A 56,255-nucleotide genomic window follows, 5' to 3' on the forward strand; every position below is an offset into this window, starting at 1 on the left:
AAGAGGGATATCCAGTCAAAGCCGAGCTCCTCCGCCCGCTGCCACAGCTCGAGTGCTTGGTGGAAGGTGCGGTACTGCTGGCCCGAGTGGATGCCGACCCGGACGGTGTCCTCGTGAATCTGCATCGGTTCCGGCTCGCTCCTGATCGTCTCGGGGTTTCCTGACAGGAAAGACATGTCAGTTCGGGGATTCAGTTCGGGGATGGGGTGCTCAGCGCGCGGACGGCGTCCGTGAGGGTCCGGATGGTGCGGAACACCTCGGGGGTGACGGCGTCCTCGGGGAACCGCACGGAGAGGCTCGCCTCCAGGTCGACGAGGAGGCCCGCCACGCCGAGCGAGGTCAGCCCGAGTGACGACAGGTCCGTGTCCGGGTCGAGCTCGGTCGCCGGAACGTCCGTTTCGGCTCGGCGCCGCACCGCCTGGGCGACGGAGGTCATGAGGGGGTCCATGGGTTTCTTTCCTTCCGCTGGGATGCCGCTGCGGGCGGGGCGCCGAGTCAGCCGGCCGAGAAGTGGTGAACGGTCCGATGGCGGTAGACCTGGCCGGGGTCGAGGCGGACCGGGGGGTAGTCGTCGCGGTTGGGCGCGTCGGGCAGGGCTCCGGCCTCCAGGCAGATCCCCGATCGCCGCCGCCCGGTGAAACCGTCGGCCGTGTAGACCCCGACCGCGGGCTGGTCCGTGACCACGCGCATGGTGCGCCCGGACACCGGATCGTGGAGCTCGGCGGCCCATGCCGGATCGTCCAGGACGAAGCAGTTGTCGAGCGTGTGGTCCGCGATGGTGGTGGCCTTGGAGTAGTCGAGCCGGGTGTCCGCGATGTCGGCCGGGGGGCCGGGCAGCGGGATGAGCTGGTCGTCGAAGACGGTTGTCCGGGTGGAGTTGACCGCCAGCGTGTGGCCGTCGACCGTGCTGGACCCGGCCAGGTTCCAGAAGGCGTGATTGGTCAGGCTCACCACGGTGCTCGCCGTGGTGGTGGCCCGGTATGCGAAGGTCAGCCGCCCGCCGGGCGCCACCTCGTAGACCACCTCGGCGGACAGCGCACCGGGGTAGCCCTGGTCGCCGTCCGGGCTGTCCAGGCGCAGGCGCAGCGCCGCCGCGTCGCCGCGCCGCTCGGGGTGGGCCCGCCACACGTACCGGTCGAAGCCGGTGCCTCCCCCGTGGATGTGGTGCGGCCCGTCGTTGCGGTCGAGCTCGTACGCGACCCCGTCGAGCACCATACGGCCGCCCGCCACGCAGCGGCAGTACCGGCCGACGGTCGAGCCGACGTAGGGATTGCGCGCCCGGTCCTCGTAGCTGGGGAGGTCCGGAAGGCGCACCACCACGTTCTCCGGGCGTCCCTCGCGGTCGGGCACCAGCACCTCGACGAGGCCGGCGCCGTAGGTCCACACGGTGACGGCCAGACCCTGGCCGGTGTCGAGGGTGTAGGCGTCCACCCGGGTCGGCCCCTGGCCCGCGTGCCCGGTGGTGGTCCCGACCGTCTCGCGTCGTATGGTCGCCGCCATGCCGGTCAGTCCTTTCCCGCGCCGGCTGCCACCGGGCCCAGGAGCCTGTGCAGGTGGGCGTGGCGCCTGCCTGACCCGTCGTCGAATGTCGGGCCGCAGGGTGTGAAGTCCAGCAGGCCGAGCAAGGCGCAGGTGTCGCGCAGGTCGGGGTTGACCTGTGCGCGCAGCACGTCGCCGCCCATGCCGGCCGCCACCTCCACAGCCCGGCGTAAGCACCGCAGCCCGACGAGTGCCGGGGCCGTCAGCCACGCGGGGGCGACGGCCAGCCGGGAGAGATACAGGGGCCGCTCGGCGGGCGGGAACACCTCCTCGTCCGTGCCGGAGGGCGGCCGCCGAGTCAGGGTGAACATGCCGGCCGGCCCGGTGGTGTGGCGCAGCAGGTGCACCGAACCGGACTCCACCAGGCGCCGGGTGGTCTCCTGGCGCCGCCGTGGGGCGGGAGTGCCGGATATCGCCGCTTGATGGGCGTCGCACGAGGTCAGCAGCGTGTGCACCTCGTCGGCTCCGGTAGCCGTCTGCCAGCGCCAGGAGGGCGGTCCGGTGTGGTGCGGATCGGTGGGCGGCGCCTGGGGCGAGGACATCGTGGCCACTCCTTCAGTTCCTTCAGTTCCTTCAGTGCCTGCCGATTCGTACGGTGACGGTCTTGGGACGCTGGTACTCCGCGAGCGCGAGCACACTCATGTCCGTGCCGTGTCCCGAACTGCCGCGGCCGCCGTGGGGCAGCTCCGCGGTCTGGTCCAGATGGCAGTTGACCCAGACCTCGCCGGCGTTCAGCTCACCGGCCAGGGCCAGTACGGTGCCCGTGTCGGAGCCCCATACGCTCGCGGCGAGGGCCTGCGGCACGGAGTTGGCGAGCGCCACGGCCTCCTCGGCGCCGTCCGCCGCCTGCACCGTGAGCACGGGTCCGAACACCTCTTCGACCACCGCGGCGTCGTCGGGCGCGAGATCGGCCAGAATGCGTCCGGGCCGCCAGTAGCCGCCCTCCTCCCCCGGTGCCGGGGCGATAGCCGCGACGTGGTCGACGCCCGCCGCACTGCTCTCGATGACGCGGTCGTAGCGGGCGGCCTGGTCGGCGTTGTTGAGCGGCCCGAAGTCGGCTCCGGCGCGCCGGTCGCTCATCGCCTTGGCCAGCCCCTCGACGACCCGGTCGTGGTTCTGCCGCAGAGTGATCACTCGGGCCGGGGCGGCGCAGCTCTGGCCTGCGTTGTAGGTGACGGCCCGCACGAGCGCGTCACAGGTGTCATCGGGGGCGTCCGGCAGCACCAGGGCGGGACAGTTGCCGCCGAGTTCCAGGCTGAGCCGGCGCAGTCCCGCCCGCGCGGCGACGTCCTGGCCGCCCGCCACGCTGCCGGTGAACGCCACCGCGTCGACGCCGTCGGCGACCAGCCGGCGGCCGGTGTCGCGGTCGCCGGGCACGGTCCGCAGCACGTCGCGGCCGAGTGTCTCGGCCGCGTCCCTGGCCAGCAGCAGCGCGGTGTCGGGGGTGGTCACGGCGGGCTTGAGGACGACGGTGTTGCCGGCGGCGAGCGCCGGGCCGATGCGCCACGCCGCCATCATCAGGGGGTAGTTCCAGGGCACGATCGCCGCGACGACCCCCAGGGGTTCCCACCGCACCCAGCTCTCGCGTCCGGGCATGCGCCGGCCGGCGGCCGGCGCGGTGTCGGCCCGCAGCGCACCGGCGTAGAAGCGCAGCAGATCGGCGCAGTTCCCGACCTCGCCTGCTGCCTCCGCCGCGGGCTTGCCGGTGCCGGCCCGCTCGGCCCGCGCGTACTCGGCGGACCGTTCCTCGATCAGGTCCGCGAACCGGAGCAGGCGCCTTGCCCGGTCGCGGGGGGTGAGACCGGCCCAGGCGGGCTGGGCCGCGCGGGCCGCTGCCACGGCCGCGCCGGTCTCCCGTGCGCGGCCGACGGCGACGGACAGCCGCTCCGTACCGGTTCGGGGATCGGTCAGGGCGGCCATGGTGGGGGTGGTCTGTGACATCGTCAGCTCTTCGTCTCCGTCGTCTCGATCGGGCTCGGTACGGTGCCGGCGGACTCGGCGTGGGGCAGGCCGGTGATCCGTGCGGCGAGTTCGCGGCGGAGCACCTTTCCCGTGGCGGTTCTCGGGATCGCGTCGAGGACGAGGATCCGGCTGGGCCGGCAGGTGGGCCGGAAGGCTTGTGACAGCGCGGCCCGCGCCTGCGGCACCGCGTCGGTGCCGGGCACCGGCACGACGGCCGCCACCACCTCCTCGCCGAGGAAGCGGTGCGGCAGTGCCACGGACGCGGCGTCGCGGAGCCGCGGCACCGCCCGCAGCACTCGGTCCACTTCGTCCAGGGAGACGGCCTCGCCCCCCACCTTGGCGATGTTCTTGATCCTGCCGGTGACGACCACGAACGGCCTTCCGGTGTCCGGGTCGATGATCTCGGTGCCCAGGTCCTGCGAATGGAACCAGCCACCGGCGAAGGCTTCGGCCGTGGCCTGCTCGTTGCCCTGGTAGCGGGTCATCACGTTGTGCCCGCGCATGCAGATCTCGCCCTCCTCTCCCGGCGCCGCCCGCTCTCCTTCCGGCGTCAGCACCGCGACCTCGTTGCCGTACAGGGCCGTGCCGATGGACGGGATGTCGGCGTCCAGCAGCAGACGCCGGTAGGAGTCCTCGGAGAGGTCGGGGGGAAGGGTCGTGGAGAAGTTGACGGTCTCCGTGAGCCCGTAGCCCTGGAGCACGCGGGCTCCCGTCCGCTCCCGTACCGCTCGTGCGGTGCGCGCGGTCAGGGGCGCGGCCGCGGACACGAAGTAGTCGAAGCCGGTGGGCGGTTCAGGGCGCCGCCAGGTCTCCGCGAGGGCTTCGAGGATGCTGGGGACGACGCTCGCGATCCGCGGCTGGAAGCGTTCGACCAGCCGCGGGTACCGCAACGGGTCGAAACCGGGTGCGAGCATGACGTGCGCGCCGGCGGCGAGGATGCCGAGCACGGTGAAGTGCAGTCCGTTGACGTGCTGGATGGGCAGGCAGCCGAGCACCCGGTCCCCCACGCGCAGCCCGTGGTGGCGGCGCAGGGCCTCCGCGTTGACCGCGGCGGCGTAGTGGGACTGGGCCACCAGTTTGCCCGCCGCGGTCGATCCGGAGGTGGCGAAGAACAAGGCGTCGTCGGCAGGGTCGCACCGGGCGCCGGGCGGCAGGGCGGCCCGCTCGGCCCGCTCGGCCCGCTCGTCGAGGCTGTACGGGTCAGGCAGCGGAACGGCCTCGGGCAGGGCTTCCGCGGGGACGGTACCGGGCCGCAGGACCAGGTCGGCACCGGCCGCCGCGGCCTGCTCCCGCCGACGGCCAGCGGGGTCCCGCGCGTTGAGCATGAGCAGCGGGCAGCCGGCCCGCAGCACCGCGAGGACGGCCAGGACCGACGCCGCGTCATTGACCGGTGCCAGGGCCACGGTGCGGCCGGGCCGGACGGCCGGTTCGCGGCGCAGCCATCCCGCCAGCCGTCGGCTCAGCGCGTCGGCCTCGCCGTAGGAGAGCGTGACCGTGTCCCCCGCGGCCGTCGGTGTGGTGAGGAACGGCGCGTTTGCCCGCACCCGGGCGTGGTGGTCGAGGCGGGAGAGCACCGTCGGCCACGGCGTCAGCCGCTCGGCGAGGGGCTTGCCCAGGTAGGTGTGGGCACGGTCGAAGTCGGTGAGGTCCACTGGCGTCATGGCTCACCCGAACCGGTGCGGGGAGTGCGGGCAGCCCTTCGCCGCGAGCTCCTCGCCACTGGACGCCCGGATGTCGCAGAGCCGGCAGGTGATGTGGCCCAAGTCGCTGAGGAGTGCGGTGTACGCGGTGAGCTCCTGCCGTTCGGGGCTGTCCAGGCGGCGGTGCGGGGCGCCCACGGAGAGGATCATGTGGTCGGTGACCGCGCCGACCGCGTGAGTGATGGCGCCCTCGACCATGTAGACCTGGCCGGGACGTGTCTCCACGATCTCCCCGGCGACGGCGATGGTGCCGCTGCCGGCCAGGACGAACAGCAGGTGGTCTCCGGGGTGGGTGTGCGGAGCGAAGCCGCTCCCGGCGGGTACGTGCAGGATGTCGGCGCCCATGTGGCCGCTCGACAGCAGGGAGTGTCCGGTGGCGTCGGCGGTCTTCGACACCCGGGTGGGTCCGGGGGCGAGGTCGATGCCGAGTTGCTGGGTGTTGCCGTCCAGGCCGAGGTCGGCGGCCCAGTCGCAGATCAGCAGCGGCGCGGAGCGGGTGCCGGGTTCCTCGGGGCGCGGTGCCGCGGAGGCCTTCGCGAGCCCGAGGACCGACAGCAGTTCCACCGCCTTGGCCTCGCGTTCGGCGGGGGCGAGGTTGTGCAGCTCCTCGGTCAGAACATCGATGACCTGGTCGGTGGGCAGGCCGTGCATCGTCTCGGTCAAGGCAGTCCTTCGGGTTGTGGTCGATGTCGGTACGGGGTGACGGGGTGACGGGAACACTCGGGCAGGGCAGGGCAGGGCAGGCCCGGGCCGGGGCGCGGTGTGCGGGCGGGCAGGCGGTCAGCGACCTGCGCCCTGCCTTCCGTCGTGCGGAGGCCGGCCGGCCGCGAACGGCGTCCGTTCGAGGCGCTGTGCGAGATGGCAGGCGAGGGGGGCGGCGTACAGGTGGTAGAGCAGCGGGGAGAACTCCTCCCGCACCTGCCCGCGGACGGGAAGCGCCGCCCATGCCTCACGGGCGCCCTGGAGGTCGTCCGCGGGAGCGATGGCGACGACCCGCCGTCCCAGGGCGGCGGCCCGTCGTATGACCTGGTGGGCGTGGACGGACGAGTGTCCGGGCGGTGCCACGACGAAGGTCGGCATGTCGGTCGGGCAGGCGAACCGTTCGACGTGACACCACTCCTCCAGGTCCTGCCCGGCGGCGAACACTCCGGAGGTCTCGATCACCTTGGCGGCGCTGTACAGGGCGGTTCCGTGGGAGGGCCCGCTGCCGAGCACAGTCAGCACCGGGGCATCGGCGATGCGGTCGGCAAGTTCACGGCACGGTCCGCTGACGGTGCGGACGGTCTCCTCCACCGCCCCGGCGAGTTGGACGAGTTCGCCGCGCAGGGTGTCGGCCCGGTCCCGGTCGAGCCGTCCCCGTGCCTGTCCCAGCCGGACCGCGATCAGCAGGGCACCGAGCAGGCCCGCCTGGTAGGTGCGCACGCCCGGCGACGGCTCCTGGCCGGGCAGGCCGACCAGGACGGCGGCGTCGGCGGACCGGGTGAGCGGGGAGTCGGGGGTTCCGGTGAGGGCGACCACGGTCGCCCCGGCCCGGCGTGCCTGCTCGGCCGACCGGACGACGAGCGGGGTGCGGCCCGAGGCGGAGACGGCGATCGTGAGTCGGGCGTGTGGCGGGCGGGAAGCCCCCGGCCGCTCGTAGTGGGTGAAGGGCAGCGCGCTCACCGGGCGGCAGTCCACCCCCGCCAGGGACTCGAAGGCCATCTCGACGGCGCGGGCGGCGTGGTACGAGTCCCCGTCGCCCACGATGTCCACTGACTCCGTCTTCGCCAGGAGCTCGGCGGGCAGCAGCGAACACACCTGCTCGTCGAAGGCACCGGCGTGCGCGCGGATGTCGTCGGCGAGGGCCTCGGCCTGGCGCAGCATCACCTCGGGGCGTACGGGATCGGTCATCGCCCGGCACCCCGGACGATGTCGACGTAGCGGCGTACGCGGTCGGCGTCGATCGTGCCGCCCCAGCCGCCGCTCTCCAGGCACGTGCCCACGAACGCCCCGTCCGCGGCGGCGAGCAGCCGCGCGGCGTTGTCGTGGTTGGTGTGGCCCGCCAGGATGACCGGCAGGCCGGGGGCGGCGTCGCGGACGGACGCGATCATCTCCAGTACCGTGCGCTCGTCCGGATGCGACAGCGACACCGCGTCGGCCCCGACGGCCCGGGCGGCGCGTGCCACCTCCGCGGTGGTCTTCCCCCCGCCGAACCACGTGAAGTGCATGGAGTCGATGTCCGCGACGATGCCGACACCGTCGGCGCCGATCGAGCGGCGGTACGTCATCACCTCCAGCGGATCGGCCCGCACCATGCCGTGGGCGGTGAGGGTCTGTCCCACCAGGGCACCCGCCCGGATGTAGTCGCCGCCGGCCACGCGCGCCACCGCGAGGGAGGCCTTGTTGGCGTTGCGCATGAGCTGCACACCGACGCGGAACCGCTCGCCCGTCGCCTCGGCCACTGCACGCGCGATCAGGCCCATGGCCACGGTGCGCGCCGGGTCGGACTCGTCGGCGACGCTGTAGACGCGGTCCACCGTCTGGATGAGGCACCCGTCCGCGCCGCCCTTGTGCAGGGCCCGCGCGGACGCGACCGCGGTGTCGAGGATGCGGGGAAACGTGCCGGTCTCGTGGAAGGGGGTGCCGGGCAGGGGGGCCAGGTGCACCATGCCGAGGATCAGCTTGTGTCCGCCGCCCGGTGTCGTCCATGTACTCATTCGTCTCGGCCTCCGTCGGGGGAAGTCGTCAGCGGCTCGCCGTGGCAGCTGTGAGATAGGAGCCCAGCCTGTCGATGGCGGGCGAGAGCTCTTCCCAAGGGCGAGATGTGGTCACCCGCATCACCGCGCCGGAGAAACAGAAGGTCAGGATGCCGGGGAAGACGGACACCCCGGTCTCCCGCAGGATGTCGCGGAAGCAGCGGTAGGAGTCGTCCCAGCCGGGGAACTCCACGGTCGTGTTGATGGAGAAGCGCGGCGGCAGCACCCGCGCGGACGTCTCCGCGAGGCGGACGGTGGCGGCGTCGCGCAGCGTCGTGAGGTCCCCGGTCCGCTGGAGCCGCTCCGTGCGATAGCCGCGGTAGGCATGGGCGAGGCGGTCGAGGTCGAGTGCGTAGGACGCCTCGAACTCCTTGAGCTCGGGGGGTCCGGGTTCCTCCACCCCGGTGATGAACCACCGCTCCATGCGGGCCAGCACTTCCACGACCGTGTAGAAGAACGAGGGCGGCCCGCCGAAGGACGAGGACGCGTACTCGTAGTACTCGGCGATGAAGGCCGGGTCGGCGAGGAACCAACCGGCCTTCAGCCCCGGGGCCGACCAGGTCTTGGAGAGGCTGGAGACGCGCACCACGTTGGACGCGCCGCGGGCGGCGGACCGCTCCTCGTAGGCGCCCAGCCACTCGTGGCACTCGTCGAGCACGATGACCGTGGAGGGGGAGGCGGCCCGGATGAGCCGCGCGAGCCCCTCCTCCGTGACGGCCGCGCCGGTGGGATTGCCCACGGTCTGCAACAGCACCAGCGGGGTGTCGGGGGTGAGGGCGGCGATGAGCGGTTCGAGGGAGGTCCGGCCGTTCTCGCTCGGCAGCGGGACCAGGCGTACGCCGTGCCGGCGGGCGACCGTCTCCACCAGGGGCGGGTAGTTGGGTATCGCGCACAGCGCGGGGGACGCGGAGGGCGAACCGCCGTGCAGTACGAAGTCCGCCAGCGTGGAGACCGCGAAGGTCCCGCCCATGGTCATGGCCACGTGTTCCGGGCCGTACCGCAGGCCGCCGACACGGGCGTTCTCGTACGCGGCGATCGCCTCACGCGCCGGGTAGCGCCCTCGCGAGTCGGAGTAGCCGTACCAGTCGCGGTCGAGGGCGTAGCGGATGCATTCCTTGAGGCTCTGCGGCAGCCCCCACCGTTCCTCGTCCACCGCTCCGCTGGAGAGGATGTGGCGGGCGCTGTATCTGAGGTCGCCGTAGAGGTCGTCGCGGAAGTACCAGTTGAACAGTTCCTTGACGAACCGGACCGTCGCCCTGGAGCCCAGTACCTCGTCCGGCTGGACCGAGCGCAGCCGGCGGCTGTCCCGCCATCGCTCGGCAAGTGCCGGGTGTCGGGCGGTGCCGCCCAGTTCCTGCTCCACGCGGCCCAGCCACAGGTCGCGCAGTTCCAGCGGATTGTCGGGTTCACGGGCCCGGGCGAAGACGTCGAGGACGCGTTCGTCGACGCGGGTGACGAAGGTGTCGTGGATGCCACCGGGACGCGGTGCGCGCGCCGCTGTCTCGATGGCGTCCTGCGACGCGTGCGAGGGGCGTGGGGCCAGGACGGAATCGAAGAGTGTCATCGGCTTCTCGCGTAGAGGGGGGCGGTGGGCGTGGCCGGGCTAGCGGATGCGGAGCCGCTGGAGGTGCCGCCGGCTGCGCGGGGGCGCCGTCGCACCGGCGGTTCTGCCGTGGAAGTAGTACGTGTTGTCGATCACGACGAGCAGTCCCCGCCGCCACCGCACGCCCGCTGCCGGCTCGGGCTCGTACATGGCGGCCAGCAGTTCGCGCAGCGCTCCGTTGACCGCTTCCCCGTCGGTGTGGGGTCCGGTGTGCGTCCACTGGAGCTCTTGGTCGAGGAAGTCACGGAAGGAGAACACCCAGTGGCCGTCGACGCGACGCGCGACCGGCGGGGCTTCGGGGCGGTCGCGGTAGCGGGTGCGCGACAGCAGCTCGAGTGTGTGCGGTGCCAGCCTGCGCGCCACCTCCCGCATGGGCACGAGCACCGTCATCGCGTGTTCCGCGTCATCCCCTGGGGCGACGCACATCAGCACGATGTACCGGGGCTGCTTCGCCAGGGCGGCACCGCTGCTCTCCGAGTGCAGGGAAAGCGAGTTCCTGGCGAAGGGCTGCAACGACACGTCCGGCGTGGGCGCGTACTCGCTGCGGAGGTTGAGGACGATTCCGTCCTCGACGTAGGGCTGCACCGCGGGGTCGGTCTCCGGAACCGCCGTGCCCAGGAAGCCGCCGAGGGCGACGAACCGGTCGTGGGGCAGTGGCTCGTCCAGTTGGACGGCGGCCAGGCCCCGCTGCCACAGTTGCTCGGCCACCTCCCGGTGCAGGGCGTCGCCCCCGGCGGGTCCGTCGTTCGGAGTGTGCGACGCGTTCGGGCCGGGCAGCCGCCTTCCGTTGCCCAGCAGCACCTCTCGTGCGGCGACATGGGGGTCGGACGGTGACGCGCGGAAGCTCCCGTGGGTCACGGCCTCCCGCGTCGTCGGACCGACTCCGCGTGACGGGGGCAGGCTCTGGGCTCCCGGGCGTGCGGGGGCGGGCTGTTTCATGCCTCACTCCTTGGGTCGGTGGGTCAGCCGCTGGGGATCAGGGACGCTTCGGCGCGGTTGCGCTCGGCCCAGGCGACGACGGGCCTCATGGCAAGGCCGGCCGCGACGAACAGGACCGCCGGCACCAGCCAGCCGAGGGCCCCGCCCTTGATGACGGTGACGGTCAGACAGGTGGGGGCGATCATCACCGCCACCGCATAGCCGGTGAAGAAGAAGCCCTGGTACTGGCCTTGCCGATGGGGCGGGGCGAGGCCGAACCCGATAGTCCACGCCGCCGCCGAGAAGACCATCTCCCCGTAGGCGTGGACGCCTCCGGCCAGCAGGAGGAACACCGCCGAGAGCAGTGCGGCGTGGGTGGCGGAGGCAGCGAAGAGCACGCACGCCGCGGCCAGCACGAACCCGGCCAGCCTTGTCGCACGCACCGCGCGGGGCAGGTCCGGTACGCCCTTGGCGATCCGCACCTGGAAGGCGACCACGCTCGCCGTGTTGACCAGGAACAGGACGGTCACCATCCACCGTGGGGCGTCCGTGTGACGGGCGATCCACAAGGGGATCACCACCTCCAGGAGCACCGCGTGCAGCGACAGAATCGCGCTGAGGGCGGTGACCAGGGCGAAGGGCCGGTCGCGCAGTACGGCCAAGCGGTGTTCGCCCGCTGCCTTCGGGGCCGGCGGCACGGCGGGCAGGGCGGTCAGCACCAGGCCCGACGCCAGGAATGACACGGCGTCCAGGACGAGGACGGTGCGCAGGGCCGCCGGGGAACCCAGTTGCAGTGCCACACCGGCGAGGCCGGCGCCCACCGCCACCCCCACGTTGGTGACGGACCGCAGATAGGCCCGGGTGGCCACGAGGTCCGCGCCGCCCAGCGTGCCCGCGATGGCCGCCTGAAGGGCCGCCCGGCTTCCCCGCTCCAGCACGATGAAGGCGCTGGCCGCCAGGAGGAACTGAACGAAGGTGCCGACGAAGAGGTATCCGGCCGCCGCGGCCCCGTTCAGGGCGACCAGGACCGCGGTCGTCCCGCGCGGGCCCTTGCGGTCCGCGAGGTGCCCGAGCGGAATGCCCGCGAACAGGCCCACCGCTCCGGCGATGGTGAGCCCCAGCCCCCATTCCGTGACGGACAGTCCCGCAACCGTGGTGAAATACAGGGCCGAGCATGTCATGAACGCGCCCTGGCCCATGGTCATGAGCAGGGTCGCAAGAGCCAGGATGCGGCCCGATCCCGGGGCGGGAAGAATTCGGCTCAGCACGCGGATCACGCTAGCGACAGCTCCAGAATTGCCGGGGAATCGTCATGACACCGGGTGAATTCGCGACGGTTCCCGGCCAATTACCTTGTATTGACCGGTCCGTTGTTACGTCTCGGACCGTACGGGCGGTTCCGCCCCGGCGTCGGCCGGGACGGAACCGCCGGTGTCAGGACAGCGGCTTGCGGACCAGCACCAGTCGGGAGCCGGGCAGCCGGCCGGGCACGATCCGCGCCACCTCGAAGCCGGCCTTGGTGAACGCCTCACCCCAGTCCTCGCCGCTCATCATGTGCTGCGACATCAGGGCCTGGGTATAGACGTACTCCGGGCTGAAGTACTCGGCGGTGTTCTCGGACCGCTCCGGCGGCGCGATCTCGGCGGTCAGCACGTGCGCCCCGGGCGGCAGCCGCCGGCACAGTCCGGACAGGTAGTGGACGAGCGTGTCGTGGCCGTGCTCCAGCACCTCGTGCATGAAGAAGAAGGCGATGACCAGCTGCACCTCCTCCAGCCGGGGCACGTTGTCCACGTCGGTGGCGTCCACCTCCACGATGCCGATCCGGTCGGCCAGCCCCGCTTCGGCGACCTCCTGCCGCGCCTCGGCGCAGGACGCGGGGCTGATGTCGTAGCCGACGCCGTCGGCGTCGGTGGCCCGGCACAGGTCGATCAGGAAGTGCCCGTTGCCGCAGCCGATGTCGGCGATCGTGTCGAACTCGATGCTGTGCAGGATCTCCATCAGCTCGGTGCGCAGGTCGGCCGCCCCGATCAGCGCGCTCCCCACGGCGACCCAGCGCAGGTCGCGCTCCACGTCCGCGCCGAACTTCCGCTCCTTGGCGAGCAGCGTGTCCAGGGTGTTCAGCGCGTCGCCGTAACCACCGGCCAGCCACAGCAGGTAGCCGCGCTCCCGGTAGAGGTCGCGGCCGGTGTCGGTGAGCACATAGCGCTCGCCCTCGGCCCGCACGACACCGCGTTCGGACAGATAGCGCCAGGTGGCCGCGGAGAGGAACTCCTCGTGCCCCAGCTCGGCCGGCACGACGCCGTGCTCGGCGAGCTGGTCGAGCACGCCGAGCTTCTCCAGGGCGGAGAGGACGGCGCAGGTGGTGTACGCGCGCATGATCTCGAAGACGGGCCGGTCGGTGGTGTGCTGTGTCACGGTGCGCTCCAAACTGGGGTGCGAAACGAGGCGAGGCGGCCGTCCGCCTCATCGAGGAAGTTCATGCTGCGGTTGAAGGCCACGCGCACGTGTCCGGCTCCGGCCGTGGCGTCGACGTGGAACAGGCTGCCGGGCGCGACGAGCACGCCGGCCTCGCGGATCAGTTGCCGGGCAAGGGAATCGCCGTCGGTGCCGGCGGGCACGCCGGCCATCACGTAACAGCCGCCGTCGGGAACCGTCGCGTGCAAACCGATGCCACGCAGCATGCCGACGACGCGATCGCACTGGGCCCGCAGGTCGTCGGCCGGTGCCGCGAACAGCGGATCCTCGGCCGCCGCTTCGGCGACGGCGGCTTGCAGGGGCGCGGGGGCGCCGGCGCACAGGGTGGCATGCACCTGCCGGGCAACGGCGGTCAGCCGGGCGTCGGCGCACAGGTAGCCGAGCCGCCAGCCGCTGACCGCATGGCTCTTGGACAGGCTGCCGACGAGCAGCCGTCGTCCGGCGAGGTCCGGCACCTCGAGCACGGACTGGTGCGGCTTGGTGAAGGTGAACCCCCCGTAGATCTCGTCGGAGATCACGACGGCGTCCCACTGCCGGCACAGCCGGGCGATCTCGGCCCACTCGCCGGGGTCGAGCATGTGCCCGGTCGGGTTGTTGGGCGTGCTGACGATCACTGCCCGCGTCCTCGGCCCGAACGCGGACCGCAGCTCGTCCGGGTCGAACCGCCACTCGGGGGCCCGGCAGCGGACGAACCGCGGCACGCCGCCGGCGAGCACCACGGCGTTGACGAAGTTCTCGTAATAGGGCTCGAAGATCACCACCTCGTCACCGGGGTCGAGCACGGACAGCGTGGCGGCGGCCAGCGCCTCCGACGCGCCGACGGTGATCGTCAGCTCCGTGTCCGGGTCGACGTCACCGGGCAGCGTTCCGGCGATCCACCGTCGCAACAGGGGATGGCCGGCGGCGACCTCGTACTGGTTGCGGCCCGCACGCACCGCCCGGCACGCGGCCTCGACGGCCACGGGCGAGGGCTCCGGGGCGCCGGGCACGCCGAGCGCCAGATCGAGCGCGGCGGACCGGTTCGCCTCGGCGAGCAAGTCGAACATCCGGCCCGCGATCAGCCTGCGGACCCGGGCGGAAACCCTGGGAGAGGTCACTTCTCCACCTCCTTCAGTCCCGGCAGCCAGTACCGCCGCCTCGACTCGTACGCCGCGATCTCCGGCTCCCGGCGCAGCGTCACGGCGATCTCGTCGAGACCGTCGAGCAGCAACCGCCGGGACCGCTCGTCGACAGCGAACCCGCACCGGCGCGGACCGTGCCGGACCTCGCACGCGACGAGATCGACGACGACCGTGGTGGCCGGGGCGGTGTCGACGGCGTCGGACAGCTCGGCGACCGCCTCGGCCGGTAGCTCCACCGCCAGCAGGCCGTTCTTGAAGGCACTGCGGCGGAAGATGTCGCCGAAGCTGCTGGCGATCACGGCCACGAAACCCCAGTCGCGCAACGCCCACACCGCGTGCTCGCGTGAGCTGCCGGTGCCGAAGTTGCTTCCCGCCAACAGAATGCTCGCGTGTGCGGCCTCCGGCCGGTTCAGCACGAACCCGGGGTCGGTCCGCCACGCGGCGAACAGCGCGTCGTCGTAGCCGGACTTGGTCAGCCGCTTGCAGAACTCCGCCGGAACGATCTGGTCGGTGTCCACGTGATCGCGGCGCAACGCGACGCAGCGGCCCTCGTGCGTGGTGAACGGCTTCATCGCGCACCCGCCAGCTCCGCCGGGCCGGTCAGCCGGCCCGTCACCGCGGTGGCGGCGGCCACGGCCGGCGACACGAGATGCGTACGCGTCTCGTCTCCCTGCCGGTGCTCGTAGTTGCGGTTCGACGTGGAGGCGCAGCGCCGGGGACCGGCGAGCCGGTCCGCGTTCACGCCGACGCACATCGAGCAGCCGGAAAGCCGCCACTGCGCGCCGGCTTCGGCGAACACCGCCGCCAGCCCTTCCGCCTCGGCCTGCGCGCGGACGGCCGCCGAGCCGGGCACGACCAGCATCCGCACCCCCGGGGCGACCGTGTGGCCGCGCAGTACCTCGGCCGCGGCGCGGAGATCCTCGATCCGGCCGTTGGTGCACGAGCCGAGGAACACCGTGTCGATCTCGATGCGGTCGGTGCGGGTTCCCGGCTCAAGCCCCATGTACGCCAGGGCGCGTTCGGCGGCGGCGCGTTCGCTCTCGTCGGCCAGTCCGGCGGGATCGGGCACCAGGTCGCCGAGCGGCACGGCCTGGCCCGGGTTGGTCCCCCAGGTGACGAAGGGCGCGAGGTCGCCGACGTCGATCGCCACCGTGCGGTCGAACTCCGCGCCCGGGTCGGTGCGCAGGTGTGTCCAGTACGCCACGGCGTCGTCCCAGGCCCGGCCGGCCGGCGCCTGGGGCCGGGACGCCAGGTAGGCCGACGTGGTCTCGTCCGGGGCGATCAGGCCGGCCCGCGCGCCGGCTTCGATCGACATGTTGCACATGGTCATCCGGCCTTCCATGGACAGCCGGCGCACCGCGTCGCCGCGGTACTCCAGAACGTGCCCGTGGGCGCCGTTCGCCCCGATCCGCGCGATCACCGCGAGAATCAGGTCCTTGGCCGTCACGCCCGCGGGCGGCTCGCCGGCGAACTCCACCGCCATCGTCCGGGGCCTGGCCAGCTCCAGGGTCTGGGTGGCGAGCACATGCTCGACGTCGCTGGTGCCGATGCCCAGGGCCAGCGCGCCGAACGCACCGTGCGTGGACGTGTGGCTGTCGCCGCAGACGACGACCATGCCGGGCTGCACGAGTCCGCGCTCCGGCGCGACGACGTGCACGATGCCCTGCCGCCGGTCGCCGAGCCGGAACAGCTCGATGCCGTGCCGGGCGCAGTTGGCGCGCAACGCGTCCACCTGCGCCCGGCTCATCCGGTCGGTGATCAGCAGCGAATCGGTCGGGACGTTGTGGTCCTCGAGCGCCAGCGTGAGATCGGGTCGGCGGACGCGGCGGCCGGCCGAACGGAGCCCGTCGAACGCCTGCGGCGAGCTCATCTCGTGGATCAGGTGCAGATCGATGTAGAGCAGGTCGGCCACGCCCGGAGTGCCGGCCACCACGTGGTCCTGCCACACCTTGTCGAACAGCGTGCGCGGTGTCATGAGACCAGCACTCCGGGCGCGGTGAGTTCGTGCTCGATGACCACGCGGAGGTCGCGCAGGTCCATGCAGGAGCCGCCGGTGCGGCCGGCGACATGCTGCGCGTATACGCGGTTGACCAGCGCCTCGTCCGGGGCCAGGCCCATCTCGCCCATGACGTGCCGGATCACCGCACGGCCGGAGTGCCGCCCGACCAGCATGGTCCGCTCCCGGCCGAACACCGTCGCCTCCACGAACTCGTACGTGCTCGGGTCGCGCAGCATGCCTGCCTGGTGGATGCCGGCCTGGGTGGCGAACGCGTTGACACCGAAGATCGCCTTGTTGCGCGGCGCTGACAGCCCGATCGCTCCGCGGAGCACATCGAACGCCCGTTGCAGGCCCTGTGGCCGGGCCGTGGTGCTGCGGCCGACCGCCTCGCGCTTGTACACCAGCACGGCGATCAGCTCCTCGATCGCGGTGTTACCGGCCCGCTCGCCGACGCCGCCGAGTGTCGCCTGCACCTCGTCCGCACCGGCGGCGACACCGGCCAGGGCGTTGGCCAGCGACAGCCCCATGTCCTCGTGGCAGTGCGTGGCGATGGTGGTCCGGGCCGGCACCCAGGAGCGGATCCGGCCGATCAGCGCCCCGTACTCGGCCGGCATCATGCAGCCGGTGGTGTCGGCGACGACGACCGTGTCCGCGCCGGCCTCGATGGACCGTTCGATCAGCGGCCGGAGCAGGTCGTCGGTGCCGCGGGAGGCGTCCTCGATGGCCAGTGTCACGTGCTCGGCGCCGAGTGAGCGGGCGTAGCCGATGGCGTCCACCACCTCCGCCTGCGCCTCGGCCCGGCTGATGCCGCGCTTGTGCTTCAGGTGTATGTCGCTGCCGGTGGCCATCACGCCGAGGTGGTGCCGCCGCGTGCCGCCGGCCTCCACGGCGAGCCGGACGTCGTCACGCACGGCCCGGTTCAGCGTGGCCACCGACGCCGTGGTCAGCGCGTTCGCGATCCGCCGGGTCGCCTCGAAGTCGACCGGGGACGAGCTGGGGAAGCCGGCCTCGACGACGTCCACGCCGATCGCCTCGACGGCCAGCGCCAACTCCAGTTTCTGCTCGACGGTCATGGCGTTGCCCGGTGCCTGCTCGCCGTCGCGCAGGGTGGTGTCGAACAGCGACACCTTCGGCAACCGGGGCTCGGTTACGTCGGACATGACGATTCACTCCTCAACTCGGGCGGTGGCTTCGCTGCCCGGCGCCCGCGCTCCGTCACCGCCAGGCGCGGCCGGACACGCCGCGCATGTCCCAGGAGCCCGCGCGGTCCGGATCGGGCAGTCCCCGGGGCACCGGCGCGCCGGTCTCCCGGATCATCAGGTTGGGCAGGAACTTGTCCCTGGTGAACCGGCCGACCGGCTCGTCCGGCTCCGCGCCCAGTTCCCACAGCAGGGTCCTCCGCGACGGCGGCAGGTCCCGCGTCCACAGCAGCACCACCCGGCCGGGCAGCAGCTCGTAGGCGGTGCGCACCAGGTCCGCGAACACCTCGTCGGACACGGCCTCCACGTCCACGATCGTGGTGGGGGTGTCGCCCTCGTCGGTGTCGAGCGCGGACCGGTGGCCGATCAGGTAGCCCTGCGGGTCATCACCGGCGACGAGGTGGAAGTAGCGGGCCAGCGGATTGCCCGCCCGCCGGCGGAAGTACGTCTCGTCCCGGTCGGCCCGCAGGCGTCCGTCCACGGGCAGCCGGCGGACCACCGCGGCCATCGCGGCGATGTCGGTGGACGGCAGGCACCGCAGCGGCAGCCCGGACGCCTCGCCGTACGCGATCGGCCGCTGGTGCCAGGCCATGTCCGTCAGGACGGCCTTGTCCCGCCGCAGCGCCGCCTGTCCCCAGGGCCCGACCTCGCGCCAGCCGCGCAGCAGCATCGCCGGGCCGGCGCCTTGGTCGCCGAAGTCCAGCAGCCACGGCACGCCGCCCTCGCGCAGCATGGCCCGCGCCTCGTCGAGCATGAGGTGGAACAGCGGGCCGCCGCGGTGCTCGGGGTAGATGACCGTCTCGGACACGCAGGGCAGCACGAGGCGCCGGTCGCCGGCCCGCCACGACGAGCCGAACACGCCGACCATGCCGGCCAGTTCGCCGTCCTTGCGGCCGACCACCGAGTAGCGGCCGTCCAGGTACGGATTCGAGCGGTACTTCCAGTCCAGGTAGGACGCCGTGCCGGCGGCGCCCGCGCCGAGGAAGCTGTCCTGCAGTGCGACGATCTCCGCCCGGTCGGCCTCGGTGGCCGCGCGGATCTCGTACCCGGTCATGCCGCGCCCCGTTTCGCCAGCACGAACCGGGCGATCAGGGTCAGGGTGCGGAAGTTCTCCAAGCGCATGTCGGCGGCGCCGATACCGATGCCGAACTCCTCCTCGAGCTCGGCGAACAGCGTGATGAAACCGGATGAATTGATCACCCCGGTGTCCACCAGGTCCATCGTGCGGTCGGTGACATCCAGCAACAGGGAGTCCCCCAGCCGGACCAGCAGTCGGTCGACCACGGCGTTCTCGTCCAGCCGTGCAGCGGCCTCCATCGCCTCATCCCTCTTCCGCGGCGAACTGCCGCCGTATTGCCATCAGGTCGGTCTTTCCGTTGCTGTTGACGGGAAGCTGGTCCAGCACGAGCCAACGGGTCGGCACCATGTACGGCGGCAACCGCCGCGCCAGGGTGGCGCGCAGCTCGGCGGTGGTCAGCTGCGCGCCGCCGGTCACGGTGTAGGCCGCGCAGATCTCCGGCCCGCCGCCGCGGCCGGGCGCGGTCACCACGGCCCCGGCCGCCACTTCCGGCACCGAGTGCAGCGCTGCCATCAGGTCGTCCAGCTCGACCCGATAGCCGCTGATCTTCACCTGGCGGTCGGCCCGGCCCTGGAAGCGCAGCACGCCGTCCGGCCCGATGCGGCCCAGGTCCCCGGTGCGGTAGGCGCGTTGCCCCGAGCCCGGCGGGAGCTCGACGAACGCGCGGGCGGTGCGCTCGGGCGAGCGCCAGTAGCCGGGTGTCACGCCGACACCGCCGATCACCACCTCGCCGACCTCGCCGGCCGGCAGCACGCGCAGCTCCTCGTCCACGATGGACACCCATTCGCCCGGGATCGGAACGCCGACCGGCAACGGCTCGGCCGGCGGCTTCGACACGGTGTGGTACGTGCTGGCGATGGTCGTCTCGGTGGTGCCGTAGACGCCGAGGAAGGCGGCGTGCGGGACCTTGCGGAGCCAGTACGACACGTCCTCGGGCGGGAACACCTCGCCGCCCCACAGGACGCGCCGCAGATCCGGCAGCTCGTACTCGCTGAGCACATCCCGGCGGGCGATCGCGCTGAGCACAGACGGCACCGACAGGAACTGCGTGATCCGCGCGTCCTTCAGGAATTCCACCAGCAGGCCCGGGGTCAGGCTCGCCGACTTCGGCACGAGGTGCAGCTGCGCACCGGACAGCAGTGCCGCGTAGACGTCCCACAGCGAGCCGTCGAAGTGCATCTGGAGGTGGCAGGAGATCCGCTCGTCGGCGGTGATCCCGAAATGGCCGTTGGCCCACCGGACGTAGTGGACGATGCCCTCGTGGGTCAGCTGGACGCCCTTCGGCTCGCCGGTCGACCCCGAGGTGAACAGCAGGTACGCCACACCGGATGCGCCCGCCTCGGCCTTTGGCGGCACCGCCGGTCCGCTGTCGTCCGGCACCAGCAGCCGGGTGATCGTGCCGGCTGGCACGGCGTCGGTGAGTTGCGCCGCCAGTTCGGCGCGCTTGCCGTCCGAGATCAGCACACAGGGACGGACCTGCGTCACTATCGTGCCGAGCCGGGCCGCCGGGCTTGCCGTGTCCAGCGGGACGCAGACGCCGCCCGCCTTGAGGACGCCGAGCAGGTACACCAGCATCTCGATGCTCTTGGGCACCAGCAGGCAGACCCGGTCGTCGGGCCGCAGACCGCCGGCGAGCAGCGCGTTGGCCGTCCGGTTGGCGGCGAGGTCCAGCTCGCCGTACGTCACCCTGCGGTCCTCGTCGACCACCGCGATCGCGTCCGGCGTCCGCGCCGCCTGCCCGGCCACCAGCGCTTCGAGCCGGGTCATGTCGCACTCCCCCGTCGCACCGTGTGAACACCCACCCGAACCGCCGCGCCCTCGCCGATCCGCCCGGCGAACCCGCCCGGCACCGGCCCGAAGTCCAGCCGCTCGGCCGAGGTCTCGGCGAGCACCAGGTCGCGGTGCGCACGCATCCGCGCCCCGTACTCGCCGTCCACCTCGACGACCAGCGAAACCGGCTCGCCCACGTCGAAACCGGCGGCCCGGCGGGCCTGCTGCACGACGCGCACCAGGTCGCGGGCGAGGCCCTCATCGGCCAGCTGCTCGGTCACGTCGGTGTCCAGCACCAGCAACCCGGTGCCGTCGGGCAGCGCGGTCACCGCGGCGGTGCCGTCGGCGGCCACCCGCTCCTCGTATTCGCCGGGCTCAAGCGCGATCCCGGCGGCGAACACCGCGCCGGACTCGTCCTTGGACCAGTCGCCCGCGGCGGCCGCGCGGATCACCTGCTGTACCCGGGCGCCGAGCCGCGGGCCGGCCTGCCGTGCGTTGACGACGAGCTGCCACCGGCCGTGCGCGGCGACGTCCGTGCTGAACTCGACGTCCTTGACGTTGTTCTGGTCCCGCAGCAGATCCGCGTACGGCGCCATGTCCGCGACATCCGCCGCGGCCACCACGAGTCGGGACAGCGGCTGCCGCAGCCGCAGGTGGTGGCTTTTGCGCTGGGCCAACGCCGTGGTCAGCACCAGCCGCACCCGGTCCACCACGCGGACCAGCTCGGGGTCGGCGGGCAGCTCGTCCGGGGACGGCCAGTCGGTGAGGTGCACCGACAGCCCGCCGGTCAGGCCACGCCACACCCGTTCGCCGATCATCGGCAGCAGCGGGGCGAGCAGCCGGCACAGTACCTCGAGCGCCGTGTGCAGCGTGTCGACGGCCTCCCGGTCGCCGTCGGCGAACCGCTGCCGCGAGGACCGGATATAGAAGTTGGTCAGCATGTCCAGGTGGCCGTGCAGCAGCGAGCACGCCTTCGGCACGTCGTACTCGTCCAGCGCCCTGCCGGTCTCCTCGACCAGGATCCGTGTCTTGGCGAGCAGATACCGGTCGAACCGGTGGCCGGCGTCCGTGCGGGTGCGCCCGTCGACGCCGCCGGAGTAGAGGACGAGGAACGACCAGGTGTTCCACAGGGGCAGCACCACCTGCCGCAGCGCCTGCCGACTGCCCTCCTCGCTGACCTCCACATCGATCGCACGCATCAGCGGGGAACTCATCAGGAACCAGCGCATGGCGTCCGCGCCGTCCCGGTCGAACAGGTCGTTGACGTCCAGGTAGTTCCCCTTGGCCCGGGACATCGCCTGCCCGTCGTTGCCGAGCACCGTGCCGAGCACCGTGCAGTCGGTGAACGCCGGACGGTCGAACAGGGCCGTGGACAGCACGTTCATGTTGTAGAACCAGCCCCGCGTCTGGGCGTCGTGCTCCACGACGAACTGGCCCGGCGAGTTCGCCTCGAACCACTCGGCGTTCTCGAACGGATAGTGCACCGAGGCGTACGGCATGGCGCCGGTCTCGAACCAGCAGTCCAGCACGTCCGGCACCCGGCGCATGGTGGACTTCCCGGTCGGGTCGTCGGGATTGGGCCGGGTCAGCTCGTCGATGAAGGGGCGGTGCAGGTCGGCCGGGCGCACACCGAAGTCGCGTTCGATCTCGTCCAGCGAGCCGTACACGTCGGTGCGCGGGTAGGCGGCGTCGTCGGACATCCACACGGGGATCGGCGCGCCCCAGTAGCGAGTCCGGGAGATGTTCCAGTCACGGGCCTGGGCGACCCACTTGCCGTACTTGCCGTCCTTGATGTGCTCCGGCTGCCAGGTGATCCGCTTGTTCAGCTCCAGCATCCGGTCCCGCACCTGGGTGACGCGCAGAAACCAGGACGGGATCGCCTGCTGTACCAGCGTGGAGTCGCAACGCCAGCAGTGCGGGCGGGAGTCCTGGAACGGCCGGCGGGACACCAGCGCGCCGGACGCGGCGAGCAGGCCGAGCACCACGGCCGAGGACTCCAGCACCGTCAGCCCCGCGACCGGTGGGGCGTCGGCGGTGTAGCGGCCGGTGGCGTCGACGAGGTGGACCGCACCGAGCCCCTCCGCCTCGGCGAGGGCGTGGTCGCGCTCCTCGAAGCACGGCGTGACCGGAACCGCATGGCCACTCCCGTCCACAGAGGAGGATGCGATCACCTTGTTGGCCCGGCCGGCCGCGAACGGGAACATCGGCTCGAAGGCGCGGCCGACCAGCTCCTTGCCGGTCGGCGTGCGGACCGTCCCGTCGGCGACGACCTCGTACGCGGCGTCGGGATCGACGGCCACGGCGACCATGCCCGGGAGCGCCCACGGGTGGTCCGTCGCCACGCGGAGCAGCTCACCGGTGTCCAGCCGGACGGTCACCACGACGGCCGTACCGTCCACGTCGCGGTGCGTGTCCGCGCCGTACATCCGGCCGCTGCTCTCGTTGTTGGCCAGGGGCGTCTCACAGTGCGCGCAGTACCAGGCGATCGAGTGCCCCTGGTAGATGAGCCCCTTGTCCCACAGCGTCTTGAACGCCCACAGCACGCTCTCGGTGTAGGTGATGTCATGCGTCCTGACGACGTCGTCCAGGTCGACCCAGCGGGCCTGCCGGTTCACATAGGCCCGCCACTGCTCGGTGTAGCGCGTCACGGTGCCGCGGCAGACGTCGTTGAACTCCTTGATACCCATCCGCTCGATGTCGGACTTGGCGGTGATGCCGAGCTGCCGCTCCGCGTCCAGCTCCGCCGGCAGGCCGTGGGTGGTCCAGCCGAAGCGGCGCTCGACGCGGCGTCCGCGCATGGTCTGGTAGCGCGGAACCACGTCCTTGGCGTAACCGGCCAGCAGGTGACCGTAGTGCGGCAGTCCGATCGCGAACGGCGGCCCGTCGTAGAACACGAATTCGCCGGCCGCGGTGTCCCGCGGCCGCACCGACCTCGCGAACACGTCGTTCGCCCGCCAGTGGTCGAGCACCGCGAGCTCGATATCGGGGAAATGCGGCCGCGCCGGCACGCCGCCCGACCCGTCGTTCGGATAACCCATAGCCGGAACACCTCGCCGATTCAGATCAGCAATACGGGGGCAACGATAACCACGCCCACCGCCGGGAACGGTAATCCGACAGCCATCGGCGACGGCCGGCGGAATTGCGCCGGAATGACCGTCGAATTACCGCGGTCGGCTGCCTTTCGGGGCATGCTGGACCGGCGTGCGGCCCGGGCACCCGGCCGACCGGCGAGGGCCGTGCGAGGTCGCCCGGCCGGCCCGGCCATCGGGCCCGCCGTCAACGGGGCCGCCCGTGGCCGCGTCACGCCGAAGCCGGCCCCGCATAAACCCTGGGGGACGGTCAGGGGCGGGCGATCAGCGCCTCTCGCAGTCCATTTCCGCGAAGTCGATTCTTTCCGGTGACGCCATGGTCGCGGCGGCGGCGATTACCGGCGAATGGGCGGGCGTTTCGGCATTCACCTTTCCCCATTCGCCGTGTTTGCTGTATTCGCTGTATTCGCCGTATTCGCCGGAACGGGATTCGTCTGCCGCCGCATGACGAGAGGGTGGGAGTTTCGTGGGGTACACGCGCGGACGCCGCGTCACACACTGTCCGTACTGCGGAACCGCCTGTGCCGAGGGCGCCGGGTGGCCGAGGGACTGCTCCGGCTGCGGCGAGACCCAGTGGCACAACCCCCTGCCCGTGGCCGTCGTCCTGCAGCCGGTGGCCACCGCGTCGGGCCGGCTCGGCGCGGTCGTGGTGCGCAGGGGCGTCGAGCCCGCTCTGGGCCGGCTGGCGCTGCCCGGCGGCTATGTGGAGGTCGGCGAGACCTGGCAGGAGGGCGCCGTACGGGAACTGCGGGAGGAAACGGGGCTGGTGGCCGATCCGGATCGGGTCCGCCTCTTCGACGCGCACTCCACGAGGGACACCCTCCAGGTCTTCGCCCTGCTGCCGGTGCGCGAGGCCGGGACGCTGCCCGAGGCGGTACCGATGCCCGAGACCGTCGGATGGCAGGTGCTCGACACGCCGGGCGAGCTCGCGTTCGACAGTCACACAGCTGTCTTGGCCAGACTTCTGTCCGAGGCCCGCCCCGCGGGACCGGATCCGAGTGAACCTCTGCACGGCGCCGGTCGTATGCCGTAGGAGAGACCTTCTCACCGCACCCCCAGGTGGAAGAGAAAAGAAGCAAGATGCTGCTCATATATCGGCTGCCCGGTGTCAGACCGTCCGACGGTCCGTCAGCGCCCTCCTCCCGGAGACCAGGGGAGCGCCCGTGAACCTGCCTCTCCAAGAGGCCCTCCGCGGCCCCTCGTATCTGAGTGAGGCCGAAGTGGCCGTCTATTCCTGCGTACTGAGATACCAGCAGGTGGGCATGGAACGCCTGGCCGCCTCGTCCGAGCTGGAATTATCCGAGGAAGAACTCGGCTCGGCCGTCGGGAGGCTCAGGCAACTGGGTCTGCTGCGCTCCCACTCGAAGGACCCGGCGCTCCTGGTGCCCGTCGACCCGGACCTGGCCGCCGCCGCGCTCACCGCCCCGATCCGGGAGTCCCTGCAGGAACAGCGGCGCCGCCTGGATCAGATCAGTGTCGAATTCGGCCGACTGCGCGCGCGCTTCCTCGAAGGAAGGCGCCGTCCGGCCGACAGCATCGAGATCATTTCGCATCTGGACGAGGTCCGCGCCGCCTTGAACCGTGCCTCCAACGAGTGCCGGCAGGAGGTCCTGAGCAGCCAGCCCGGCGGCGGGCGGTCGCCGGAAGTACTCCAGGAGGCGATGAGCCGTGACACGGCGCTGCTCGCCCGGGGAGTGCGGATGCGCACGCTCTACAACCACACGGCCCGGTTCAACGCGCCGAGCCAGGCATATGTGGCCGTGCTGTCCGGCCTGGGCGCCGAGTACCGGACCGTCCACGATCCGTTCGGCCGGCTGATCGTCTTCGACCGGGACCTGGCGTTCATCCCGGACGAGGAGGGCGGCCTGGGGGCGGTGATCGTGCGGGAGCCGTCGGTTGTGAGCTATCTGTGCTCGGTGTTCGAAAACGCGTGGGCCCACGCCCGGCCCTTCTCGGACGCCGCGGCGGACGGCCTGGAATCGGTGTCCAAGGAGCTGGACAGGACGATCCTCCGCTTACTGGCTGCGGGCTGCAAGGACGAGGCGATCGGCCGCAGGCTGGGCATGTCGGTGCGCACCACGCGCAAGCACGTCGCCGACATCATGGACACTCTCGGCGCGGTGAGCCGGTTCCAGGCGGGAGTCCTCGCCGCCCGGGCCGGTCTGCTGGATCAGGACGAGAACGGGCCGGGCACCGGTGCGCGGGGGGCGGCCCGGTAGGCGGGAGCCCGCCCGCCATCGGCATCACGGGGTGTACGAGGCCGCGACGGCACGCGCCGTCGCGGCCTCGCGCCGTCATCGCGCCGTCATCGGGGCGTCATCGGGGCGCGGGTGTCACGCCTTCCCGGGACCGCGAACACGGGACTGGCGGTCCGGGGCGCGGACCGGCGAGGATGCACTGCGCTTCCACGGCGGCCACGAGAAGCGATCCCGACAGCGGAGGGCAGCGGTGTCCGCGACGGACTGGGAAGTCTTCCTCCGCGACATCGCGCTGTGCCTGTCGGCGTATCAGGACCGGGGTCCCGCGGTGGTCTGGCCCGAACGTGCCCACGCCGTCCTCCGCGGCCTCTGCGGGGAGTACGGCGGCGAGGCCGGCACCGGTTGGCGGTCCGCGCCCCTCGGTACCCGCGCGAACCGGCTGGCCGCCGATCTGAGTCAGCTCATGGGCTACGCCGTCGACGCCTTCGAGCACACGCTGCCCGCCGGAAGGGCGCTCGCCGTCGAGCACCGCGGCACCGCTGTCCTGATCTTCTCCCTCCGTGGCGGGGCGCGGTTCCGCATCGAGCGCCCGGGCAGCCCGGACGGCGAGCGCGGGGGGATCGAACTGCGGCTGCGGGCCGGGGAGATCTTCTACGTTCCGGCAGGCCACACGTGCACGCTCGACAACGCCGGCGCCGACTGCCCGCTGCTGCTGCTCGCACTCCACGCCACCCCATGACCCCGCCCGGGCGGACGGCGGGGTGCCGCGGACGTCCACCCGCCGATCAACGCCCGGATGATTCCCTTCGCCCCCTTATGGACACCCCTCGCTTTGCTGCCCGGCACGTTGGTGAGCGGAGGGGCGCGTGGTGCGCGCCCCTCCCCCGAGCCATGATCGATGCGTCAGCCCAGGGCCGATCACCCCCATCATCCGCACCGGATTCCATCCACCGGAGGCCATGACCATGAAAAAGCTGTCCCTTCCCGCCGCCGCGGCCGCGATCGCCGCGCTGGCCCTCCCCCTCGCTCTGAGCGCGGCCTCGAAGGCGACCGACACCCGGGCCGGCGCCGAGCCGCGGCCCGCGCACACGCTCACCGTTTCCTCGGACGGGGAGGCCCGGTTCGTGATCGACGCCGATTCCCCGGACGACGATGACACCGGCTGGGGGCGGCACCGGTAGGCCGCCACCGACCGGTTCACGGCGATCGACCGGCCGAACGCGGGCCACGGGGGCGATACGCGACGAAGCCCGGCAACGCCGCCCCGGCGGCGTTGCCGACCGAGCTCGTCCGTACCGCGAGGCCACAAGAGAGGCCGCTCACCACCATGAGACCACTCGACCGTCATGCGCTGACGTCGCTCAGCGACCGCGAACGCGAGGTGCTGTCCTGCATCCTGAACGGACACACCTACTCCTCCGCCGCGCGTCTGCTGGGGCTCAGTCCGCACACCGTCGACACGTACATGCGTCGCATCCGGGCCAAGGCAGGGGTCACCAATCGCATGCAACTCCTGCGGCTCGCGATGAGCGGCGCTCTTGGTGAGGACACGGGGGACACAGGGGGGACACGGGGACACGCGCATCCAGACAGAAGGTGAAGTTCCGTGGAGTTCCACTTGCTCGGGCCCCTGACGGTGATCGACGACGGAGTGCCGGTGCCCCTGGGCGGAGTGATCAAACGAGGCGCGCTCGCCCATCTGCTCATCCACGCCAACTGCGCGGTGCCCACGAGCGGGCTGCTGACCGCCCTGTGGCCCGGCGACACCCCGCTGACCGCCAGGAAAATGCTGCAGAACGCGGTACGGGCCCTGCGCCGGGTCCTGTCCTCCGACCCCGCCCGCCACCGGGGCTCCGGCGGGCGGGCGGCACTGGTGACCGACGCCCCGGGCTACCGGCTCCGGGTCGACCCCGAGACGATCGACCTGTTCCGCTTCCGGCAGGCCGTGGAGCGCGGACACGCCGATGTGGCGGCGGGCTCCTACGAGTCGGCGGCCGGCGTGCTGCGGGAGGCCCTGGGGCTGTGGCGGGGAGTGGCGCTCGCCGACCTCGTCGAGGACGGCCTCGTCTGGCCGGAGCCGACCGCGTGGGAGAACACCCGCCTCGACGCCCTGGAGGCCCTCTTCGAGGCCGAGTTGGCGTGCGGTCGTCACCAGGCGGTGCTCGGCGAGCTGCACGCGGCCGCCGCCGCCGAGCCGACGCGGGAGCGGCTGAGCTGTCAGATGATGCTCGCCCTGTACCGCTGCGGCCGGCAGACCGACGCGCTCGCCGCCTACCGCCGCATCCGGGTCGAGCTGGTCGAGCGGTACGGCCTCGAACCGACCCGCGAGATGCAGAAGCTGGAGCGGCAGATCCTCGAACACGCGCCGGAGCTCGACCCTCCGTCCCGTCCCGCGCTGATCAATGTGGCGACCCTGCCCAGGACCGACACGGTGCGGGGAACCCCTGCCCCGGGCCGTGCGGGGCTCACCGCCGTCCGCGGGCGCGCCCCCCGGCCCCACCGGCTGAACGACTTCACCGTGGAGCGCAAACGGATCACCCTCGTATGGGTGCGGCACACCCTGGAGGGCCAGGGGCACGACGCGTTGAGCGTCCAGGACGGCCTGCGCGAGGCCGAGAAGGCCGTGCGCGAGGAAGCCGAACGGTTCGGCGGGACGATGGCGCACGCGGTCGGGCCGCTCTTCTCCACGTTGTTCGGCCACCCCGAGACGGGTGAGGACGACGCGGCCCGAGCGGTACGGGCGGCGTTCGCGGTGCGCGACCGGCTCACCGCCGGGAGCGCCGGGCCCGCGCCCGTGGCCCCCGCCGCGCGAGCGGGCCTCCATGTCGCCGTGGCCACCGGGGACGCGTACCTGCTGTTCCGCCACGGGGACGCGGACGCCGCCCCGAGGGTGACCGGGGAGGTGGCGGACAGATGTTTCCGGCTGCTGGCGCTCGCCCCCCAGGGGCAGGTGCGCGTCTGCGAGGTCACCCGCCGGGCGAGCGAACCGGACATCGCCTACCGCGTCGGCCCGGAACCGCCTGACGGATGGGAAGCGGTCCGGATCCGCAGACAACGGAACGACGGTGCCGGTGCCGATGCCAGTGCGGCCGGCCCCTGGAGCGGCCGACTCCGGAACACCCCGGACTCCCCGCCCACGCCGCCCGCCGACGGCCCCGGCCCGACGCTCCCTCAGGTCCCGGCCTGAGGGACTCAGAGCACCTGTCCCCGCGGCTTCAGCGGCACGTTCGGCAATTCGGGAGCGGGCAGCCGGTCCCCGTCGTAGCCGTTCACCTCTCCGAAGCGCGAGCCGGTCATCCAGTCCTCGCGGGCCTGGGCGATGTCCTTATTGCTGCGGCCGATGAAGTTCCACCACCATTTTGTCGCGCGACATTTCCGCAGGTCAAAGGCTTGAAAGTCGAAGGAAGTCAGCAAAAGTCAGCATTGGTGTCACCCGACTACTGACTTTCAAAACATGGTGCCGTGACGGCTGACAGGTGCTGATCCCGGCCGTATGCCGTCTTCACGAGGTATGCGCGGGGTGGCGGGTCGGCTGCCAAGCGCCGCGCGTTTCGGGAGCGCTTGCGGATGGAGACGAGTTCCTCCCGGTTGAACCGGGGATACAAACAGAGCCCCTCGTGGCGCACACCGTGCGCTCGACGGGCCAGTGGTGCTGCCGCCCCAGCCGGGCCGAGCACCGACACCTGCGGGGTGGCAAACCGCGCCAGCGTCGAGGGTACGTACGTGATGACCGCGTCGTCCGAGACCCAGCTGGCCTGGTCCCCGGAGGGCGAGGAGTTCACGGTCGGGCAGCTTCGCCGGACCAAGGTTCTCCGGGGGCCGCCAAGGCTCACACCGTGACGCTTGCGCTTGGCCTTGGCGGCATCCGGGGGTTCCTGGTACGCCTCCGGTGACCGAGCGGCGAGGGACCCTTCCCGTGCCCTGCCCATCCACTACGACGAAGCCGCACCCGTACTCGGCCCCCTGCCCCTCGGAGAGAGGGCCAGGGTCTGGGGCAGAGCCCAGGGTGGTTCGCTGTGCTGGCTGTTGCGCGCCCAGACCGGCGGAGTCGTCGGTAAACGGGGCGGAGGCAGGAGCGGGCGGCGGCCCCGCGGGGCCGGAGCGCGCGCGGCCCGCGACAGCGGGCCGCCTTGACGCTGCCCGCACCGACCGGCTGCATGCGCTGTATGAACTCTCGCTGCGCACCGGACTCCGCAAGGGCGAACTCCTCGGCCTCCAGTACCTCGATCTCAACGCAGGCACCGCAACCATCCGCCGCTCGCTCCAGCGCGCCCGAACCGGCGGCCTTACCCACCTGCCCACCAGACCCGGGCATCCGAACGCCGATTCATGCTCCCGACCGAATGCCTCCACTCCCTCAAGGAGCACAAGGAGCGGCAGGCCAAGGAACGCGAGACCGCAGGGCCGAGCTGGAGAGACAACGGCCTCGTCTTCACCACCCAGACTGGTCGGCCGCTCGACCCTGCCAACCTCACCCACCGCTTCCGCGGCTTCCTCGATCGGGCCGGGCTCCGCCGTATCCGCTTCCACGACCTCCACCACTCGACCGCGACCCTGCTCCTGGAACAGGGCGTCGACCTCGTCGTCATCAAGGAACTCCTCGGCCATGCCCATATCGATGTCGCCGCCGGCGTCTACGCCCACGTCCGACTCCGCCTCCAACGCCAAGCCATCGACACCATGGGCCGCGCCCTCGGTCAGAACGACGACGGCCCTGACACCCCGCCCGCCGCAGCCGTCGTCCGCTGACGTTCCCGTCAGCGTTGCCGTCAAAAGCCCCAGAGGCCCCGCCGGAAATCACTCCGGCGGGGCCTCCGTATATCACTCTGCACTCATTCCGAGAACAGTCCGAGCTATTCCGGCAAGATTTGCCGGACCACCGGATTCGCAGCCAATCCAGGGATCTTAGAAGTCAGACACGAATACGCCTCTCGGAGGAAGCTGGAGAAAGAACTCGCGAGTTCTTCACGATCGACAGTAACCCGCCAGGGCCGTTTCGATGAGGTCACGGCAATGAGATCACCGTCGCGACGCAGATAAATAACCTCTTCGCTCTCTGTAAAGTCGAACACCGCATCTTCTCCTGATGAGATGCACCTCTCCGCATGAGAGAGCGAAAGGGCCAGGTCCACGAGCGTCACAAACCTTCTCTTTGAGATGACCTCCACGCCGTCTACGACCATTTCGACATTGACACCGAAGCGCTTGTAGCGAAGATCAATCTCTGCAAGACCCGCAGGATCGCCCTGCTTGACCCCCTCCCAGGTTCTCCGCCGGGGCGAACCCGGCTCCGGGAGAGAGAAGGAAAGACGAATCATGGCTTCTCCTTGCCGGACCTCCCACCTAGAACGAAAAGGCGGTCACGACTTTGCCGTCATTCACGATCACACGGATTCCAGTCAAGTCTCCGCCCCCATTTGCCGGACCAGCCTTGCCGATGGAACTACCGGGACCAAAGCCCCATTCGCAAATCTGAGCGGGTCGCCCATTCGTGTTCGACTTGGGGGTGTCGCGATTGATGGTGTCAACGACCCTCTGACGGACCTTCTTCTCCTTGCCGATGAAGATGCCCGCCTCGTCGTCGACCAACGCACCACCGGGCCGGTGGCGGTCCAGAATATGCTGCCAGCCCCCGTTTTCCAGCGCCGCAGTTCCGCAAATTCTACTCGAATTGTGAAAGGGGTGAGGTTGATGGTCAGGTCGGCGTCGAGAGCACGGGCCAGGCGTCGCAGAAGGGGGATGGTGGGGACGGTGCCGCCGCCTTCGATGCGGGAGATCTGGGGTTGCTTCATGCCGCAGCGCTCCGCGAGTTCGGCCTGGGACAGGCCGAGGGCGGTGCGCCGGTCGTAGACCATCTGGCCGAGGTCGTGAGCCAGTTCGGCCTCTTCATAGAGGCGGTCGTACTCGGGGTTGTCCTCGGCTGCTTCGCCCAGGAGCTTGCGGTGGCGGCGGGTCTTCCACTCGGCATGGTTCATCGCAGTTCCTCCTTGATGTCGCGGCTGTAGACGGCGTGTTCGGCGGCCGGTTCGTGGCGGGCCTCGCAGGCGGCCTGGGCGGCATGGGCGCGTTCCACCTCCGCCGTCTCGCGCATCCTGGTTTTGCGGAACACTGTCAGGAGCACGATGCGGCGGCCGGGAGCGATCCAGTAGGTGATTCGCTGGGCGTTGCCGTCGAGGTCGAAGCGCAGCTCGCGGAGCTTGCCGCCGAGATGGCGAGTGTAGGGCTCGCCGAGCGTGGTGGCGTTCTCGGCGAGCCGGTACGAAGATGGCGCTGGTCGACCAGCCCCGGGTCGAGCTGGGGCACCGCTATGTCATGGCGATCACGTGGGAAGAGGCCGCATGTTCCCCCGGTGACGCCGCGGAACCCGCTCAGTGGCATGGACTCGGCGAGGGCTCAGAGCTGCCGTTCGACGGAGGTGTCATCGGCCAGGGCGAGTTGGAAGGACGTCCCCGCACGGCCGCACAGGCACGCAGCACGCGGGAGGCCGGGGATGACGCCGGGCTGGAGGACCAGTTGGCCGGCCGCGGCGAGGAGGCACTGGTCCAAGCGCTGGAAGCGGCTCAGCCACGCGAGCCGGAGGCCTTCGGCCCCACACGGCCGCGTGTCAACTGCGGCTGATCTGCGGACTACCAGGGCGCGGACTGCCGGGACGCCCTGAGCCCGGCGACATGACAAAGATCCCGATGCGGTAGCTCGGCCATTGGTCTGTCCCGCGCCCCGGCGCGGGACAGACCAATGCCCCGAAAGCGCCCCTCCGTACGGCTGAACGTTCCAGGGTGCTGCTCCGTCATAGGAGGGACAAGACGCCCGCCACAACAGGGACAAGGAGGGACGGCTCATGACCCAACGCCGCCGCACTGCACGCCGCGCCCGGCGGCACGCGGACGCCGCCCACCCCCACGAGCCGGACGGGCACACGCCCGGCTCGCAGTCGCTCGATGGGACCGACATAGACGTGGCACGTGTGCGCGCGATCCTGGCACTGGGCGGCGTGCCGTGGGGCGACCTGGACGACGGCGTGCAAGAGGTGCGGCTCAAGCTGCTGGAACAACACGCCGATCGCGGTCGTGCTGTCATCCGCGACGCCTCCGCGTGGAGCAGCGTCGTCGCCGCCCGCGTCGCTGTCGACTGGCACCGGGCCGGTGCCCGCGACGACGGGCTCCATGCCCGCCTCGCCGCCCGCTGGGCGCGACAGCCCGCCGCCGAACACACCCAAGAGGACCGCACGCTGGCCCTCGCGGTCGCGGACGGACTCGGCTCCCTGCCCCACCACCAGCGCCAAGTACTGACACTGCGCTACTACGCCGATCTGCCGGTGCGCGACATCGCACAACTGCTCGGCATCCCCGAAGGCACGGTCAAGAGCCGCCTGCACACGGCCGTGGCCGCGCTGCGCACCCGGCTCCACGAGACGGAGGTGATCCACGGTGACCGAACCGACCGAGACTGAGGAGACCCGGCTGCGGCGGGCATTCACACTGATCGGGGAGGAGGCCGGGCGCCCCGACCCCGCCGCAGCCCCAGCTCCGTCGCCCTCTACGGTCACAGCGACTCGCCCGCCTCGCCCGCGGCAGCGCGTCCGGGCGGTGCTCGCCGTGGCGGCGGCCGCCTGCGCCCCCGCCATCGCCGTGATAGTTGCCGTCACCACCGGCGGCGACTCCGGGAGCCAATCCGACGCCACAGGCCGGGGACAGACCTTCCCGCAGGCCCTGGCCTGTGCGACGAGCATCGTGGAGGGCGACCTCACCTCGGCCCGGCCAGCCGGCCAAGGCCGTGTACAGGTGACCATGTCCGTAGACCGGTGGTTCAAGCCCGGCAAGGGACCCACCACGACACAGTTCGACCTCGCCGATCCCACCGTCGCGGACCCCGCCGACGCCTACGCCACCGGAGACCACATCCTCCTGCTCGTCCCCCGGCGGCAAGGCCAGATCGCCGACGCCTACCACGGCAAGGAGGTACCCCCGATGCGCGAGCGGATCACCCGCACCCTGCCAGAAGCCGCCCACACCACCTGCCCCCCGGAATTCCGCTGAGGGGCACAGGCATCTGCTGGTAAGTGCGGTCCCGCGCTCTCCTGCTGTGCTTCCCGGGGCGAGGGTTCCGGAGTGCTGTGCAACCGCGGCCTCCCGCGCCTGGGCGCTCCCCGCGGGGAGCGCCCAGGCGTCGTTAGCCACCTCGAACCCGGCCCTATCTTGTGGCTTCGTTCGAACAGCCGAACTGCCACAAGTACCGCCTTGTTCGGTTGCTACAACACCACGTGGTCACAGGGCGGCCCCACCTTCCCTCACAAGGACCCGTCAGAGCTCAGGGTTAGCATCGATCGTGACGCCGCCGAGTCGGCACGCTTCCCACGAACGGCTGAGCAGCCGGAATAGGCCGCACATCGATCCTGACAGGCCATCAGTAAAGTCAGCATCGGGTCAGCATGAGGCCGCCTAAACCCGCCCACAGATGCCCACACGCTGGAATCCCCGTTGGTCGGACCGAGCCCGAGGAAGGGAGTGGCACCAGGTCTCGCCCAGCATGTGAGCGACCTGCGGGCGAGTCGCGGCAGCGCCTCACCCCGAGTGACCACTCCCTCAGATTCCCGCAGGTCAGCGCGCGTTTCCGCGCGGATTCAGCGGCACGGTCGGCAGCTCGGGAGCGGGCAGGCGGTCTCCGTCGTAGCCCTTCACCTCACCGAAGCGCGAGCCGGTCATCCAGTCAGACCGGGCCTGTTCGATATCGTCTTGGGACCGCCCGATGAAGTTCCACCACATCACGATCCGCTCGCCGAACGGCGTCCCGCCGAGCAGCACCATGCGGGCGGCGGAGTCCGTGGTGTTGGTCAGCTCGAGCGTCCCGTTTCCTGGGGCGAGGTAGCCGAGCTCGGCGGGGCTCAGGAGCGTATCGGCCATGCGGACCTCCCCGCGGTCGAGGAGGACGCCGTGCTCGAAGCGGGGGTCGATGGCCAGGCTGACCGTGGCGTGCGGCTCGAGGGTGAGTTCGGCGCCCAGCAGGGGGCTGAAGGTGGGCACCGGTGAGGTGTCGCCCGCGAGGGAGCCGAGGAAGACCCTGACCTCGCCCACGGGCCCGTCCCCGGCCGCCCCGTCCCCGGCCAGGGGGATGGGGCTCGGCACATAGTGCTGGAAGTCGCGGTCGGTGTGCCGGTGCGCTTCGGGCAGCGCCACCCACAGCTGTACGCCGTGCAGGACCGTGGTCCGGGCGGTGGAGACCTCGGAGTGGCTGATCCCGTGGCCGCCGGTCATCAGGTTCAGCTCGCCCGGCCGTACGAAGGCGTGGCTGCCGAGGCTGTCGCGGTGCTCGATCTCCCCGCTGAACAGCCAGCTCACGGTCTGTAGACCGGTGTGCGGATGCGGCGCGACGTCCATCCCGCCGCTGGCGGCGACGTCGTCGGGGCCGTAGTGGTCGGCGAAGCACCAGGCGCCGATCAGCGTCCGGGCCCGCTGTGGCAGGGTGCGTCGTACCGTCATGGCGCGCGGGCCGCCCAGCGGGACGTCGCGCGGGGTCAGCACCTCCACCCGCGGGGCGGCCTCTCCCTCAGGGGAGGCACCGCAGCGCTGCACGGCGGGCTGGGTCTCGGTGTTGCTCATGGCGCGACGCCTCCCAAGCGGGTGATAGTTGTACGCTCAACAATAATACCGATGATAGATCGACACCTCGGTGAGGTGCGCAACATACCGGAAGCGGCCGAAGCGGCCCGATGAAGGAGTTCAGGTGACTGACACGGCAGCGACCTCCGCGGCGGCCTCCATCGACAAGGCGGCCCCCGCCGAGGGGCGGGGCAGTCGGGTCTTCGTCGACAAGCAAAGCCCGCAGGCCTACGGGGCGCTGGTGCAGACCGCCGAGGCGGTCCGCACGACCGCCGCCGAGGCCGGGCTCGACCGGCAGCTCGTGGAGCTGGTCAACCTGCGCGTGTCCCAGGTCAACGGCTGTGCTTTCTGCCTCAGCCTCCACACCAAGGCCGCGGTGCGGGCCGGTGAGACGGCGCAGCGCCTGGGCGTGCTGGCGGCGTGGCGGGACACCGAGGTGTTCACCCCGCGGGAGCGGGCCGCGCTCGCCCTGGCGGAGGCGACCACCACCCCCGCGGACGCCGCCGCGCAGGAGGCGGCCTACGGTGACGCGCGCCAGGTGCTGAGCGACGACGAGATCTCGGCGGTGATCTGGGTGGCGATCGCCATGAACGCGTTCAACCGGGTCTCGATCATGAGCAAGCACCCCGTACGCCCGGTCCCAGGACCGCGGCAGACGCCTTCCGCATAGGCCCTGTCCTGCGGCCACGCGACGGAGCCGCGCAGCGCCGCGTGGCCGCCGCGGGCGGCAAGGTCCGCCCCTAAGCGTGTCTCGCCGACCTCAGCACCTTCGCCTCCCGCTCCGGGGCAAGCCCCACCGGCGGGCGGTCCGGACGCTGGGGTGCCCGGCCGCCCAGCTGTCGCAGCCACTCCCAGGTGGCGGCCACGGTTTCGGCGACGGGGCGGCAGCGCAGGCCCGCGGCGAGCGCCCGGGACACATCCCCTCCGTACATCGTGTCGTGCAGCTCCCCCGGCGGCAGCCATACCGGCAGCTCGGTCCATGGCTCGACACCGGCCGCCAGGACCACCTCCGGGTCCGTCCAGCGCAGCTCGGCGTCCGACCCGGTGACGGCCACGCACGCCTCAAGCAGCTCGCCGAGGGTCGTCTGGCCCGGCGGGCTCACCAGGTTGTACGGGCCGCCGAGCCCGCGCTCGGCCGCGTCCAGCACCCAGCCGGCCAGGTCGCGGACGTCGATGTACTGCAGCGCCAGCTCACGCGGCCCCGGCGCCAGGACCTGGCCGCCCTGGGAGATACGCGTCAGCCACCACGGCAGCCGGCCGACGTTCTCGTACGGGCCCAGGATCAGCCCCGCCCGGGCCAGCAGCGCCCGCTCGCCGAACGCCGCCTCCGCCGCCAGCTCCCCGCCCCTCTTGGCCTGGGCGTACTCGGCCTCGTCCGCGTCCGGCGACGCCTCCACCAGCGGGCCGTCCTCGTCGAGCCCGGCCGGGGCGGGGTAGGAGTAGACCGACCGGCTGGAGATGTAGGCGTAAGTCCCGGCGCGCCCGGCCAGCAGCCGGGCCGCGTCGCGCACGGCGGACGGCGCGCCCGACCAGGTGTCGACGACGACGTCCCACTCCCCCGCCTCGGGCGCCTCCAGGGCCGCCAGGCCGCCCACGGCGCTCCGGTCGCCCCGCAGGGCGGCCACGCCCGGCGGCGGGTCGTGGCGTCCGCGGTGGAACGCGGTCACCTGCCAGTCGCGCGCCAGCGCCTCCTCGGCGACGGCGCGCCCCACGAATTCCGTACCGCCCAGCAACAGAAGCCTCATGACGGTGACTCTGCCCGCCGGGTGGCGCCGGCGGAATCGCCGCATGCTGTGAGCAGACACGCTGTGGGCAGAATCCCCGCGGGGAGCCGGAGCGCTACGTACCCGCCATGGCCGCCCGCAGCGCCTCGGTGCCCGGGGTGCAGGACTCGCGCAGGGCGGACAGCTCGTCCGGGGGAAGGCGGAGGGCGGAGCCGCGCCGGCCGTGGTCGAGCGTGGCCTCGGCCGCCGTCAGCCACTCCTCCGTGGGCTCGACGCCGACGAACTCCGCCAGCCGGGTCAGCTCCTGCCGGGGCGCGTCGAGCAGTCCCTCGTAGGACAGGGCCGTACGGGAACCCTCCGGGACCCGTGACAGCGCCGTCAGGCCCCGGCTGATCAGGCGCGACCACATCTCGCCGAACCGGGCGACCGGCACGGGCGCCGCCATCAGCAGCGCGGGGTCGAACCGTTCGGCGAACAGCCCCGCGAGGTCGGGCGGCAGGGTCTGGAGGTGCTGGTCGGTGAGCCGGGGCACCAGCGGGCCCGCCCCCGACGCGCTTCTGGCGTCCATGGTGCGCAGGATCATCCGGAAGCCGGGGTGTCGGCTCATCGACAGCGCACAGTCCGGCCCGTCCCGGAACATATGGACGAACCGCGCCTCGGGAAACGCCTCCCGGATCCACGGCACCCAGCTCAGCGAGCCGCCGGAGCGCTCGACGACCGCACCGCCGCCGAACCGGTCGGCCAGCAGCTCGAACAGCGCCTCGTAGTGCCGGGCCACGGGGCGGCCCGGCCAGGCCGAGACGCGCGGCGCGAGCTCGTCGAAGAGCGCGTCCGGGTCGTCGGTGAGATGCGGCAGGACCATCATGCACAGGGCGGGGATGCCGGTGGTCTCGGCCGAGAAGCGGCCGGGGCGCCGGGGGTACAGGAATTCCGGCGACGGGGTGCCGCTGCGGATCATCCGGTCGAAGTCCTCGTTCGGCCGGGTGACCAGCTGCCAGAAGTCCGCGCCGGTCAGGACCCGCCCGGGCAGCGGATGGCGGTGGGGCTCCGCACCGAGGGAGGTGAACAGCTCGTTGACGCTGAGGATGCCGGGGTGCAGGTTCAGGACGTGCGACAGCGCGGTCGAGCCGCTGCGTCCGGTGCCGACGACGAACGTCAGGGGCCGCGTGCTGATGTGGTCCACCTCCGGTGTTGGCCTGCCGTCGCGGGAGGGCGGTACGGCGGTACGGGCGGCGGCCGTCGCGCGGGCGGCCGCCGGGCAGCGATCAAGTAAAGGGCGTGGTGTCGCCGGGGCGCAAGGGTGTTGCCGGGACTGGGTGTTCACCGGCCGGGTGGGCCGGTGAACACCCCCGTACGTCCCGTGCGCCCCGCCTCGACGCCTCGACGCCTGGCCGCCCGGCCGTCAGCCGCGGGCGATCGCGAAGACGTGGAGGTCCGCGTTGTCCGGCAGCGTGACGCTCTTGATCGTCTTGCCGTCCGGCGCCCGGAACGCCTTCGTCGCGAAGATGTAGGCGTCCACGACGTCCTTGTCCCCGCCGCTGATGTTGCGGTACGGGGTCCTGGCGACGGTCACGTTGCCGTACTGGACCGTCCCTCCGCCGCCGCCCACCGTCCAGTCGGTGAAGGACAGCTCGGTGCTGTCCGAACTGCCGTCGGTGTAGGTGATCTTGGCGGTGGTCTCCTGGTTGCCGTTGACCGCGCTGCCGACGAACGACAGGGCGGTGGAGGCCGGCAGGTCGATGGTCTGGCCGTCGGCCGAGGCGTTGTCGGGGCGGCCGGCGGGCGAGTCGGGCCAGGTGAACTCCAGGCCCTGGACGGTGCCCCGGGCGCCCGGTGCGAGACCGGCCTCGGTCAGGGCCTGGCGCGAATAGCTCCAGCCGCCGCCGTCGTAGTCGCCCTCGTCGTGCTCGCCCGCGTCGTCGGTGGCGCCGACGTTGTCGTACGCGGCGAGCAGGCTGCCGGGCCCGGCGACGGTCACCGCCACCGGCTGGACGACGTCCGTGCCCTCGCCGGTCACCGTCACCTTGGCGTCGTAGAAGCCCTCGGCCGTGTCCTGCCCCGCGCGCAGGGTGATCTCGGCCGTACCATCGGGCCCCACCGTCCCGGAGGCGGGCGAGGCGGTGAGCCCGTCCGGGGCGCCGGCGGTGAAGCGCACCTGGGGGCGGTCACCGTCGCGGACGGGGACGGCGGCCACCTTCACCGTCAGGCTCTCGCCGGGCGCGACGGTGCCGGTGGTGGGCCCCACGCCGATCTGGTACGGCTGCTCGCCGGCGCGGAAGGACGGGGGCGCGTCGGCCGCGGCCGAGCCCCAGGAGCGGTTGGGCGCCTCGCCGAGGGCGTACTCCAGCGTGCCGCCGCGCCTGACGAACGACTCCGGCAGCCAGGGCCGGCCGCTCGCCCGGCCGTCGACCTTCAGCGACTGGACGTACGGCGCGTCCGGCGCGGCCTGCGGGGCCCGGATGGAGATGTCACGGCCGCCGCGTTCGATCTCCACACGCGGGAACAGCGGCGAGGCCAGCACCAGTTCGGCGCGGGAGGGGACCTGCGGATACAGGCCGAGGGCCGAGAACACGTACCAGGACGACATCTCGCCGAGGTCGTCGTTGCCGGGGATGCCGCCGGGCTCGGTGCTCCACAGCTGCCGCATCGCCGCGCGGACGGTCTCCTGGGTCTTGTACGGCTGTCCGGCGTACGCGTACAGATACGGGACGTTGATCGATGGCTCGTTGTCCAGTTCGGACTTCTCGCCGCCCGCGCCGGTGAGCGCCCAGCTGCCGTCGGCGTCGTGGAAGAAGGAGTCCAGGCGCTTCACCGCGGCGTCCCTGCCGCCCAGGGCGGCGAACAGGCCCGCCGGGTTGTGCTGCACCATCCAGGTGTACTGGGCGCTGGTGCCCTCGACGAAGCCGTTGCCGGTGGCCGGGGTGAAGCCGGTGACCCAGCTGCCGTCCGCCTTGCGGTTGGCGATGTAGCCGCCGGTGTCCGGATCGGCGGCGGCGTTGAAGTTGTTCTGCCACCACTGGGCGCGGGCCGCGAAGGCGCGGGCGGTGTCCCGCTCCCCCGCCGCCCCGGCGAGCTGCGAGATCGCGAAGTCCGCGCCGGACATCTCCAGGGTCTCGGCCGCGCCGCCCCAGGCGTTGGAGACGGACGGCATGTAGTGCAGCTTGAGGTACTTGTCGAGGGAGGGTCGCTGGCCCACCGACATGATCGGCTTGCCGGCCGGGCTGGTGTCCTTCGCGGTCGGTACGGTGGCGGCCCTGACCAGCGAGTCGAGGGCGCCGTCGAGGTCGAAGCGGGTGCCGCCGAAGGCCCGGATCCCGGCGAGGGCGGCGGCCGACGGGTCACCGTTCATGACGTGGGTGCCGGAGGAGTTGTGGATCCACCGGTCCCCACACGCCGCCGTTCTGGCGTGCGAAGTTCAGCAGCGACTGCGCGATGTCGGAGCCCCGGCCGGGGTCGAGGAGGGTGAGCAGCTGGACCTGGGAGCGGTAGACGTCCCAGCCGGAGAAGGTGCCGTACTGGGCCCGGTGGCCCGGGGTCACCGAGTGGACCTCGCCGTCGCTGCCCCGGTAGCGGCCGTCGATGTCGCTGATGACGTTGGGGTGCAGCAGCGAGTGGTAGAGCGCGGTATAGAAGGTGGTGCGGTCCGCGTCCGAGCCGCCGCCGACCCTGATGTCGGCCAACCGGCGGCGCCACGCGTCGTACGCGGCGTCGCGCACCTGCCCGAAGCCGCGCCCCGGCGGATTCTCGGCGGCCAGGTTGGCCTTGGCGCCCGCCTGGCCGACGTAGCTGATGCCCACCTTGACCCCGACCCGGCGGGTGCCGTCGGGGAAGCGGAGGTAGCCGCCGGAGCCCTTCCCGGCGACGGGGCGGCCGTCGGTGCCGTACCCGCCGGTGCCGCCCTCGGCGGCCGTGGTGCCGGGGCGCAGCCGGCCGTCCTGCCAGGTGCCGTGGGCGGCGAACGCGGTGTCGAAGGTGGCGGTGAAGTGCAGCGTGTAGTAGCTGCGGCGCCCTTCGGGGTCGAGGTAGCCGCAGAAGTTGCCGCTGGTGACCGAGCCGGAGACGGTGCGGCGCGCCGGGTCGATCGTGATGTCCGCGTCCGTGCTGCCGACTTCGGCCGCGGAGGTGCGGATGAGCAGCGAGGCCGCCTTGCCCTCGGGGTAGGTGAAGCGGGCGGACCCGGTGCGGGCGGTGGCGGTCAGGTCGGCTCCGGCGCCGGAGGCGAGGGTGACCTGGTACCGGCCGGGCCGCGCGGTCTCGTCCTCGTGCCGGAAGTCGGACGCGTACACCTCGTCCTTGGTGTCCGCGGCGGGGGACGAGGTGACCTCGCCCGGGAAGGGGAAGAACGGTATGTCGCCGGAGCCGCCCGCGCAGCCGGTGCCGGACATGTGGGTGAGGCTGAAGCCCCGGATGCGGGTCGCGTCGTACTGGTAACCGCCGGGGGCCGCGGTGCGGGTGGCGTTGCCGCGGGTGTTCTCCGGGCTCCAGGAGAGCATGCCGAAGGGGACGACGGCACCGGGGTACGTGTTGCCGCCGTTGCGGCTGCCGATGAGCGGATCGACGTAGGCGGCGGGGTCCTTGACGAGTTCGGCCGCCGCCGCGGTCGGCGCGGTGATCGGCGCGGCCGTCGCGGGGGCGGTGGTCAGCGCGGACGCGAGCAGTCCGGCGGTGAGGGCCACGGCCGCCAGGGCGGCCGGGGGTCTTGAGGGCATCGCGGTCCCATCTTTCGCGCAGGGCCGCGTTCGCCAGGTCGAGCAAGCCGCAGGGACCGTACCGCACGGGGCGCGTCGGCCGTAAGGGCGCCTCAGGCCGGTCGACCCGCTTGAACTGCGCGTGGTGGACGGGCACTTGACAGGGTGGGCCGGTTGGCGGCGTACTGATCCCTGGAGCCCCTTTGACAACGTTGTCGCGCTCGTGGGTCGACCAAGCCACGTCCACACAACCGACAACACACTTCGCGCGCCCGCCAACCGGCCCGCCATCATGGGCGCATGATTGTCCGCCAACTACGCGACACCGAGGAGGACGCCGAGGCGGTACGGACCGTGGCCGCCGCCGCCTTCGGCGCCTCCCGCACCCTCCTGGGCGAGACCGACGACGAGTGGCCGCCGCGGCGCGTCGCCTCCGTCCACGGCCGCAACCGACACCTCGCCCGCACCGACCCGGGCGGCTGCTGGCTCGCGGTGGACGACACCGGGATGCCGGTCGGCGCGGCGCTGTCCAGCAGACGCGAGGGCACGTGGGGGCTGGCGCTGTTCGCGGTGCTGCCGAGAGCCCAGGGGCGGGGCCTGGGCCGGGAGCTGCTGGCGGCGGCGCTCGCGTACGGCCGGGCGTGTCTGCGCGGGATCATCGTCGGCTCCGAGGACCCGCGGGCGGCCGCCACGTACCGGCAGGCGGGTTTCACCCTGCACCCGACCATCCGGCTGCGTGGCATCGTCAACAAGGAGCGGCTGCCGGCGCCGGACGGCGCCGTGTTCGAGGGCGGGGCCAGGCAGCGGGACATGATGGACTCCGTCGACCGCCGCACCCGGGGCGGGGCGCACGGGCCCGACCACGAGCTGCTGCTGCGCCAGTGCCGGCTGTTCGTCTCGGACGACCTGGCGGGCAGCGGATACTGCTACGTCGGCGACAACGGCAAGGTCGAGTTGCTGGCCGCGACCTCCCGGCGGCTGGCGACGCGGCTGCTGACCGCCGCGCTGCTCAGCCTCCCGGAGGGCACCGAGGCCCGAGTGCCGAGCCTGACGGCCGAGCAGGAGTGGGCGGTGGACGTGGGGCTGGCGGCGGGGCTCGAGCTGTCCACCCAGGGCTATGTGTGCCTGCGCGGGATGCGGCCGCCGACTCCGTACATCCCGTCCAGCACCTTCCTCTGACGTAGCTGTCGGTGCCGCCCGATACGATCCACGGCACACACAGCTTTCGGGGGAAGCCGCATGGCCGAACAGACGACGGGCGACGGTGACGCTGCGGATGGCGGTGGCGGTGCCGGACGGCTGCGCCGCGCCCTGACGGCGTCGCCTGTCGTCAGGGCACGGCGCGCGGCGCTGGCGGGTGGACTCGCCGCCGCGCTGGTGGCGGGGTGGCTGGTCCTTCGGGCCGACGACGACGCGGACGCGGCGAAGAAGCACTGCTGGGGCGCCTGGTCGCAGCGCGACAAGCCGTCGCTCTTCGACGAGAAGGACCACGTCCGCGCCTTCCGGGAGACGGCCCCGACGCCCGAACGGCCGCGCGGCTCGTGCACGATCACCGCGAGCTGGACTTACAGCGACGACGAGACCGTCCAGGAGAAGATCTCCGTCAGCTACGGCACCGGCCCGAGAGACGCGAAGAAGCGCCGCGCCTGGCTGGCCGAGCTCTTCGCCGGCGCGAGAGACCAGCTTCCCGAGGGGCTGCCGGGCTTCGTCAGCGAGGGCTCCGCCGCGCTGGTGCTCCCCGGGAAGTGCGATGTCAACGGCCGCCCCTCGGTCGTGACCGCCAGCGGCGTGCAGAGCGACGACGACGGCGACTCCGCCCGCCTGCCGAACGTCTCGTCCGAGCCGTGGCAGGCGGGGCAGGCTCTCGTGGACGTCGCCAACCACGGCATGGAGAAGGCCGGTTGCGCGCCGGAGAAGGCGCTGGGTTTCACCGCGCCCCTCACGTCGGGACACCAGGCCGAGGACACCTTCGCCGCCGACTTCTCCGCGGGCGCCTGCCGGATCGCCGGGCTGGGGCCGGCACCCCGCCGTGGCGGGGGCGACGACGAGGGCCTCCACTCCGTCGTGGGCCCGGTCAGCGACGACCTGCAGACCTGCGTCGTCCGCTTCTACGACAACATGGCCGCCCAGTTCACGATGACCGCCCAGCCCCGGCTGGTGAAGCTCTTCGACGGCCTCACCGGCAGCGCCGCGCCCGCCCGGGGCTGGCGCGGCCAGGGCTATCTGGACGCGGACGGCGCGCTCTTCCGGACCCGGTGCGCGGGCCGTACGACGGTGATGTTCATGCAGAAGACGGCCATCGCGAAGGGCACCCCGTTCGGCACCCCGTCCCGCGTCTTCCCCGTCTACGCCGCCGCCGTGGCCAAGCGCCTCGGCTGCGCCGCCGTCCTACCGCACGGAGACTCGATATGAGCAGCCCCGATGAGCTGCGGCGGCAGGAGCACATCCGCATCGCCACCGAGGCGGCGCGCAAGGGCCGGTGGTCGCGGCGTGGCCGGTGGGTTCGGGGCCTGCTGCGGACCCGGGCCGGTCAGCTGATCTCCGTGGGGGTCGTGGGCGCGCTCATCGGCGCCCTGCTGACCGCCTGGCAGACGAACAGCCTCCCGTGGTCGGGGGAGAAACAGGCCCTGTGCTGGGGGACGCTCCCCAAGAAGGACGCGGAGGCGTTGTTCCGCGACGACCTCTCTGTCCGCGCGGAGGAGATCCGCCCGTCCTTCGGGAGCGGCAGCTCGCCGGACGTCCAGGGCGCCTGCCGACTCCTGGCGCTGCGCGACGGCCAAGCCGTCGGGCAGCTCAACTTCCGGGTCCGCCAGCTCGACGGGCGGTACGACGCGCAGACCGCGGGCTGGCTGACGGACTTCCTCTCCCCGCTGGCGGTGCCGTTCGGCAAGGGATACGTCGGAATGGCCTCGGAGAACCGGACCTGGCTGGCGCTGCCCGGCGGTTGTGCCGACGGGGGGCTGTCCAAAGGGCCCGCGGTCGTCGACGCGTCCTGGGGCAGGATGCCGATGAGCTCCGACGAAAAGCCCGGCTGGCGGGATCAGTTGGCGCGGGCGACCGTCCGCCTGGCGAACGGCGCCATGCGCGCCATGGGCTGCGACGGCACCCTCCCGCTCCCCGGTGAGCTTCCCGCCACCCCGCGTCAGAAGAGCACCGAGCCACGCCGGCTCTGCGGCGTCGACGGGCTGACGCTGACCCCCCTCTCCAAGGACGAGCGCTACCTGCTCGGCGGCACGCTGCTCACCCGCAGCCCCGGAACAGCCCGCGTCTGCGGCGTCGGTGTCGACGTCGCTGCGCCCCGGGCCCGGCTGCGGCTGGTCACCGTCGAGGACCCGCGGCTCGCCCAGGTCCTCTATGACCTGGCGGACACCATCGGACGGCGCGAGTACGGCAAGAGAGGCGTGAGTTCCGTCGGCTCGGACCTGGCTCTGTACCAGACCTCGTGCCAGACCGGTCTGGTCGTCTTCCTCGTCCAGGACGAGGGCACCCGCATGGACGACCTCCCCCGCAGGCTCCTCCCCCGCTACGCCGCCGCCGAGGCGGAGCGGCTCGGCTGCGGCTCGGTGAAGGTCGAGCTGCCGCGCTGACCGCCGGGCACCGAGGAGGCCGCCACCCGTGACCGGTAACGCTTGAAAGAGCCAAGCCGTGCATGCCTGTCGTCCAGCCTCAACGCCGGACGCCGGTGACTTTCGCGTCCGAAGCCTGAGTTGTGGTGAGTATCGGACAACGACACGCCGACACCACGGCGTGTCGTTGTCCGATACTCACCACAAAGTCACTGGCAAGTACGGGGACTTCGGCCTCTCACCGGTCGCTTGGCTTACGATTTGCCAGCGCGGGAATTGTGGCGATGGAGTCGGAGGCAAGGCATTCCCAGATGATGCCGGGCGGACGGGGGTGAGGTGGACACTCGATAGTTTCATCTGGCGTAATAATAAGATCCACTCGAAAGTCGTGTTCGGCCTCAGGTAGCACTTCTTTCACGACTTGGAGAGGGTAGACCGTAGTCGCGATAAGCGTGTTCGGGCCGATGAGTCCAGCTTCCTGCAATAGGGCTACTTCAATGTCGGAGTATCCGGCGCCTTTCCCTAGCCGTACGCCCTGTGAGTTAACGGCAACACTTCCGCACACGATCAAGTCAACGACCGGCATCTCATGCACACCTACCGGCTGGGCGACTTTTGCCGCCATTCGCCGTTCGGCGGCTTCGATCGGCGGAATGCTGAGCTTTTCAGGGTCCAAGAGGTAGAATGGATTCTCGGTCGCCAGTTTCGGTGATGCCATATAAATCCGTTTGCCGTCTTGGAGTGCCCGAGCACGTACAGGCAACTGGGCTTTGTCTGGAACCGCCTTGATGACGCTAGCAGCCTGCCAGGAGAGATGTTCAGCGAGACGGGCAGCGGCAGAGTCCGCACCGATGAAGGAAGGAATGCGGCCAGTCACGTCCCCGTGCGTGGACTCCAGTAGAGCCCAGACACGTTCACGGACAGCTTGTTTGGCATGCTGGATTTGCACCCTGTTCATCAATATCTCTTTCCGCTTATGTGGATGCAATGAGACTCAGGAGCCGGTCATTCAGTTCGTGCACTACCGCGACGCCTCGCCAGGGTTGCAGTTCACGACCTGCCTGAAAGATGAGGTTCAGCCCCCCGCCGCCTCGATTGCGCTCAACGATGTCAATCGCTTTACCGAGTGTACCCGCAGCCTCGTCTACCTTCCGTTGCCGAATATACGCAAGAGTCAGGTTCCCCAGAGCGATACCATGGGATTTCGACCCTTCGCGCAACTCTCTAGCCGTGCTCTCCAGGACCGACTGCGCACGCGCAGTGTCATTGAGGGAAAGAAAACAAGAGCCAGCCAATCGCCCGAACTGGCCAGGAGAGAGCATCGAGGTACCGGCATCGTTGGCATTAACTTGACTAAAATACCATTCCGCGTTTTTCAATGCTTTTTCGCAGTCCCGGCGTTGCTGCAACATCGCATAAGCCTCGGCGGTGTGCAGTACGGCCAGACCCGGGATAACATGACTAGTGTTCTCAGCCGCGTCAGCGGCACACTGTGCCAGTTCTAAACCGGCGCGTGGATTCTTCTCTCCATATAGGGCAACGAAGGATGTGCGCAGTAAGGCCAGCCCCTCGGCAACGGGATCGCGTAATTCTTGTGCCGCCTCGGCGGCTTGAGCGAAGTAAGCGCGAGGGGTGTCGTGATCGGTCCTTCCTGAAGCATCCCACACCAGTTGCCCCATGAGCGTGGAGGCTTCCGCCTGAGCGGCGTACAGATCTCGGCGAACAGCGTATGTGGTCGCGTGAGTATGCCAGTACGCGAGTTGCCCCAAATGCTGCCCGATCTCGGCAATGAGAGCTGTAGACGGCTCAGTGACATAGCGCGTGTCCAGGGTTTGCACTTGGTGCCGGAATTCAGCCACCGCCAATAGGTCGAGGCTTCCGGGGTTCTCCCGCACGTACTGAGCGCGCGTTTTAGCCTCGGAATCAGTCACAGCCCCGACGATAGTACCGGCGTTGGTACTTCCGTCAATGTCGTTTGGGGAACCCTCCCATGGCCGACTTGGCAGTCCGAGCATTTCGCCAGGAATGCCGAAGCCATCCGCAACACGTTCGATTACTTGTTGGCCGCGTACACCACGGACGCCCCGGATGATGTCGCTCACGCGAGAACTCGTCATCTTGCCGATGGCGGCGGCCATATCTGCGTGGCTGGAGCCCGTTCGTCTGTTGACGAGGCGAAAGATCTCCCGGAAGTTGCGGGTGGAGCATGCCCGCTGCATGGCCTCGCTCTGTAGGAGCGCGTCCGGGATCGTCAGCGGGTAGCCGCTTCGCCAGGTCTCGCGTTCGCCCATGAGCCACCTCGCGGGGACGGCAGTGATCGCTCCCAGGGTATCCCCCGGCCCCGGAACAGGGTTCCCCAAACAGGGCGGAAACGGGGTTCCCCAAATGGGCTTGCGGGGTTCCCCGTTCGCTGTTCCCCGAGGGTTCCCGTGGGCTGGAAGCTCATGAGGTGGAGCACATCCACGCCACGCAAAGGACCCCCGCGACGCGGCGAACGTCCGGGGGCGTGGCCACCAACCCCATGGAGGTTGACGACGTGACCAAACATATCCGAACGCTCCTCGAATGGCTGCTGCAACTGCTGTTGCCCGCTCCCGGGCGCCATCGAACAGCCGACGCCGCAACACCCGCCCCGCCCCACGCCGCTGTGTCCGTACCCGCCCTGACCCGCGTACCTGTTTCTGGCTGCTCCGCAGACCCGCCCGCACTCCGCCTCCCTCGTATCCCGGTCGGTGAGCGCTTCCCGATCGCATGGGACACCGACCCCGTGGGGTTGTACGTCCTCCTGTACGAGCGGCAGCGAGCGCTGGGCGCGACGCGGTGAGCGCGGACAAGCCCTCGCCCAAGCCGCAGGAGGCGCAACAGGGCTCGACCAGCCGCCCGACCTCGGCGGAGTTGGACGCGCGGGCGGAGGCGCTGAAGAAGGAGATCGACAAGCATCTGGGACGGGGGACGGGGCGATGAAGTCGTTCATGGTGCGTCGGTGCCCCCGGCTGACGGCGTGGTGGTACATGTCGGGCCGCATCTCCTGGCCTATGCGCCTCGTGAGCGCCAGGGCCCGGCGGCGGCACGACGAGTCGGCCGAGTCGGGCGCTGCCATCCGTGCCGCCCTCCGCCGGATTCAGACGGAATGGGAGGGCGGGGCATGACCAACGAAGCCCGAGCCTGCGCGAAGTGTCAGATGTACAAGGCGCTTCGGGAGAAGGCGAAGCAGGAGGGCGACTACGACCGGGCCGGCGACTACGAGGCAATGCGCCGTCGTCACCCGACCCACACCCCGCCGGACCGGACGGCCCGATGGGGGTTGCCCGTATGAGCCGCCCGCCTGGTGACGAGTCGCCGTGGTCGTGACTGCACGGCAGTAGCGCCATAGCCAACCAGATCCCCGCCTGGTCGTCCTCACGGCTGTTGATGGCCGGGCGGGTCAGCAATTCGGCAGACGTTGAGCGGAGATTTCCTCACCCTGACCGGCCCCTAGCCTCCAGAACATGTACTGACGAGCATCGGGGTTTCCCGCAGCATCAATGTGCGGCTCCGCCGCGCGGGGGGCTCCGCCCCAGACCCCGGGGTAGACCCGCCGAACGTCCCCTGAACCCGGCGGCGAACGACGGACGGGCCGCACCCCCGGGCTGGGGGTGCGGCCCGTCCGTAAGGCTTCCGCCCGGGACCTTACTTCCGGAGCAGCGAGCGCAGCACGTACTGCATGATGCCGCCGTTGCGGTAGTAGTCCGCCTCACCGGGGGTGTCGATGCGCACGACCGCGTCGAACTCGATGCCGGTGTCCGTGGTGACCTTGACGGTGCTCGGGGTGGTGCCGTCGTTCAGCTCGGTGACGCCCGAGATGGAGAAGGCCTCCTCGCCGGTCAGGCCCAGCGACAGCGCCGAGGCGCCCTCCGGGAACTGGAGCGGCAGCACGCCCATGCCGATGAGGTTCGAGCGGTGGATGCGCTCGTACGACTCGGCGATGACGGCCTTGACGCCGAGCAGCGCGGTGCCCTTGGCGGCCCAGTCGCGGGAGGAGCCGGAGCCGTACTCCTTGCCCGCCAGGATCACCAGCGGGATGCCCGCCGCCTGGTAGTTCTGCGACGCGTCGTAGATGAAGGAGACCGGCGCGCCGTCCTGGGTGAAGTCGCGGGTGAAGCCGCCCTCGGTGCCCGGCGCGACCTGGTTGCGCAGGCGGATGTTGGCGAAGGTGCCGCGGATCATGACCTCGTGGTTGCCGCGGCGCGAGCCGTAGGAGTTGAAGTCGCGGCGCTCGACGCCGTGCTCGGTGAGGTACTTGCCGGCCGGGGTGTCGGCCTTGATGGCACCGGCCGGGGAGATGTGGTCGGTGGTGACCGAGTCGCCGAGCTTGGCGAGCACCCGGGCGCCGGCGACGTCCTGGACCGGTGCCGGCTCCATGGCCATGCCCTCGAAGTACGGGGGCTTGCGCACGTAGGTGGACTGCGGGTCCCACTCGAAGGTGTTGCCGGTCGGGATGGGCAGCGCCTGCCACTGCGCGTCGCCCGCGAAGACGTCGGCGTAGCTGGTGTTGAACATCTCCTGGCCGATCGCGGAGGCGACGACCTCCTCGACCTCCTTCTCGGAGGGCCAGATGTCGGCCAGGTGGACGGGGTTGCCGTCCTGGTCGGTGCCGAGGGCGTCCTTGGTGATGTCCACCTTCATGGAGCCCGCGATGGCGTACGCGACGACCAGCGGCGGGGACGCCAGGTAGTTCATCTTGACGTCCGGGTTGATCCGGCCCTCGAAGTTGCGGTTGCCGGACAGCACGGAGGTGACGGCGAGGTCGGCCTCGTTGACGGCCTTGGAGACCTCCTCCGGCAGCGGGCCGGAGTTGCCGATGCAGGTGGTGCACCCGTAGCCGACCAGGTTGAAGCCGAGCTTGTCGAGGTACGGGGTGAGGCCCGCGCGGTCGTAGTAGTCCATGACGACCTTGGACCCGGGGGCCAGGGTGGTCTTGACCCACGGCTTGCGGGTCAGGCCCTTCTCGACGGCCTTCTTGGCCACGAGGGCGGCGGCGACCATGACGTACGGGTTGGAGGTGTTGGTGCAGGAGGTGATCGCGGCGACGGTGACGGCGCCGTGGTCGATCTCGTACTGGCTGCCGTCGGGGGCGATGACCGGGGTCGGCCTGGTCGGCATGCCGTTGTGGTCGATGGCCGGGGAGTCGGAGGCCGGGAAGGACTCCTTGCCCGTCTCCTCGTCCTCCGAGACGTAGTTGCGCACGTCCTGGGCGAACTGCTCGGCGGCCTCGGCCAGCACGATCCGGTCCTGCGGGCGCTTGGGGCCGGCGATCGACGGGACGACCGTCGACAGGTCCAGCTCCAGCTTCTCGGAGAAGTCCGGCTCGGCGGCCGGGTCCAGCCACAGGCCCTGCTCCTTGGCGTACGCCTCGACGAGCGCGAGCTGCTGCTCGCTGCGGCCGGTGAGCTTGAGGTAGTTGATCGTCTCGACGTCGATCGGGAAGATCGCGGCGGTGGAGCCGAACTCCGGCGACATGTTGCCGATCGTGGCGCGGTTCGCGAGCGGGATGGAGGAGACACCCTCGCCGTAGAACTCGACGAACTTGCCGACCACGCCGTGCTTGCGCAGCATCTCGGTGATCGTCAGCACCAGGTCGGTGGCGGTGGTGCCGGTCGGCAGCGAGCCGGTCAGCTTGAAGCCCACGACGCGCGGGATCAGCATCGATACCGGCTGGCCCAGCATCGCGGCCTCGGCCTCGATGCCGCCGACGCCCCAGCCCAGCACGCCCAGGCCGTTGACCATGGTGGTGTGCGAGTCGGTGCCGACCAGGGTGTCGGGGTAGGCCTGCCCGCCTCGCACCATGACGGTGCGGGCCAGGTGCTCGATGTTCACCTGGTGGACGATGCCGGTGCCCGGCGGGACGACCTTGAACTCGTCGAACGCCGTCTGGCCCCAGCGCAGGAACTGGTAGCGCTCCTTGTTGCGCCCGTACTCCAGCTCCACGTTCTGGGTGAAGGCCTCGGGGGTGCCGAAGCGGTCGGCGATGACCGAGTGGTCGATGACCAGCTCGGCGGGGGCGAGCGGGTTGATGCGGGCGGGGTCGCCGCCCAGCTCCTTGACGGCCTCGCGCATGGTGGCGAGGTCCACGACGCAGGGAACGCCGGTGAAGTCCTGCATGATCACGCGGGCCGGCGTGAACTGGATCTCCTGGCTGGGCTGCGCGCTCGGGTCCCAGTTGCCCAGCGCGCGGATGTGGTCGGCGGTGATGTTAGCGCCGTCCTCGGTGCGCAGGAGGTTCTCCAGCAGCACCTTAAGGCTGTACGGCAGACGGGCGGATCCCTCCACCTTGTCCAGCCTGAAGATCTCGTACGACTCGTCGCCCACCTGAAGCGTGCTACGGGCGTCGAAGCTGTTCGCCGACACGACAGTCTCCTTCATGCATGATCTCGCGCGTACTACCGCAATCCTGCCGTCACATGCTCTCGTCCATCAGGTAAGGTCAGGCTTACTTAGGTAGGCCTTACCAGTGCGACGGCCGCGGTGCGCCTTCCGGCGGATATCTCGATGTCAAGATAACCCTAATACATGGACCGCCGCACGGGGGCCCTACGCACCTCGCGTGGCGATCACTCGCGCCTCCGCGCACCATGAGGATCATGCGAAGGAGGACCGCATGGACTCCTCGGGCACTCCCTCCTCCGAACCACCTTCCGAGCCTCCCGCCGAACCTCCGCTGAGCGCCACCGAGCGCCAGGAGTACGAGCGGCTGCGCAAGGCCGTCGCCGTCCGCCACCGCCGGCTGCGGTACGCGGGAGCGTCGGTGCTGCTGGTGCTGGCCGTGCTGCTCGCGCCGCTCGCCGTGGTCGCCACCTGGACGCACGAGGAGGTCTCCGACACCGACCGGTACGTCCGGACCGTGGCGCCGCTGGCCTCCGAGCCCGCCGTACAGAACGCGGTGACCGACCGGCTCACCAAGCGCGTCGTCGACAACGTCGACGTCGCCGGCCTCACCGCCTCGCTCTCCAAGGCCCTCGACCGGGTCGGCGCCCCGCCCCGGGTGGCCGACAGCGCGCGGCTGCTGACCGGGCCGCTGGAGACCGCCCTCACCACGGCCGTCCACGACGTGGTGGCCAAGGTGGTGCGCAGCGACCAGTTCGCCCAGGTGTGGACCGCCGCAAACCGCCGGGCGCACGCCGCCGTGGTGAAGGTCCTCACCGGTGAGGGGCCGAGCGCCGTCCAGGCCAGGGGGGACACCATCGTCCTGGACATCGGCACCCTGATCGACAACGTCAAACGCAGACTGGTCGACGCGGGCTACGAGAAGGCCGCGCACATCCCCACCGTGGAACGGACGGTCCCGCTGCTGCGGACCGACAAGCTCGACAAGGCGCAGAACGCGATGCGGCTGCTCGACGTGCTCGGCATCTGGCTGCCGGTCACGGCGATCGCGCTCGCCGCCCTCGCCGTCTGGACGGCCCCCGCGCACCGGGTGGCGCTGATGGGCGTGGGCATCGGCGTCGCGGTGATGATGCTGGTGCTGCTCGTCGGCCTCGCCGTCCTGCGCCGGGTCTATCTGGACTCCGTCCCGCCCACCACGCTGCCCGAGGACGCCGCCGCCACCATCTACGACACCTTCGTACGCTTCCTGCGCGAGTCCACCCGCACGATCCTGGTCATCGCGGTGATCACCGTGCTGTCCGGCTATCTGTACGGCCCCGGGCGCGGTGCCCGCGGCGTGCGCTCCGCGGCCGCCCGCGCCACGGGCGCCACCGGCCGGGCCCTGGCCCGCACCGGCCTGCGCACCGGCGGCACGGGCCGCCGGCTGGCCGCCCACCGCGGCTGGACCTCCGGCGTCGTCATCACCGGCGGCGCGTTCGCCCTCGTCCTGTGGAACCACCCCACCCCGGCGTCCGTGGCGCTCGTGCTGGGCCTCGTCGTCCTCGTCCTGGTGCTGCTCGGCATCCTCGCGGCGGCGGCGAACGGGCGTCACGAGCACTCCTTATCGGTGGCCGCAGCGGCGGCGGCGACAGCGGTGCGTTCTTGCGACCGTCCGAGGTGGCAGCCTGGAACGCAGGAGGCAGGCGGTGAGTTCCGGCGGAGACGAACACCGGCCACCCCGGTTCGGCAGAGCACGGAGTGTCCTGGCCGCGACGCGCATCCCGCCCGTCACCGGGCTGGTCGCCAGGCTGGCCGAACAGCTCTTGGCGGTGAACACCGTGGAGGCCGCCTTCCGGCTGGCCGCACAGGCGTTCCTGACGGCCTTGCCGCTGCTGATGGCGGTGGCGGCCTTCGCCCCGGAGGGGTGGAAGGGCCTGCTGGCGGACTCCGTCCGCTCGGTGGTCGGCGTGCGCGGCAGGGCGCTGGAAGAGCTACGCCGGGCGCTCGCCGCGTCCGGCACGACGAAGAACTCCTCGGGCGCCGTGGGCGTGGTCGTGGCACTGCTGTCGGCGACGGCCTTCAGCCGGGCCCTCCAGGCGGTCTGCGAGCGGTGCTGGAACCTGCCCAGGACGCGGATCCGCGTGGCGGCGTGGCGCTGGCTGCTGTGGGTGCTGGTCTGGCTGGCGGTGCTGTTCGTCCAGGCGCCGCTGCGCAGGGGCTTCGGCACCGGGATCGTCTCGGGACTCGTCCTGTCCCTGCTGTCGGCCGTCCTGCTGTGGTGGTGGACCCAGCACCTGCTGCTGGGCGGCCGGGTCGGGTGGCTGCTTCTGCTGCCCGGCGCGGTGCTCGCGGGCACCGGCAGCGTCGCGCTCGGCTACGCCTCCCGTCTGCTCATGCCCCGGGCCGTGGACCGCAGCCTCGCCGACTACGGCCCCCTCGGCCCCGTCTTCACGCTGCTGTCCTGGCTCGTCGCGGTGTTCCTGATCGTGGTGGCGGGGCTCGCGATCGGCCGGCTGGTGGCCTCCTCCGCCTGGTACGCGCGGCTGGTCGGCCTGTCGCCGGACACCCCGGATTCGAACGCTCGCGCAGGTGACGCTCCCTGAGCGTCAGGCGCCCGGAGACCGGGCCATCGGGTGCCGCCCGAGCCGGAATACTGAGGCGATGGATCCGCACCTGCTCCGCACCTTCGTGTCCGTGGCCCGCCGCGCGTCCTTCTCGGAGGCCGCCCGCGATCTGGGGTTCCCGCAGTCAGCCGTGTCCCAGCACATCGCCACGCTCGAAGCCGACCTGCGGACTCCCTTGCTGACCCGGCGTCCGGTGGCGCCGACCGCGGCGGGCGCGCGGCTGCTGGAACACGCGGGCCCGCTGCTGCACCGGCTGGACACGGCCCGCGCGGACGTCGAGCGCCTCGCCGGTGCCGCCACCGCCCGGCTGACGCTCGGCGCCTCGCCGTCGGCCATGACGCCCTGGGTCGCCGCGGCGCTCGCCGAGGTGCGCCTGGCCCACCCGGACGTACGGACGGCCGTACGGCTCCTGGGCCGCGACGAGATCCCCGCGGCCGTGGCCACCGGGCAGCTCGACCTCGGCCTGACCGACGGCCTGGCGGCGCCCGGCGCCCCCCTGCCGCTGCCCGACGTCGGCCCGCTGTCCACGATCGCCGTCACCGAGGGCTCGCTCGTCGTGCCCCTCCCCCTCGGCCACCCGCTGGCCCGCCGCCTCGGTCTGCGGCTGACCGACCTCGCCGACGCCCGCTGGCGCTGGCTGGACGCGCCCGACACCGCCGTCCCCCTACGCCTACTGCGCGCCGTGAGCGGCACCAACGGCTTCCGCGCCGCCCTGCGGTACGAGGGCACCGACGTACGGGCGCTCCTCACCCTGGCCGCCGCGGGCCACGGTCTGACCCTGCTCCCCCACTCCGCCACCGCCGGCGCCCCCGGCGTCGTCGCGGTCCCCCTGGTCTCACCGCGCCTGGTGCACCGCATCGAGCTCCTCCACGGGACGGCCCTGGAGGACCCGGCGGCGGACTTCGCGGAGCTGGTGACCGGGATGGTGGCGGGGGTGGGGACGGGCGGTCACCGGTACGAGTGATCGCCGGGGGGAAACGCCCCAGGTCGTGAGGCGTTGCGATACGCCTGGGCGTCCAGGGAGGCCGGGCGCAGATCATCGAGGGAGCCATCGAGCTCTCCTCGCCGAGGTCCACGGGTTGGGATCACGAAAACGCCGTGGACCTGATCCGCGAGCAAATCGGGCCGGCTATGCGCAGGCTCGGCTGCCGAGCAAACTCGGGAGACCTGGACCTGCCCGGCAGTAACAACTGGTACGTCCCGGATCTCGCGGTCGTTCCTCGCGATCTCGTCAAGGGCGCCGGAGCGCTGTTGCCCGGCCAGCTTTCAGCCGCCCGCGAGGCCGTTCCGTACCAGGGCCATGAGCTCGTCGTCGGAGAGCCCGATCGCGCGGGCCTGGGTGACCAGGCCGTGGACGCCCTCGACGAGGCGGGCGCGGCCGGCGGAGGTGGGGGCACCGGTGACCACGGCGCCGCGGCCGCGGCGCAGTTCGATCAGGCCCTCTTCGCGGAGCCGTTGGTAGCCGCGCAGGACGGTGTGCACATTGACGCCGAGGGAGTCGGCGAGGGCGCGGGCGGCGGGGAGGCGTTCGCCGGGGTGGACCGTGCCGTCGGCGATCGCGCGGCGTACGGAGGCGGCGATCTGGTCGCCGAGCGGGACCGGGGAGCCGGGGTCGACCGTGAACAGCATGTCAGCTCGCGTCCGCCGGGCGGCCCGCGCCGCGGTCCGCCCGGTGGACGAGCGTGTTGAGCAGCGCCGCGGCGGTGCGGGCGTCGTCCACTGTCACCACGAACTCCTTGCCGGTACTCAGCCGCAGACACAGCGCGTCCCCGGAGCGCAGCACCAGGCCGCTGCGCCCCGCCCTGATCCGGTAGCCCCAGCCGCCGAAGTCGCCGTACGCGTCCACCTCACGGCTGGTGGCCTCCTCGATGCGACCGAGCGGCACCCGCAGGCGGGGCAGCCGGACGACGGGCGGGGAGACGGTCAGGCCGCGCCGGTCGACGGTCACCCGGCAGCCGGACAGCAACACGGCGATCACCCCCATGACGGCCATCGGCAGCCCGCCCTCGGGGCTCACAGTAAAGGCCAGCACCGCGCCCACACCCGCGAGGGCCGACCCCACGGCGAGCAGCACGCGTGAGGTGACGGTGTGCGTCCAGCTGGCGACCTCGCCCTCGCCGAGCGGCAGGCGGTGCGGGCCGCCGGACCGGTCGGCGGCGCGGTCGCCGGGCGGGGCGTCCGCCCCGGCCAGCAGCCAGCCCACCGCCGCGGCGGGCAGCGCGCAGGCCAGGGCCACGGCCAGCTGCCACATGGGGAGGCGGACGTCGGCGGCATCGGGGACGTCGGCATTGGCGAAGAGCGTGGCCGGGAACGCGTAGCCCAGCAG

51 protein-coding genes and 5 pseudogenes (2 of these 56 running past the window's edge) are annotated in these 56,255 nt (G+C 71.5%); 19 read left to right on the forward strand and 37 right to left on the reverse strand.

The window, feature by feature from the left end; all coding sequences use genetic code 11:
- From ACWY4P_RS14155 to ACWY4P_RS14260, 22 genes are all read right to left on the reverse strand, one after another.
- On the reverse strand, nt 1–125 hold the 5' end (the start) of the coding sequence (locus ACWY4P_RS14155) for an LLM class flavin-dependent oxidoreductase (RefSeq protein ID WP_456210900.1). It extends 838 nt beyond the left edge of the window; only the first 125 of its 963 coding nucleotides appear in the window; its start codon is at nt 123–125; its stop codon lies off the left edge, out of view.
- Nucleotides 126–190: 65 nt separating this feature from the next.
- Nucleotides 191–448, reverse strand: coding sequence for a phosphopantetheine-binding protein (locus ACWY4P_RS14160; protein ID WP_456210901.1), 258 nt, complete (start codon nt 446–448; stop codon nt 191–193).
- A gap of 47 nt (nt 449–495) precedes the next feature.
- Nucleotides 496–1,500, reverse strand: a complete 1,005-nt coding sequence (locus tag ACWY4P_RS14165) for an aldose epimerase family protein (RefSeq protein ID WP_456210902.1) — start codon at nt 1,498–1,500, stop codon at nt 496–498.
- A 5-nt stretch (nt 1,501–1,505) separates the two neighbouring features.
- Nucleotides 1,506–2,081, reverse strand: a complete 576-nt coding sequence (locus tag ACWY4P_RS14170; protein WP_456210903.1) for a hypothetical protein — start codon at nt 2,079–2,081, stop codon at nt 1,506–1,508.
- A gap of 31 nt (nt 2,082–2,112) precedes the next feature.
- Nucleotides 2,113–3,480 (reverse strand): aldehyde dehydrogenase family protein, encoded by a 1,368-nt coding sequence (locus tag ACWY4P_RS14175; RefSeq protein ID WP_456210904.1) that lies wholly within the window; start codon nt 3,478–3,480, stop codon nt 2,113–2,115.
- A gap of 2 nt (nt 3,481–3,482) precedes the next feature.
- Nucleotides 3,483–5,162: a class I adenylate-forming enzyme family protein gene (locus tag ACWY4P_RS14180; RefSeq protein ID WP_456210905.1), complete on the reverse strand. Its 1,680-nt coding sequence runs from the start codon at nt 5,160–5,162 to the stop codon at nt 3,483–3,485.
- A gap of 3 nt (nt 5,163–5,165) precedes the next feature.
- Nucleotides 5,166–5,864 (reverse strand): cupin domain-containing protein, encoded by a 699-nt coding sequence (locus ACWY4P_RS14185; RefSeq protein ID WP_358645297.1) that lies wholly within the window; start codon nt 5,862–5,864, stop codon nt 5,166–5,168.
- A gap of 117 nt (nt 5,865–5,981) precedes the next feature.
- Nucleotides 5,982–7,091: an SIS domain-containing protein gene (locus ACWY4P_RS14190; protein ID WP_456210906.1), complete on the reverse strand. Its 1,110-nt coding sequence runs from the start codon at nt 7,089–7,091 to the stop codon at nt 5,982–5,984.
- Complete coding sequence (locus tag ACWY4P_RS14195; protein ID WP_456210907.1) at nt 7,088–7,897, reverse strand: BtpA/SgcQ family protein; 810 nt, start codon at nt 7,895–7,897, stop codon at nt 7,088–7,090. The genes ACWY4P_RS14190 and ACWY4P_RS14195 overlap by 4 nt, the downstream gene beginning before the upstream one ends.
- 28 nt (nt 7,898–7,925) lie before the next feature.
- Nucleotides 7,926–9,500 (reverse strand): pyridoxal phosphate-dependent aminotransferase, encoded by a 1,575-nt coding sequence (locus tag ACWY4P_RS14200; RefSeq protein ID WP_456210908.1) that lies wholly within the window; start codon nt 9,498–9,500, stop codon nt 7,926–7,928.
- Nucleotides 9,501–9,539: 39 nt separating this feature from the next.
- Nucleotides 9,540–10,478: a TauD/TfdA family dioxygenase gene (locus ACWY4P_RS14205; RefSeq protein ID WP_456210909.1), complete on the reverse strand. Its 939-nt coding sequence runs from the start codon at nt 10,476–10,478 to the stop codon at nt 9,540–9,542.
- Between the two features lie 23 nt (nt 10,479–10,501).
- Nucleotides 10,502–11,725: an MFS transporter gene (locus ACWY4P_RS14210; RefSeq protein ID WP_456210910.1), complete on the reverse strand. Its 1,224-nt coding sequence runs from the start codon at nt 11,723–11,725 to the stop codon at nt 10,502–10,504.
- A 166-nt stretch (nt 11,726–11,891) separates the two neighbouring features.
- Nucleotides 11,892–12,872, reverse strand: a complete 981-nt coding sequence (locus ACWY4P_RS14215) for an SAM-dependent methyltransferase (protein WP_456210911.1) — start codon at nt 12,870–12,872, stop codon at nt 11,892–11,894.
- Complete coding sequence (locus ACWY4P_RS14220) at nt 12,869–14,029, reverse strand: pyridoxal phosphate-dependent aminotransferase (RefSeq protein ID WP_456210912.1); 1,161 nt, start codon at nt 14,027–14,029, stop codon at nt 12,869–12,871. The genes ACWY4P_RS14215 and ACWY4P_RS14220 overlap by 4 nt, the downstream gene beginning before the upstream one ends.
- Complete coding sequence (gene leuD, locus ACWY4P_RS14225; protein WP_456210913.1) at nt 14,026–14,625, reverse strand: 3-isopropylmalate dehydratase small subunit; 600 nt, start codon at nt 14,623–14,625, stop codon at nt 14,026–14,028. The genes ACWY4P_RS14220 and leuD overlap by 4 nt, the downstream gene beginning before the upstream one ends.
- Nucleotides 14,622–16,028 (reverse strand): 3-isopropylmalate dehydratase large subunit, encoded by a 1,407-nt coding sequence (leuC, locus tag ACWY4P_RS14230; RefSeq protein WP_456210914.1) that lies wholly within the window; start codon nt 16,026–16,028, stop codon nt 14,622–14,624. Before leuC ends, leuD begins: the two co-directional genes overlap by 4 nt.
- Complete coding sequence (locus ACWY4P_RS14235) at nt 16,025–17,212, reverse strand: LeuA family protein (protein ID WP_456210915.1); 1,188 nt, start codon at nt 17,210–17,212, stop codon at nt 16,025–16,027. Before ACWY4P_RS14235 ends, leuC begins: the two co-directional genes overlap by 4 nt.
- A 55-nt stretch (nt 17,213–17,267) precedes the next feature.
- Nucleotides 17,268–18,305, reverse strand: coding sequence for a GNAT family N-acetyltransferase (locus tag ACWY4P_RS14240; protein ID WP_456210916.1), 1,038 nt, complete (start codon nt 18,303–18,305; stop codon nt 17,268–17,270).
- Nucleotides 18,302–18,568, reverse strand: coding sequence for a phosphopantetheine-binding protein (locus ACWY4P_RS14245; protein WP_456210917.1), 267 nt, complete (start codon nt 18,566–18,568; stop codon nt 18,302–18,304). The genes ACWY4P_RS14240 and ACWY4P_RS14245 overlap by 4 nt, the downstream gene beginning before the upstream one ends.
- Nucleotides 18,569–18,572: 4 nt before the next feature.
- A complete protein-coding gene (locus ACWY4P_RS14250; RefSeq protein WP_456210918.1) occupies nt 18,573–20,096 on the reverse strand; it encodes an amino acid adenylation domain-containing protein in 1,524 nt (507 codons plus the stop codon).
- A complete protein-coding gene (locus ACWY4P_RS14255; protein WP_456210919.1) occupies nt 20,093–23,137 on the reverse strand; it encodes an isoleucine--tRNA ligase in 3,045 nt (1,014 codons plus the stop codon). The genes ACWY4P_RS14250 and ACWY4P_RS14255 overlap by 4 nt, the downstream gene beginning before the upstream one ends.
- 318 nt (nt 23,138–23,455) lie before the next feature.
- A complete protein-coding gene (locus ACWY4P_RS14260) occupies nt 23,456–23,668 on the reverse strand; it encodes a hypothetical protein (protein WP_456210920.1) in 213 nt (70 codons plus the stop codon).
- 115 nt (nt 23,669–23,783) lie between these two features.
- Here ACWY4P_RS14260 and ACWY4P_RS14265 point away from each other — a divergent pair, with 115 nt between their 5' ends.
- The 6 genes from ACWY4P_RS14265 (at nt 23,784) to ACWY4P_RS14290 (ending at nt 28,576) form a co-directional block, all read left to right on the forward strand.
- Nucleotides 23,784–24,224, forward strand: coding sequence for an NUDIX domain-containing protein (locus ACWY4P_RS14265; protein ID WP_456210921.1), 441 nt, complete (start codon nt 23,784–23,786; stop codon nt 24,222–24,224).
- A 130-nt stretch (nt 24,225–24,354) separates the two neighbouring features.
- The gene (locus ACWY4P_RS14270; protein ID WP_456210922.1) at nt 24,355–25,410 is read left to right on the forward strand and encodes a helix-turn-helix transcriptional regulator; all 1,056 of its coding nucleotides are present in this window, start codon (nt 24,355–24,357) and stop codon (nt 25,408–25,410) included.
- A gap of 229 nt (nt 25,411–25,639) precedes the next feature.
- Nucleotides 25,640–26,128: a hypothetical protein gene (locus tag ACWY4P_RS14275; protein WP_456210923.1), complete on the forward strand. Its 489-nt coding sequence runs from the start codon at nt 25,640–25,642 to the stop codon at nt 26,126–26,128.
- Nucleotides 26,129–26,354: 226 nt separating this feature from the next.
- Nucleotides 26,355–26,570, forward strand: a complete 216-nt coding sequence (locus tag ACWY4P_RS14280) for a hypothetical protein (protein WP_456210924.1) — start codon at nt 26,355–26,357, stop codon at nt 26,568–26,570.
- A 146-nt stretch (nt 26,571–26,716) separates the two neighbouring features.
- Nucleotides 26,717–26,989 carry a helix-turn-helix domain-containing protein gene (locus ACWY4P_RS14285; RefSeq protein WP_456210925.1) on the forward strand — a complete coding sequence of 91 codons (273 nt, stop codon included), beginning with the start codon at nt 26,717–26,719 and terminating at the stop codon, nt 26,987–26,989.
- A 6-nt stretch (nt 26,990–26,995) separates the two neighbouring features.
- A complete protein-coding gene (locus tag ACWY4P_RS14290) occupies nt 26,996–28,576 on the forward strand; it encodes an AfsR/SARP family transcriptional regulator (protein ID WP_456210926.1) in 1,581 nt (526 codons plus the stop codon).
- 5 nt (nt 28,577–28,581) lie between these two features.
- Here the strand turns inward: ACWY4P_RS14290 and ACWY4P_RS14295 are convergent.
- Nucleotides 28,582–28,743 (reverse strand): annotated as a pseudogene (locus tag ACWY4P_RS14295) (pirin family protein); the annotation flags it as partial.
- A gap of 742 nt (nt 28,744–29,485) precedes the next feature.
- Here ACWY4P_RS14295 and ACWY4P_RS14300 point away from each other — a divergent pair.
- Nucleotides 29,486–30,138: pseudogene (locus tag ACWY4P_RS14300) on the forward strand (site-specific integrase); the annotation flags it as partial.
- A 104-nt stretch (nt 30,139–30,242) separates the two neighbouring features.
- On the opposite strand, the gene ACWY4P_RS14305 reads toward ACWY4P_RS14300, so the two are convergent.
- The 3 genes and pseudogenes from ACWY4P_RS14305 to ACWY4P_RS14315 all read right to left on the reverse strand — a co-directional run.
- Nucleotides 30,243–30,707: a hypothetical protein gene (locus ACWY4P_RS14305; RefSeq protein ID WP_456210927.1), complete on the reverse strand. Its 465-nt coding sequence runs from the start codon at nt 30,705–30,707 to the stop codon at nt 30,243–30,245.
- Between the two features lie 339 nt (nt 30,708–31,046).
- A pseudogene (locus ACWY4P_RS14310) lies at nt 31,047–31,364 on the reverse strand (helix-turn-helix domain-containing protein); the annotation flags it as partial.
- A pseudogene (locus ACWY4P_RS14315) lies at nt 31,361–31,645 on the reverse strand (type II toxin-antitoxin system RelE/ParE family toxin); the annotation flags it as partial. The pseudogenes ACWY4P_RS14310 and ACWY4P_RS14315, both read right to left, overlap by 4 nt.
- A gap of 8 nt (nt 31,646–31,653) precedes the next feature.
- Here ACWY4P_RS14315 and ACWY4P_RS14320 point away from each other — a divergent pair.
- The 3 genes from ACWY4P_RS14320 to ACWY4P_RS14330 all read left to right on the forward strand — a co-directional run bounded on the left by ACWY4P_RS14320 (nt 31,654) and on the right by ACWY4P_RS14330 (nt 33,425).
- Complete coding sequence (locus tag ACWY4P_RS14320) at nt 31,654–32,007, forward strand: hypothetical protein (RefSeq protein WP_456210928.1); 354 nt, start codon at nt 31,654–31,656, stop codon at nt 32,005–32,007.
- A gap of 220 nt (nt 32,008–32,227) precedes the next feature.
- Nucleotides 32,228–32,839, forward strand: a complete 612-nt coding sequence (locus tag ACWY4P_RS14325) for an RNA polymerase sigma factor (RefSeq protein WP_456210929.1) — start codon at nt 32,228–32,230, stop codon at nt 32,837–32,839.
- The gene (locus ACWY4P_RS14330) at nt 32,817–33,425 is read left to right on the forward strand and encodes a hypothetical protein (RefSeq protein ID WP_456210930.1); all 609 of its coding nucleotides are present in this window, start codon (nt 32,817–32,819) and stop codon (nt 33,423–33,425) included. Before ACWY4P_RS14325 ends, ACWY4P_RS14330 begins: the two co-directional genes overlap by 23 nt.
- Nucleotides 33,426–33,986: 561 nt before the next feature.
- On the opposite strand, the gene ACWY4P_RS14335 is transcribed toward ACWY4P_RS14330, so the two are convergent.
- Nucleotides 33,987–34,985 (reverse strand): pirin family protein, encoded by a 999-nt coding sequence (locus ACWY4P_RS14335; RefSeq protein WP_456210931.1) that lies wholly within the window; start codon nt 34,983–34,985, stop codon nt 33,987–33,989.
- Between the two features lie 160 nt (nt 34,986–35,145).
- On the opposite strand from ACWY4P_RS14335, the gene ACWY4P_RS14340 reads away from it, so the two are divergent.
- Nucleotides 35,146–35,655, forward strand: a complete 510-nt coding sequence (locus tag ACWY4P_RS14340) for a carboxymuconolactone decarboxylase family protein (RefSeq protein WP_456212921.1) — start codon at nt 35,146–35,148, stop codon at nt 35,653–35,655.
- Between the two features lie 70 nt (nt 35,656–35,725).
- Here the strand turns inward: ACWY4P_RS14340 and ACWY4P_RS14345 are convergent, their stop codons facing one another.
- The 3 genes and pseudogenes from ACWY4P_RS14345 to ACWY4P_RS14355 all read right to left on the reverse strand — a co-directional run bounded on the left by ACWY4P_RS14345 (nt 35,726) and on the right by ACWY4P_RS14355 (nt 41,418).
- Nucleotides 35,726–36,730: an NAD-dependent epimerase/dehydratase family protein gene (locus ACWY4P_RS14345; RefSeq protein WP_456210932.1), complete on the reverse strand. Its 1,005-nt coding sequence runs from the start codon at nt 36,728–36,730 to the stop codon at nt 35,726–35,728.
- Between the two features lie 94 nt (nt 36,731–36,824).
- Entirely contained in the window at nt 36,825–37,892 is a 1,068-nt protein-coding gene (locus tag ACWY4P_RS14350; RefSeq protein ID WP_456210933.1) for a sulfotransferase, read from the reverse strand.
- Between the two features lie 219 nt (nt 37,893–38,111).
- Nucleotides 38,112–41,418, reverse strand: a pseudogene (locus ACWY4P_RS14355) (GH92 family glycosyl hydrolase).
- Between the two features lie 279 nt (nt 41,419–41,697).
- On the opposite strand from ACWY4P_RS14355, the gene ACWY4P_RS14360 reads away from it, so the two are divergent.
- From ACWY4P_RS14360 to ACWY4P_RS14370, 3 genes are read left to right on the forward strand one after another with little or no spacing between them, the layout of a single operon-like run.
- Nucleotides 41,698–42,576 (forward strand): GNAT family N-acetyltransferase, encoded by an 879-nt coding sequence (locus ACWY4P_RS14360; protein ID WP_456210934.1) that lies wholly within the window; start codon nt 41,698–41,700, stop codon nt 42,574–42,576.
- Nucleotides 42,577–42,636: 60 nt separating this feature from the next.
- Complete coding sequence (locus tag ACWY4P_RS14365; protein ID WP_456210935.1) at nt 42,637–43,809, forward strand: hypothetical protein; 1,173 nt, start codon at nt 42,637–42,639, stop codon at nt 43,807–43,809.
- Nucleotides 43,806–44,984, forward strand: a complete 1,179-nt coding sequence (locus ACWY4P_RS14370; protein WP_456210936.1) for a hypothetical protein — start codon at nt 43,806–43,808, stop codon at nt 44,982–44,984. The genes ACWY4P_RS14365 and ACWY4P_RS14370 overlap by 4 nt, the downstream gene beginning before the upstream one ends.
- Nucleotides 44,985–45,201: 217 nt before the next feature.
- On the opposite strand, the gene ACWY4P_RS14375 is transcribed toward ACWY4P_RS14370, so the two are convergent.
- Together ACWY4P_RS14375 and ACWY4P_RS14380 are read right to left on the reverse strand one after the other, a co-directional pair.
- Nucleotides 45,202–45,921: a 5-formyltetrahydrofolate cyclo-ligase gene (locus ACWY4P_RS14375; protein WP_456210937.1), complete on the reverse strand. Its 720-nt coding sequence runs from the start codon at nt 45,919–45,921 to the stop codon at nt 45,202–45,204.
- 16 nt (nt 45,922–45,937) lie between these two features.
- Nucleotides 45,938–47,254, reverse strand: a complete 1,317-nt coding sequence (locus tag ACWY4P_RS14380; protein ID WP_456210938.1) for a transcriptional regulator — start codon at nt 47,252–47,254, stop codon at nt 45,938–45,940.
- 245 nt (nt 47,255–47,499) lie between these two features.
- Here ACWY4P_RS14380 and ACWY4P_RS14385 point away from each other — a divergent pair, with 245 nt between their 5' ends.
- The 3 genes from ACWY4P_RS14385 (at nt 47,500) to ACWY4P_RS14395 (ending at nt 48,279) form a co-directional block, all read left to right on the forward strand.
- Nucleotides 47,500–47,787: a hypothetical protein gene (locus ACWY4P_RS14385; RefSeq protein ID WP_456210939.1), complete on the forward strand. Its 288-nt coding sequence runs from the start codon at nt 47,500–47,502 to the stop codon at nt 47,785–47,787.
- The gene (locus tag ACWY4P_RS14390) at nt 47,784–47,927 is read left to right on the forward strand and encodes a hypothetical protein (RefSeq protein ID WP_456210940.1); all 144 of its coding nucleotides are present in this window, start codon (nt 47,784–47,786) and stop codon (nt 47,925–47,927) included. Before ACWY4P_RS14385 ends, ACWY4P_RS14390 begins: the two co-directional genes overlap by 4 nt.
- Before the next feature lie 181 nt (nt 47,928–48,108).
- Entirely contained in the window at nt 48,109–48,279 is a 171-nt protein-coding gene (locus ACWY4P_RS14395; protein ID WP_456210941.1) for a hypothetical protein, read from the forward strand.
- A gap of 353 nt (nt 48,280–48,632) precedes the next feature.
- Here ACWY4P_RS14395 and acnA read toward each other — a convergent pair whose 3' ends face one another.
- The 3 genes from acnA to ACWY4P_RS14410 form a co-directional block, all read right to left on the reverse strand.
- The gene (acnA, locus tag ACWY4P_RS14400; protein ID WP_456210942.1) at nt 48,633–51,350 is read right to left on the reverse strand and encodes an aconitate hydratase AcnA; all 2,718 of its coding nucleotides are present in this window, start codon (nt 51,348–51,350) and stop codon (nt 48,633–48,635) included.
- A 231-nt stretch (nt 51,351–51,581) separates the two neighbouring features.
- Nucleotides 51,582–52,196, reverse strand: a complete 615-nt coding sequence (locus ACWY4P_RS14405) for a hypothetical protein (RefSeq protein WP_456210943.1) — start codon at nt 52,194–52,196, stop codon at nt 51,582–51,584.
- 45 nt (nt 52,197–52,241) lie between these two features.
- A complete protein-coding gene (locus tag ACWY4P_RS14410; protein ID WP_456210944.1) occupies nt 52,242–52,439 on the reverse strand; it encodes a hypothetical protein in 198 nt (65 codons plus the stop codon).
- A gap of 572 nt (nt 52,440–53,011) precedes the next feature.
- On the opposite strand from ACWY4P_RS14410, the gene ACWY4P_RS14415 reads away from it, so the two are divergent.
- Both ACWY4P_RS14415 and ACWY4P_RS14420 read left to right on the forward strand, forming a co-directional pair.
- Complete coding sequence (locus ACWY4P_RS14415; RefSeq protein WP_456210945.1) at nt 53,012–53,908, forward strand: YhjD/YihY/BrkB family envelope integrity protein; 897 nt, start codon at nt 53,012–53,014, stop codon at nt 53,906–53,908.
- Nucleotides 53,909–53,966: 58 nt separating this feature from the next.
- A complete protein-coding gene (locus ACWY4P_RS14420) occupies nt 53,967–54,893 on the forward strand; it encodes a LysR family transcriptional regulator (protein ID WP_456210946.1) in 927 nt (308 codons plus the stop codon).
- 302 nt (nt 54,894–55,195) lie between these two features.
- Here the strand turns inward: ACWY4P_RS14420 and ACWY4P_RS14425 are convergent, their stop codons facing one another.
- Together ACWY4P_RS14425 and ACWY4P_RS14430 are read right to left on the reverse strand one after the other, a co-directional pair.
- The gene (locus ACWY4P_RS14425; RefSeq protein WP_456210947.1) at nt 55,196–55,558 is read right to left on the reverse strand and encodes a GntR family transcriptional regulator; all 363 of its coding nucleotides are present in this window, start codon (nt 55,556–55,558) and stop codon (nt 55,196–55,198) included.
- Between the two features lies 1 nt (nt 55,559).
- Nucleotides 55,560–56,255 carry the 3' portion of a DUF1648 domain-containing protein gene (locus ACWY4P_RS14430; RefSeq protein WP_456210948.1) on the reverse strand. It continues 291 nt past the right edge of the window, so only the last 696 of its 987 coding nucleotides appear in the window; its start codon lies off the right edge, out of view; it ends in the stop codon at nt 55,560–55,562.

Source organism: Streptomyces sp. LZ34, from assembly GCF_053890475.1.

Coding starts and splice junctions, on each gene's coding strand:
- ACWY4P_RS14360 (WP_456210934.1), top strand. CDS start 41,698: ATGATTGTCCGCCAACTACGCGACACCGAGGAGGACGCCGAGGCGGTA.
- ACWY4P_RS14285 (WP_456210925.1), top strand. CDS start 26,717: ATGAGACCACTCGACCGTCATGCGCTGACGTCGCTCAGCGACCGCGAA.
- ACWY4P_RS14240 (WP_456210916.1), bottom strand. CDS start 18,305: ATGACCGGGTACGAGATCCGCGCGGCCACCGAGGCCGACCGGGCGGAG.
- ACWY4P_RS14200 (WP_456210908.1), bottom strand. CDS start 9,500: ATGACACTCTTCGATTCCGTCCTGGCCCCACGCCCCTCGCACGCGTCG.
- ACWY4P_RS14205 (WP_456210909.1), bottom strand. CDS start 10,478: ATGAAACAGCCCGCCCCCGCACGCCCGGGAGCCCAGAGCCTGCCCCCG.
- ACWY4P_RS14255 (WP_456210919.1), bottom strand. CDS start 23,137: ATGGGTTATCCGAACGACGGGTCGGGCGGCGTGCCGGCGCGGCCGCAT.
- ACWY4P_RS14235 (WP_456210915.1), bottom strand. CDS start 17,212: ATGTCCGACGTAACCGAGCCCCGGTTGCCGAAGGTGTCGCTGTTCGAC.
- ACWY4P_RS14195 (WP_456210907.1), bottom strand. CDS start 7,897: ATGAGTACATGGACGACACCGGGCGGCGGACACAAGCTGATCCTCGGC.
- ACWY4P_RS14410 (WP_456210944.1), bottom strand. CDS start 52,439: ATGCCCACGCCCATCAGCGCCACCCGGTGCGCGGGGGCCGTCCAGACG.
- ACWY4P_RS14175 (WP_456210904.1), bottom strand. CDS start 3,480: ATGTCACAGACCACCCCCACCATGGCCGCCCTGACCGATCCCCGAACC.
- ACWY4P_RS14320 (WP_456210928.1), top strand. CDS start 31,654: ATGGCGCTGGTCGACCAGCCCCGGGTCGAGCTGGGGCACCGCTATGTC.
- leuD (WP_456210913.1), bottom strand. CDS start 14,625: ATGAAGCCGTTCACCACGCACGAGGGCCGCTGCGTCGCGTTGCGCCGC.
- ACWY4P_RS14180 (WP_456210905.1), bottom strand. CDS start 5,162: ATGACGCCAGTGGACCTCACCGACTTCGACCGTGCCCACACCTACCTG.
- ACWY4P_RS14305 (WP_456210927.1), bottom strand. CDS start 30,707: ATGATTCGTCTTTCCTTCTCTCTCCCGGAGCCGGGTTCGCCCCGGCGG.
- ACWY4P_RS14375 (WP_456210937.1), bottom strand. CDS start 45,921: ATGAACAGGGTGCAAATCCAGCATGCCAAACAAGCTGTCCGTGAACGT.
- ACWY4P_RS14190 (WP_456210906.1), bottom strand. CDS start 7,091: ATGACCGATCCCGTACGCCCCGAGGTGATGCTGCGCCAGGCCGAGGCC.
- ACWY4P_RS14170 (WP_456210903.1), bottom strand. CDS start 2,081: ATGTCCTCGCCCCAGGCGCCGCCCACCGATCCGCACCACACCGGACCG.
- ACWY4P_RS14380 (WP_456210938.1), bottom strand. CDS start 47,254: ATGGGCGAACGCGAGACCTGGCGAAGCGGCTACCCGCTGACGATCCCG.
- ACWY4P_RS14395 (WP_456210941.1), top strand. CDS start 48,109: ATGACCAACGAAGCCCGAGCCTGCGCGAAGTGTCAGATGTACAAGGCG.
- ACWY4P_RS14365 (WP_456210935.1), top strand. CDS start 42,637: ATGGCCGAACAGACGACGGGCGACGGTGACGCTGCGGATGGCGGTGGC.
- ACWY4P_RS14345 (WP_456210932.1), bottom strand. CDS start 36,730: ATGAGGCTTCTGTTGCTGGGCGGTACGGAATTCGTGGGGCGCGCCGTC.
- ACWY4P_RS14160 (WP_456210901.1), bottom strand. CDS start 448: ATGGACCCCCTCATGACCTCCGTCGCCCAGGCGGTGCGGCGCCGAGCC.
- ACWY4P_RS14165 (WP_456210902.1), bottom strand. CDS start 1,500: ATGGCGGCGACCATACGACGCGAGACGGTCGGGACCACCACCGGGCAC.
- ACWY4P_RS14370 (WP_456210936.1), top strand. CDS start 43,806: ATGAGCAGCCCCGATGAGCTGCGGCGGCAGGAGCACATCCGCATCGCC.
- ACWY4P_RS14335 (WP_456210931.1), bottom strand. CDS start 34,985: ATGAGCAACACCGAGACCCAGCCCGCCGTGCAGCGCTGCGGTGCCTCC.
- ACWY4P_RS14425 (WP_456210947.1), bottom strand. CDS start 55,558: ATGCTGTTCACGGTCGACCCCGGCTCCCCGGTCCCGCTCGGCGACCAG.
- ACWY4P_RS14420 (WP_456210946.1), top strand. CDS start 53,967: ATGGATCCGCACCTGCTCCGCACCTTCGTGTCCGTGGCCCGCCGCGCG.
- ACWY4P_RS14280 (WP_456210924.1), top strand. CDS start 26,355: ATGAAAAAGCTGTCCCTTCCCGCCGCCGCGGCCGCGATCGCCGCGCTG.
- leuC (WP_456210914.1), bottom strand. CDS start 16,028: ATGACACCGCGCACGCTGTTCGACAAGGTGTGGCAGGACCACGTGGTG.
- ACWY4P_RS14250 (WP_456210918.1), bottom strand. CDS start 20,096: ATGACCCGGCTCGAAGCGCTGGTGGCCGGGCAGGCGGCGCGGACGCCG.
- ACWY4P_RS14405 (WP_456210943.1), bottom strand. CDS start 52,196: ATGTCCAGGACGATGGTGTCCCCCCTGGCCTGGACGGCGCTCGGCCCC.
- ACWY4P_RS14245 (WP_456210917.1), bottom strand. CDS start 18,568: ATGGAGGCCGCTGCACGGCTGGACGAGAACGCCGTGGTCGACCGACTG.
- ACWY4P_RS14325 (WP_456210929.1), top strand. CDS start 32,228: ATGACCCAACGCCGCCGCACTGCACGCCGCGCCCGGCGGCACGCGGAC.